This is a genomic window from Vibrio sp. Vb1755 (assembly GCF_033338635.1).
Taxonomy (GTDB): domain Bacteria; phylum Pseudomonadota; class Gammaproteobacteria; order Enterobacterales; family Vibrionaceae; genus Vibrio; species Vibrio alginolyticus.
On sequence record NZ_JAWOTA010000014.1, the window covers coordinates 1 to 57671 of the forward strand.

Consider the following 57671-nt stretch of genomic DNA (forward strand, 5'->3'; position numbering starts at 1 on the left):
CCTGTCGTTACTGTGGTATAGAAGATGAAAGCAATACCAATATGAAGCCCCGCAGAAATGGCGAGCAGAAAAGATTTGATTGGAGCTTTCGTTGCTTTGCCTACCCCCACTTCAGCCGCGCGTTCCGCAGCTTGTGGCGGTAATAGTGAGTCAAACTGATTAAAGTTCATTCTGGTGTAACATTTAGAAACATTTAAAGAGGCGCGGATAATCGCTCTATTTCCCTATTTTTTCAAGTGCTATTTGGCGTGTTTACTAAAATCGTTGTTATTGGGAGATCAAGCAATAAATAGCGCCTATCATTCGCTACCGTAAGTATCATTGATACTTAACAAGTATTCGGCCTTTCGAACAAAGATCCTGCGTTATATCAGCCTGATAGCGCCATACTTAACACTTCTTGTCGTTGAATGTTGCCCAACGCTACTTTTCAGACTAGCTTGGTAAAAAAAGCGCAAAGGAATCATTTATGAAATATTCAGCTGAACATATCGCCGAATTGAATCTACTTCTTCAGTTCGACCTAAGTAGTGCTGCAACTGGTATTAAAGTTCATACAGACGCGTCAGAAGAAATGCAGGCAGCCGTTGCTCGTCTATATGAGAAGCAACTTTGTACACAGCCTGACGGTGGTTATCTAACAGACGAAGGCATTGAAGTTGCAGAACATGCAGATAAGATTTTAAGAGTTTTGTCTGTGTAATTTGAACAAAAAACGCCACCGAACTCGGTGGCGTTTTTTAGTCCTATATTTTTCCTGTCGATGCCTGCGGCAATAATCGCTTTTTCATTTTGCTAAATGGTTGAACCTTGTCATACAACCAGTTAAAACCAGTAGCATAAAATAGGAAGAAAACGAGGAAGCCGGCTTCCAGCATCAGAGCTTGAAGAAGCGTAATTTCTAAGAACCAGGCAATCACAGGTAGAGAGATAAAGATCAATCCTCCCTCGAAACCAACAGTGTGTCCAAGCCGCATCGCTAAACTTCGCTCAGCTCGATTGCCACCAAACCACTTATCAAAGTACAAGTTGTAGATGTAGTTCCATATCACGGTATACATGCTCAACCCGACCCCAACCAACGCAAGATCACTAGAGCCCTTTCCAGTGATCAATGAAGCCGCTGGTACAATAATCGCGAGTGCGATTAACTCAAAAAGTACTGCATGAAAAATTCGTTCGTTACGAGTCATATTTCTCTGTCCAAATAGTTCTACTCAATGCTTAGAATTTTATCTATTATTTAGATAACCAAAAGTTAGATACCATCGGTTTAAGCGATATGTTTACCATCGAACAACTGCAAGCTTTTATTGCTACATCAGAAGCAGGATCATTTTCAGGAGCAGCTAGAAAACTGGGGCGAGCTCAATCTGTAGTGAGCCAGCACATCATGAATATGGAGATCGACTGTGGCGTTGAGCTTTTTGATCGATCAGGCAGGTACCCTAAATTAACTGAGAATGGCCTCGCGCTCGTACCTTATGCACAAGCAACAATCAGCCAACTCGACCGCCTAAACAATAGGGCATCGCAGCTCTTTTCCACGCCAACGAACAAATTAGTCTTAGCTATTGATGAAGGGATTCCTCTGACTCGCTTGCCGGATGTGCTAAAGAAGTTAGAGCAACGCTTTCCACACTTACAAGTTGAATGCTTAACGGCATCAAGCCCTGATATCATTGAATTGGTTAAGTCGGAACGCGCCACGACTGGGATTATTTTGAGTGATTTACAAATGCCAAGGCACATCGATTTCACCAATCTTGGCAATATTGCATTTGATGTCTATGTCTCTTCAACACATCCTTTAGCAAAGCAGCAAATCACTCACATTGATCAACTAAAACAACATCGTCAATTGGTCATACGATCCAAAAGTGCAGAGCCATGTGGTCTCAATCAAGCATTTAGCCCAGATATCTGGTACGCTGATAACTACTATATTTTGTTGGAATTGGCGAATAAAGGGTTTGGTTGGTGCTTTCTACCACAGCATTTAGTCGCGTATTCACCTAATACATTAAAAAAAGTTGGGGATGATTTCACAAAACTGGCTTGGCAAGTCAATGTTGACCTTATTCAGCACCAGAAATGGCATTCAGATCCCCTCCATCAACAAGCCAAAGCAGAACTGCTCAACCTATTCGGGCAGACATAAGTAAGTAGGAAGACCCAAATGGCAAATACATTGATCGTAGGTGCAGGCTGGCTCGGAACTCCGCTAGCAGAAACATTGATGAAAGATGGACACTATGTTGTTGTCACTCGTCGTAGCCAAACTCGATTAAAAGAGTTACCCACCTCATTAACTCACTCCGCATTGTTCGATTTCAATCAATTGAACGCCACAGCACGGCTAGATGAGCTGCTCAAACAGCATCAAATTACGCACGTTATCGGTGCTTTTCCTCCAGGATTTCGTAAAGGACGCGGTCAAGAATATGCACAGCAATGGCAAATACTTGCCAACGCAGCTAAGCAAAACAACGTTGAAAAACTTCTCATGATCAGCTCTACAACGGTTTACCCTAACCTTGCTTCCGATATGGAAGAAGCTGACGCGTCAATCTCTTTAGCAGCCGAAAGCCCTTATTTCTCTGACAATGCACGTATTATGCTTCAAGCAGAGCAGCATGTTATCGACTCGAATATTAGCTTTGTTATTCTACGTTGTAGCGGATTAATCGGGCCAGATAGACACCCATCTCGCTTTGCAGCAAGGCTTCAACAAGTTAGTCGTAAAGCACCAGCTAATATGCTTCATCAAGATGATGCTGTCTCGGCTGCGAAATTTGCCTTAGGCAATTTAAGCAACCAAGTCATTAATGTTACGACACCTCATACTGTCAGCAAGGCTGAGTTCTACCAAGCTGCCATAAACAAAATCGGAAGTGAGATACCTCTTCCACCCGTCACAGAGCAAGCTGACAAGCGTATTCTTGCTGACAAACTACTCTCACTTGGTTATCGATTTCACTTCAATTCAACTTTGGATGCGCTATGAGACTCTATAGACATATAGAAACGCTTTGGGATTACATGCAACTTAAACATGAACTGAAGCCTGCGGACTGTTTGTTTGTGATGTGCAGTAATGATGTGCGTGTAGCGGAGCACGCTGCCAAGCTCTACCACCAAAAGTTGGCACCTTTGATTGTATTTTCAGGGGGTGAAGGTCGCTTCACAGATGGACTGTTTGAAAAAAGCGAAGCAGAAACCTTTGCCGAGATTGCAAAGTTGTCGGGCGTTCCAAGCAAAGCAATTTTGCTCGAGACTAAATCCACAAACAGCGGAGAAAACGTCCGCTTTACTGAGCAACGATTAAAAGAGGAAGGAAAACAATGTTCCTCGTTTATTCTGGTACAAAAACCGTTTATGGAGCGTAGAGCAATCGCGACATTTGAAAAACAGTGGCAGTCACCCTACACTCAGCTCCAAGTAAGCTCTGCGGCTCTTCCATTTTTTGAATACATTAATGAAGACATGCCATTAATGATGGTGCTAGAAGCACTAATGGAAGATTTCTCTCGCGTAAAAAGCTATCCAGAGAAAGGATTTCAAACCGAGCAGAACATCCCTCAGCAAGTCGAATCTTCTTACCAGGTTTTACTCGAGCGGTTTGGTTTTGACTTAGTCTAACTTTTTCTAACCGACAACAAAAAGCCACCAAGTTCGGTGGCTTTTATGTATCAATACGGCTTATTTACCGAGCGCTTCTTTGTAATGTTGGCGGCATACGGAGACATACTTATCGTTACCGCCGATCGCAACTTGATCGCCTTCTTTAATTGCCACGCCGTGTTCATCGGTACGAATAACCATATTCGCTTTGCGGCCGCAATGGCAGATTGTTTTGAGCTCAACCAGCTTGTCCGCCCAAGATAATAGATACTTACTGCCTTCAAAAAGTTCGCCTAGAAAATCGGTGCGAAGGCCGTAACACAATACTGGAATATGCAACTTATCAACGACTTCAGTAAGTTGATAAACTTGTTCTTTCGACAAGAACTGACACTCATCAACAAGAATACAGTGACGTTTTTCAACCTCATTCAGAGCTGCGATCTCCTGATACAAATTGGTATCCTGACGAAATAAATGTGCGTCAGATTGAAGACCAATACGAGAGCTCACTTTACCGACACCAAAACGATCATCTAGCGCAGCCGTAAAAATAACTGGCGTCATGCCGCGTTCTTGATAGTTGAAAGAGGATTGAAGAAGCGTTGTTGATTTACCCGCATTCATTGCTGAGTAATAGAAATACATCTGAGCCACAGAGCATTACCTAAAGTTAAAGTTTTAATTTATGGAAATGGAAAATAAAAGGGCTGAATTATCAGCCCCTTAAAAATGAAAATTCAATTACTTACGACGCCACGTTGTGCCTTCTGGACCATCTTCCAGAACAATGCCCATTTCGGTCAGCTTGTCACGAGCCATATCTGCATTCGCCCAATCTTTCGCAGCACGAGAGTCGTTACGCAGCTTGATCAGAGCTTCGATTTCAGCCACTTCATCATCGTTACCCGCATCACCTTTTAGGAAGGCTTCAGGATCTTGGTGAAGAATACCGATCACGTCAGCTAGTTCACGCATTAGCGCACCGAGTTCGCTCGCTTTCTCTAGGTTTTCTGTCTTCAGGCGGTTAACTTCTCGCGCCATGTCGAACAGTACTGAGTATGCTTCTGGTGTGTTGAAGTCATCGTTCATCGCTGCAGTGAAGCGAGATACGTATTCTTCACCACCAGCAGGCGCCGCGTTTAGGTCTAAACCACGTAGAGATGTGTACAGGCGCTCAAGCGAAGCACGTGCTTGGTTTAGGTTATCTTCGCTGTAGTTTAACTGGCTACGGTAGTGACCAGACATTAGGAAGTAACGCACTGTTTCAGCATCGTAGTGACCAAGAACGTCACGGATAGTAAAGAAGTTACCTAGAGATTTAGACATCTTCTCACGGTCTACCATTACCATGCCGCTGTGCATCCATGTGTTCACGTATTGTGTATCGTGTGCACAGCATGATTGTGCGATTTCATTTTCATGGTGTGGGAACTGAAGGTCAGAACCACCGCCGTGAATGTCGAAGTGGTTACCTAGGATTGAAGAGTTCATTGCTGAACACTCAATGTGCCAACCTGGACGACCTGGACCCCATGGTGACTCCCACGTTGGTTCACCCGGCTTTGACATCTTCCAAAGTACAAAGTCTAGAGGGCTGCGTTTTGCTGTTTCGATATCAACGCGCGCGCCAGCTTGAAGCTGATCAAGGTCTTGCTTAGAAAGCTTGCCGTATTCGTTGAATTTACCTACTTCAAACATTACGTCACCGTTATCTGCAACGTATGCAAAACCGCGCTCGATTAGCTTCTCAACCAATTCGATGATTTCAGCAATAAACTGTGTCGCACGAGGTTCAACGTCCGGACGTTTCATGTTCAGCGCATCAAAATCAGCGTGCATTTCACCAATCAAACGCTCAGTCAATGAATCGCAAGACTCACCATTTTCTGCGGCACGTTTGATGATCTTATCGTCGATATCTGTGATGTTACGTACAAACGTCAGATCATAGCCCAAGTAGCGAAGGTAACGTGATACAACGTCAAAAGAGACGAAAGTACGACCGTGACCAATGTGACAGAGATCGTAGATGGTAACTCCACAGACATACATACCGACTTTGCCAGCTGTAATTGGTTTGAATTCCTCTTTCTGTCTTGTGAGTGTGTTATATATCTTTAACATGATCTCTATCTATGATTGTGAATGAATAAAAGAAGATGAGTATATCAACTCCAACCTAGTTAGGTAATAGCAATTAACCGATAAAACGATAATCGGCTAAACTTCAAGCACAAAACGAAGAATTTCCTCTTCCTGAGTTTTTAAAGCACTAGAACTTAGGCTAGAATCTCGGGCTCAACACAACACAGTAAAGGAAAGTAGCATGATCACCCTTCACACTAATTTTGGTGACATCAAGATTCAACTAAACGAAGAGAAAGCGCCAGAGACAAGCGCAAACTTCCTTCAGTACTGCCGCGACGGTTTCTACGACAACACGCTTTTCCACCGTGTAATTGACGGCTTCATGATCCAAGGTGGTGGTATGGAGTCTGGTCTACGTGAAAAAGCGACTCGTGCACCTATCAAGAACGAAGCAAACAACGGTCTTAGCAACAAAGTGGGTACACTTGCTATGGCACGTACTATGGAGCCGCACTCAGCAAGCTCTCAGTTCTTCATCAACGTAAACAACAACACATTCCTAGACTTCCGTAGCGAAAGCCTAGACGGTTGGGGTTACTGTGTGTTCGGTGAAGTAATCGAAGGCATGGACATCGTAAATAAGATCAAAGGCGTTAGCACTGGTTCTTACGGCATGCACCAAGACGTACCTCTAGAAGACGTAGTAATCACTGGTACAACAATTGAAGAGTAATTCTTAGGAATTATTTTTAAAAGATAAGTTAATGGGGAGGCATAGCTTCCCCTTATTTCTATGACGACATTATTTATTTCCGATCTTCACCTTACCCCATCACGTCCTGATATCACGGAATGTTTTGTGACGTTCATGCGAACAGAAGCAACAAAAGCTGATGCACTTTATGTACTCGGCGATCTGTTTGAATTCTGGATTGGTGACGATGACAACACCCCTTTTGCAGACCAAATCCGTGCAGAATTTAAAGCACTGACGGATGCGGGTGTGCCAACTTTTTTCATCCAAGGCAATCGAGATTTTTTACTCGGCAAACGCTTTTGCAAAGAAACCGGTATGACATTACTCGACGATGTCTGCACGATTGATCTTTATGGTCAAAAAGCCGTAATCCTACATGGCGATACGCTCTGCATTGACGATGTGAAATACCAAGAGTTTAGAAAAACCGTTCACAAGCCATGGCTACAATGGTTGTTTAACCGTATTCCTTGGTTCATTAAGAAGAAAATTGTCTCAAAAGTTCAATCCGATATTCGTGATGATAAAATGAGCAAGTCATTAGATATCATGGACGTCAACCAAAATGAGGTCGAGAAAGTGATGTCTCAGAACTGCGTCAACTTAATGATTCATGGTCACACACATCGCCCGAACACACATTTTTTTGACGTCGATGGCGTTAAAAAGACCCGAATTGTTTTAGGGGATTGGTATACGCAAGGCTCAGTTTTAAAAGTAAATTCTGATAGTTTTGACCTACAAACGAGACCGTTCATACAGAATTTGCGTTAAGCATGTAGAGCGCGTAGAAGATTCACGCTCAAGTCGTAGATATTTTGTAAAAAATCGCTATTATCATAATACTAAGTTAAACAGAACGAAGTACCTAATTGAAGTATTCTTACGTAGCTCGCCAACCGATTCTGGATAGAGAAAAACGAACCATAGGTTACGAACTCCTCTTTCGAGACGGCCCTAAAAATACCTTCCCTGAAGTAGAACCAGAGCTGGCTACTAGTCGACTGCTATCCGATCATTTTTTATCGACGCATTACAACACATTAGGAAACAAACTTGGCTTTGTTAACTTTCCGCATCAAAGCTTGGTGAACTTGGTCCCAACTTTGTTCCCTAAAGAATCTCTCGTCATTGAAGTCCTTGAAGACTGCGAACCGACAGAAGAACTGTTAGAAGCCATCAAGCACCTTCATGAGTGCGGATACAGAATTGCTCTGGATGATTTTGTTCCGACGAAAGCTTGGAAGCGTTTTCTTCCATACGTTTCCATGATCAAGTTTGATATTAGACTTGTGCCGATTAAGAAAGCTGCCATTTTTATTCAGGCGTTGAGCCCATTTAAAATCGACTTTCTTGCGGAAAAGGTAGAGACCTATGAAGAGTTTGAGCAAGCTCTAGAAGCCGGTTTTAACTATTTTCAAGGGTATTTTTTTAGCAAACCTGAGATGATCCAGAAAAAGCGGTTGAACCCCGCGTTTCTTACCGTCATCCAGCTTTGTAAAGAGATTGCAGATAAGCCCATCGACTTCAATGAGGTTGAACGTCTGTTTTCGATTGATGTGACGCTGTCATACAAGCTGCTTACTTACGTTAATTCAGGCTATACATTAACGACTAAGATCAAATCGTTCAGACAGGCGCTTATTTATCTGGGTGAAGAGCGACTACGACGCTTTATTTCCTTAGTTGCAATTGCCTCCGTTCAAGAAGATAAACCTGACTCTCTTTACTCTTTAGCGATTCAGCGTGCACGAATGTGTGAACTGCTACTTAGTCAAATGAACACTAGGTATGACCCTGGGCAGGCTTTTTTGACAGGCATGTTTTCTTTGCTCGGATCTTTGCTCGATCAACCGCTCTCGGATGTCATTGAAGATATCCCCGTTGACGAAGATATAAAACTCGCATTAACCAGTCGAAAAGGCGTACTTGGTCACTTACTTTCGATGACGATCGCCTACGAACAAGCGGACTGGGAGTTAGCCGAGCGATATTGCACCGTTCTTAAATTAACCGAACCTCAATTAGCAGACGCTTTTAATCAATCGACGGAATGGGCTCAAGAACTGCTGTCTCAAACGCCCTAAACCGCTATAATGCCTCACCTCCAGCCTCGCAATTGTGAGGTTGTTTGTTTTTACCGCTTAATTAATCGAGATTTCATTTTATGGCTTCTTCTTGCCCTTGCGGATCTAACCGCACCTACCAGCAGTGTTGTGAAATTGCCCACAACAACCATGCTGACGTCACCACTCCAGAGCAGTTAATGCGCTCTCGTTACAGTGCGCATGTGTTAGGTCTAGTCGATTACGTGGTCAACACTTATCATCCAATCTGTAATGCAGAAGAGCAACGTGAAGGCATTGCCCAATCTATCGACAGCGATTGGTGCAAACTTGAAGTTGTAAAAACAGAAGCTGGCAGTAATGACAATGAAGGCTTTGTAGAGTTTAGCGCTTATTTTGATGAAGACGGCAAACGCTACTGTATGACAGAGCGTTCTCGTTTCGTGAAAGAAAATGGGCTTTGGTACTACATTGACGGCACGTTTCCAGAAGAAGAGCTAGAAGAAGAAGAGCTAGAAGAAGAACCAGAACAAGATCCTCGCCTAAACCAACCAGTGAGTAGCCTAAAAGTAGGTCGTAACGACCCGTGTATCTGTGGAAGCGGTAAGAAATTTAAGAAGTGTTGTGGGTAAGATCATCCACTCCTAGCTTATTGAGCTCGATTTAATTGGATTCTTGACTTCGCCTAGGTTCGTTGGAGTGACGTGAATATATGTACCTATTTGAAGTAAATAACTCTACTGCAAGTACCATTAGAAAATATACCGTCATTCTGAACAGCGAGGGACGAGCGTGATTCAGAATCTAATCGCCACCAGCACTGTTGCCGGTTTTTGCCCCGAATCAAGAACACTAAAGTAAAAAGCCCCTAGGCTCGAGAGCATAGGGGCTTTCACTTATCGCAAGCTTACTTATGACGCTCTTTCAGTTTGTTCACTACGTCATTCATCGATAAGCCTTGGTCTTGAAGCAATACCATTAAGTGATAAATCAAATCTGCAGATTCACACACTAACTCCGCCTTATCGCCCGACGTCGCCGCAAGCGCGACTTCAACGCCTTCTTCGCCCACTTTTTGCGAAATACGCTTGGTGCCACGGGCATAAAGACTGGCAGTATAAGAGGAATCTGGGTCGGCACTCTTGCGGGCAGCCAATAGCTGCTCAAGTTGATGAAGCCACACCATTTGTGACTCCTCTTGAGGGTCCACATCCCAGCAAGTTGTGTTACCCAAGTGACACGTAGGACCAATGGGATTCACTTTCACCAGTAGCGTATCGTTGTCGCAATCGAGCTGAATGTTCACTAGTTGCAATACGTTGCCGGAGGTCTCACCTTTCGTCCAAAGACGCTGCTTGGTACGAGAGAAAAACGTCACTTGACCTGTTTCGCCCGTTTTTGCCAACGCATCTTGGTTCATATAACCCATCATCAGCACTTGGCTTGATTGGAAATCTTGTACGATAGCAGGTACCAGACCATCCACCTTTTCCCAGTTGATTCGCTCAACTAGCGAACTTACTTCGGCGGCTTTCACACTCATAGTCGTACCTCAATGCCTTGTTGTTTCAAATACTGCTTTAGTTCACCAATATTGATGACTTGTTTGTGGAATACCGATGCGGCAAGCGCGCCATCCACATTTGCTTTTTGGTAGGCTTCTGCGAAATGCTCCATAGCACCTGCCCCACCCGATGCAATCAATGGCACGTTACACACTTCACGCACCATGTTAAGTTGTTCAATATCGTAACCGTTACGTACGCCGTCTTGGTTCATCATGTTCAGTACGATTTCACCAGCGCCGCGTTTTTGTACTTCTTGCACCCAATCACGCGTTTCCCATTGGGTCGCTTTGGTGCGTTCTTCATCACCAGTAAACTGGTAAACCTGATACTTGCCCGTCTCTTTGTCGTAGTATGAATCGATACCAACGACGATACATTGCACACCAAACTTATCAGCAAGGTTAGTAATCAACTGAGGGTTCGCCAAGGCAGGAGAGTTAATAGATACCTTATCTGCACCAAACTCAAGAATGCGCGCTGCATCTTCCGCTGATTTAATACCACCAGCGACACAGAAGGGAATATCAATCACTTCAGCAACGCGAGCGACCCAACTTTTGTCAACGACACGCCCATCACTTGAAGCGGTAATATCGTAGAACACAAGCTCGTCAGCGCCTTCTTCCGCATAACGCTGTGCCAGAGGAACGATGTCGCCAATGATTTCGTGGTTGCGGAACTGAACGCCCTTTACCACTTGTCCATCACGGACATCAAGACATGGAATTATTCGCTTTGCCAGCATGCAAATGCCTCCTCTGCTGTGAACTTACCATCTAACAGCGCGCGACCAACAATCACGCCAGCCACACCGCTGCCTTTTAGTGCTTCGATATCCGCTAATGAGCCGATGCCGCCTGAAGATTGGAACTGCACTTGTGGGTACTGTTTACATAGGTCGACATAAAGCTCTACGTTTGAGCCTTCTAGCGTACCGTCACGAGAAATGTCCGTACAAAGCACGTGCTGCAAACCTACCGTTAGGTAATCGTTGATCAGAGCTTCGATAGTCACGCCTGAGTCTTCTTGCCAACCAGAGATCGCTACTTTACGTGTGCCGTCTTGGTCGATGTTGATGTCTAGCGCGAGAACGATTTTCTCCGAGCCGTATTTTTCCATCCAACCTTTCACAAGCTCTGGCTGTTTTACTGCTGTAGAGCCAACCACAACGCGCTGAGCACCCGCTTCTAGCAGATCAATCACGTCTTGCTCGGTACGCACTCCGCCACCGATTTGGATGTTCGCTGGCGTGCTTGCTAGTAGCGTTGCAATCAAATCAAGTTGGCGTGCTGTCGTGTCTTTCGCGCCAGTTAAATCCACCAAGTGCAGCCAGTTAGCACCCGCTTGGTGATACAAGTTGAATTGCTCTGCTGGGTCGACTTTGTACTCGGTTACTTGGCCGTAATCACCTTGATAAAGGCGAACCACCTGTCCTTCAATTAAATCAAGAGCTGGAATAATCACACTAAATCCCTTTTATAATTCTAAGAAGTTTTGAATAAGCTTCGCGCCCGCTTTTGAAGAACGCTCAGGGTGGAATTGCACGCCGTAGTAGTTACCGCTTTGTACTGCTGCTGTGAACGGGTTGCCGTACTCGCATTCCGCAATCGTGTAATCCCCAACTGGCATCGCAAAGCTGTGCACGAAGTAGAAATACTCTCCTTCTTCAATACCTTTGAAAAGTGGATTACCTGCTTTTGCAGAGACCGTGTTCCAACCCATGTGCGGCAGCGGCAAATCGCCAGTTTGTAGTAGCTTCACTTCGCCATCACAAAGCCCAAGACACTCAACCAACTCGTCGGCTTTCTGCCCTTTCTCTTGAGACACTTTGCCCAACAGTTGCATGCCTAAACAGATACCTAGTAATGGCTTTTCTACCTGTTTTACCAAGCTGATCAGATCGCGCTCTTCTAGGTTCTTCATCGCTTCGCTGGCGGTTCCCACACCCGGTAGGAATAGCTTGTCTGCCGATAATACGACTTGCGGATCTTTTGAAATCGTTACGTCATAGCCTAGGCGTTCAATGGCAAACTTCACCGAAGAAACGTTGGCACAGCCAGTATCGATAATGACAACTTTCTGTTCTGTCACTGTTTTTCTCCTTGCTAACGTTAGCCTTAAAGCACGCCTTTACTACTTGGTAGCTCAGTGCCTTCTACTTTGATTGCTTGGCGTAACGTACGACCAAACGCTTTAAATAGACTTTCAATGATGTGGTGATCATTGTTGCCCGCAGAAGAAAGGTGCAACGTACATGCTAATGTGTCAGTCAGAGAGCGGAAGAAGTGAACTACCATCTCTGTTGAAAGATCACCCACTTGCTCACGGCTGAATTGCGCGTCGAACTTAAGGTAAGGACGACCTGATAGGTCTAGTGCGCATTGCGCCAAACACTCATCCATTGGCAAACTAAAGCCAAAGCGACCAATACCACGCTTGTCACCCAGTGCTTCTTTCAACGCTTGACCCAACGCAAGAGCGGTATCTTCTACTGTGTGGTGATCATCAATGTGCAGGTCACCTTCCACTTTGCACACCATTTGGAATCCACCGTGCGTCGCAATTTGATCCAGCATGTGGTCAAAAAAGCCAAGACCTGTAGAAATATCGTTACCGCCTTGCTCGTCAAGGTTAACGAATACTTTAATGTCTGTTTCTTTTGTGGTTCGAACGACTTCAGCAACACGCGCCTTCACTGTGAGATCTTTTAGGATCTGTTTCCAGCCCATGGTTTCTGGGTTGTATTGAATACCACGAATTGCCATATTTTCTGCAAGTTGAAGATCGGTTTGACGATCGCCAATCACAACAGAGTTTTGGAAATCCACTTTGCCACCTTGAAGGTACTCTTTTACCAAGCCCAATTTAGGCTTACGGCAAGAGCAGCTGTCTTCATCAAAGTGAGGACAAATCAGTACGTCATCGAACTTCACACCTTGAGATTCAAAGATCTCCATCATCATGTTGTGTGGTGCATCAAAATCTTCTTGTGGGTAACTGTCGGTACCCAAACCATCTTGGTTCGTGACCATCACTAGACGGTATCCTGCATCCTGCAACGACAACAGGCTTGGGATAACAAATGGCTCCAGTTTTAGTTTATCTAAACGGTCTACTTGAAAATCAATCGGCGGCTCAACAATTAAGGTGCCATCACGGTCGATAAAGAGGATTTTTTGTTGTTTGCTCACTCGAACTTCCTTATTGCTATTCTTTTGGCGCTCCCGCTATTGAGCGAGAGCGATTAATTTTGTCTCTACTTATGCGTAGTAGTTTCTAATAAATCCAAGCGTTTTTTCACACTCGTCGCGGTTACCAACACTGATACGTACACAGTTCTCAATTGGCGAGTTACGCAAAATAATGCCCGTATCCCAAGCCGCTTTGAAAAGGTCATCGCCATCTGGGAATTTCACCAATAGGTAGTTCCCCCACCCTTCAAACACTTCCAAGCCCGGAATCATTGAAAGGCCAACTTGCAAGTAAGCACGGTTTGCATTCAAATCGAGAACTTGAAACTTCGCTCGCGCTAAACCAGCTTCCGAAAGCGCCTGAGTCGCAATTTCTGCCACTGGAACTGGGACTGGGTAAGGTGCGATAACTTTAAGAAGTACATTAATAAGCTCTTCGTTCGCAAGCGTAAATCCACAACGCAGACCTGCAAGCGCAAAAGCTTTCGACAGAGTACGCAGAATTGCAAGGTTCGGGTATTGCGCCAGTAGGTCTACCGTTGACGCTTCTGGACAAAAATCGATGTACGCTTCATCCATCACCACAATTGCACGGTCTTTTGTCATCTCAAGCAGAGACACAATGTCTTCACGCTTAACCAAGTTACCCGTTGGGTTGTTTGGCGAACATACAAAAACCAGCTTCACGTTATCCAGATTAGCTTCGATGCCTGCAAGATCGAGTTGCCAATCTGAGGTTAGCGGCACGGTTTTGCGCTCAACACCAATGGTTTCAGCGCTGATGGCGTACATACCGTAAGTTGGTGGGCAGTAAAGAATCGCATCTTCACCCGGCTCACAGAATGCACGAATTAATAACTCAATACCTTCGTCTGCGCCGCGAGAAGTCAGTGTTTGTTCTGGTTTAACACCCGCATACGCTGCGTAAGCGGAAATCAGTTCTTTCGGTTGGCATTCGCTGTAACGATTAAGACGAGCAAAGTCTGTTTTGTATTCATTGTTAAATGGTGATTCGTTGGCATTTAGCCATACGTCACCCGTACCACCGATTCGGCGAGCCGACATATAAGGGGTAAGCTGTTGGACTTGTTTACGCGCTAGCTTTTCCATCTCATTACTCTCTTATTCTTACTTACTTGCTAATTTTTCTACGCGGATAGTAACAGCACGTTTGTGAGCGTCCAGACCTTCCGCTTCAGCCATCGTGACTACCGTTGGTGCAAGGTTCTTTAAACCATCAGCAGAAAGCTCCTGAACCGTCATTCGTTTAGAGAAATCCGCCAAACCTAAGCTTGAATAAGTACGTGTGTAACCGTAAGTAGGAAGGACGTGGTTAGTCCCCGACGCGTAATCTCCCGCAGATTCAGGCGACCAATCCCCAAGGAAGATAGAGCCTGCATTATCAAGTAGAGGTAGAAGCTCACGAGGGTTCTTAGTCTGAACAATCAAGTGCTCAGGACCGTAGTAATTGGAAATAGAAACTGACTGCGTCATCGACTCGGAAATAATGATCAAGCTTGATGCCAGAGCCTTTTCTGCGATGTCTGCACGAGATAGCTCCTTAAGCTGACGTTGAACCGCATCCGTCACTTGATCAGCAATCACAGGAGAAGGAGTCACCAATACCACTTGAGAATCAGGACCGTGTTCCGCTTGGCTCAAAAGATCCGCAGCGATAAAGTCTGCATCTGCGGTTTCATCGGCAATCACAAGAACTTCTGATGGCCCTGCTGGCATATCAATCGCAGCACCGCGGAAATCATTGCTAACCTGTCGTTTTGCTTCGGTCACGTAAGCGTTGCCCGGACCAAAGATCTTATCTACTTTCGATACAGTCTCGGTGCCATAAGCCATTGCAGCAACTGCTTGGCCACCACCGACGTTATACACCTCATCAATGCCACACAGCTTCGCGACATAAAGGATCTCATCAGCGATTGGCGGTGGAGAACAAAGAACGACTTTACGACAACCTGCAATTTTTGCAGGAACGCCGAGCATCAAAACAGTCGATGGCAAAGGCGCACTTCCACCAGGAATGTACAAACCCACTTTTTGAATTGGACGTGTTACTTGTTCACAAAGAACACCTGGCTGCGTTTCCACCTTGATCGGTTGCGGCTTTTGCGCTTTGTGGAACTTAGAAATATTGGCGTAAGCTTGCTCTAGTGCGCTCTTCATTGACTCTGACAAACGCTCTGACGCTGCCTTAATTTCCTGAGAAGAAACACGAATGGATTCAGGCTTAACACGGTCAAACTTTTCTGTCAGCTCAATAAGAGCAGAGTCACCTTCTTCTCGAACTTTAGCAATAACTTCGGCCACAGCAGTGGTGATATTGGCGCCTTCTGCAATAGCAGGGCGCTCCAAAATAGAGTCTTGCTGATTCTCACTTAATGATTGCCAAACGACTGTTCTCATGATGCTTACTCCATCATTTTTTCAATTGGTAGAACGAGAATTGAACTTGCGCCCAACTCTTTCAGCTGTTCCATTGTTTCCCAGAATAGGTTTTCAGAACTCACTAAGTGAACAGCCATTTTCTGCTTATCTGCAGAAAGAGGAAGAACAGTTGGGTCTTCAGCACCTGGCAGTAGTGCTTTAATTTGATCTAACTTCTCTGCTGGGGCGTGAAGCATAATGTACTTAGATTCTTTCGCTTGCTGCACGCCTTGCATGCGAGTTAACAGCTTTTCGATTAGCGCCACTTTGTCTGCGTCGAACTCACCTGTGCGTTGAATCAATGTCGCTTTTGATTTGAAGATAATTTCAGCTTCTTTAAGGCCGTTCGCTTCCAGTGTTGCACCTGTAGAAACCAAATCAGCGATAGCATCAGCGAGACCCGCGCGAGGCGCAACTTCTACAGAGCCTGTCAGCATACATGTAGAGAATGGAACGCCGGCTTCATCCATGTACGCTTTTAGAAGTTGAGGATACGTTGTAGCAATACGCTTGCCAGCTAAGTCTTGTGGACCGTTGTACTCTTCGTCCTTGTCGATTGCGATAGATAAACGACAGCCACCAAAATCAAGTCGACGAAGCTGAACAAACTCGCAGGGTTCACCTAATGCTTTGCGGTCAAGGCGAACTTCTTCTAGTTCATTTTCGCCAATAAAGCCAAGGTCAACCACGCCATCCATAATTAAACCTGGGATGTCGTCGTCACGAACCAAGAGTAAATCAATTGGCATATTTTCAGAATGGACAACTAAACGCTCGCCCATTACGTTGAACTTTACGCCGCACTGTTTTAGTAGAGCTTGACTCTCTTTGCTAAGACGACCTTTTTTCTGAATTGCGATTCTTAAACGTTGTGTTTGCATTGCTTTGTCCCTATGCAAGATTTTGATATCTAAGTATTTTTCAAACTAATAAAACTAAAAAACCCTCGGGAGATTGAAGTCTCCCGAGGGTTTAAAATCTGCTTTTACTTTGATTTTACCTCCGGGAGTTTCCTGCCTCCCGGGTATGCGTACATCGCCCGAAAGACTAGATTGGGTGATGATGGTGATGAATGTTCATTACAAAATTACGCATACTTATTTCAAGGCTCTTCTCATTTGCTTTGTTACCAACCACACTAACCAAGCTGATTACTTTTTTCAACCCTTAATTTTAAAAAAATTCGAATTGTATAATACAAATAAAAAAGGAGGCCGAAGCCTCCTATAAATTTACTTTTTAAATCAGTGAATTACGCACTTTGGCAAGACGCTATTTTAGACTTTGAAAGCCATGACAAAATAGCGCAAACGATAACGAATGTTATCGACGCTGCAATGAACGAGAACGCAATTGAAGCAGTCATACCAAGGGCAATAAAGCCGACGCATGAAACAAGCGCGACTGATAATGCATAAGGTAGCTGTGTTGATACGTGATCAATGTGGTTACAACGTGCACCCGTCGATGACAAGATAGTCGTATCTGAGATTGGTGAACAATGGTCACCGAATACCGCACCAGCTAAAACCGCACTCAACATCGGTAGCATTAGCGCTACGTCTGTTGCACCAGCCATGTCTCCGGCGATTGGAAGCATGATGCCGAACGTACCCCATGAAGTACCTGTTGAGAAGGCCATCAGGCCAGACAGCAGGAATAAGATAACTGGGAGCCAATGAGGGTTGATATTTCCCTGCGCCATTGTCGAAAGGTAAGTACCAGTCTTCATATCACCGATAACAGAACCAATGGTCCAGGCAAATACTAAGATTAGAATCGCACCAAACATAGACTTAGCACCAATCCAAAGTGTACGTGCGATCTCAGCCATTGGTAGACCTTGCTTCACAACAGTAAACAGTGCAACTGCTAAGCCAAGCAAGCTACCGTAGATTAGTGATGTACCTACATCTGTATTTTCAAAAGCACCAAGAAGCGCAAATTCTTTACCATCAGCAGCCAATGCTTGGCCACCCGTGTAAAGCATTGAAGCGATAGTCGCGATAATCAGCGTTACGATAGGAAGTATCAAATCTGACACTTTACCCTTTTCACTTTCACGTATATCTAGCTCTTCGTTTAGGTCATGCGCTTCTTGCGAGTCATTTTCTTTGTCTTTATCAAAGCCACGACCTTGCGATGCAGAGATCTCATGCTCACGCATTTTACCAATATCAAGGCCAAACCACGCAACAGCGAACACCATTAGCAGCGCAAAAACGGCGTAGAAGTTCATTGGGATAAGACGAACATATGCGCCAAGAGCCGAATACTCTGTGATCCCATGTGAGACTAAGATCCCGCCAATAATAGTAATAATGTAAGCCCCCCAGCTAGAAGCAGGCATAATTACACACATTGGAGCAGCGGTTGAGTCTAGAATGTACGCAAGCTTAGCGCGAGACACATAAAAGCGATCGGTTACTGGGCGAGAGATCGCACCAACAGCAAGGCTATTAAAGTAATCATCGACAAAAATGAATACGCCTAAAAAGGCGGCAAGAAGTTTGGAGCCGCGTTTACTCTTCACTCGAGATTGTGCCCATTCAGCAAAAGCACGAGTACCGCCAGATAGCGTTAATAAAGCTGTTGTCATACCTAATAAGATTAGGAAGCCAACAATGCTCATGTTCCAAGTGTTAATTCCGCCATCTTCAATAAAGACAGAAGAAACTTGAGAACTGACGTAACCTGCGGTGTCGCTGATAGACCAGCTATTAAGTAGCACCGCACCTAGCACGATACCTACACCCAAGGAAACTAATACACGTCGAGTCAAAATCGCCAAAGTCAAAGCGACAATAGGTGGCAATAATGAAACAGGAGAACTAGAAAAATCTATTAAATTCATGATCTTCAAAAACCAAAGTTTGGCTAGAGATCTACTGCAGACAAGTCACGTAGCATACGATACGTGCTCATGTTGAACTTAGCGACAGGGAAGCGAACACTCCACCCAACCCTACAGTAGCGCTCCATAGTTTAATGTGAATATATACTATGGCAGTGTTGTTCCTTTCAGATACAACCCCAGCAAGTAACTTTGATGAGTTACTTACTTCGGCAATCTTCGCCTTCCACTATTATTCATTGGCATCACCCCAATAATAGCTACTCTTCGAGACCGCGCCTCTACGGCAACAACAAACAATTAACCACTAACTGTACAAATTAACAACAAATTGTCTGCAATATTGCATCAGGTGGCAGCCATTGTACTTATGATGAGAGTCAATGCAACACATCAAACTAAATTAAACAAATAAATAATGGCTGAGATAATTTATAAACCTTGCCTAATTCCATAAGTTTTGTGCAACTGAAATCACATCAATCATGTTATTTATGAAACATTATTACTACCTTAGAAATATCATGGTTTATCTTATATCAATAAATTAAGGATATATGACACACCATTAAAGATGGATGCTTCATATTTTTAAGTAATAACTCAAATTTTTTTATAAAAAACCAAGCTGTCACTCTCTCTATACAATAATGATTGTTGGTTTTAGTTCTCATCTAATAATGATTTATTTCGAGTGTAATAATATTAATTGCTTTAAAAAATAGTCAAATTTAAACAAAATCTTGATTTAGCATTTGCACATAAGGAAAAGATAAAGTTAAATATAAGGACTCTTTGTTTATTTATAGATTGGCATTATTTAATCGTAACGATAAAAAGTGCCCAACACATTAACCTTTTAATAGGAATCGTTATGTCAGAGCTGACTAAAACCCTTCTAAATATCCGTAGCCTTCGTGCATTTTCTCGTGAGCTGACTCTAGAACAATTGGAAGAAGCTCTAGATAAACTCACTACTGTCGTAGATGAGCGTCGTGAAGCAGAAGAAGCAGAACGCGCAGCACAAGCAGAGCAAGAAGCTAAGCTTGCAGAGATTGCTGAGAAAATCGCTCAAGACGGTATTGATGTAGAAGCACTTATTACTGCGCTATCTGGCGAAACTAAGACGAAAGGCAAAGCGAAGCGCGCACCTCGCCCTGCTAAATACAAATACACAGATTCAAACGGTAATGAGAAAACTTGGACTGGCCAAGGTCGTACACCTTCGGCGATTCAAGAGCAACTTGATGCAGGTAAATCTCTGGATGAGTTCCTAATCTAGATCCGTGCTATTTTTAAAAGGCTCCCATAGGGAGCCTTTTTTATTTAAACCATTACAAATAAAAAAGGCACATTTCTTAATGCGCCTTTTACTTTAGTTACAGAATAGTTAATTAAACCGCTTCGTATTAACGTTCCCAGTATGCTTCTTCTAGGCTATCTTCTCGCTCAGGAAGTCCGCGCGACAATCGTGGTGAATGTTGCACGAGAACTTCGTAGCTCGCACGGTTTGCGTATTTGCAGACTTGAGAAAAAGAAGAGTAAGTTAAATACTCGTTACTGTGCTTGCTTGAATTAGGCACATTTTCTTTATGGTATTTATTTGCTGCCATATCATGAAGAACAGCAGATAACGCGGCATCACCTGCGCCATTTGTATTCTTAATTTTTTCTGGACCACCCATATATGGCGAGATATGCGAGTACACTTTTATTGGCGTCTCGCATGAGTCTTTTTTCGCCGGACGACTAAATTCATAACGATTAAATTCAGCAATTGACCCTGGAAGTAATGGCAAAGAAGTTTCGCGCTTCGCGCTATCTTCCGTATACCCAGCCATAAATAGACCTACAGGACCCGCCGTGCACAATACTAGATCAGCCCACTCCAATGTTTTATCAGACGCAGCAAGTGGATCAGATTCCCCCGTCAGTGCTTCTGCTTCATCTTCATTCATCGCAACGACTGAAACGTTATCTCTAATGAATTCTTGCCAATATTTAGGGTCATCTTGAATAACAAACTTTGTGCCTAAAGTCAGAACAACAGGCACATCATTCTTTTTCGCGTACTCAATCGCTTTCATTGTTGCTTCCGGCATTGGGTCGCCGTCTTTGCAACGTACTAGATATGACGTCAGTACAAGTGCTGATGCATTTTTAAAGATTTTCTCTGGAATGCTATCAGGATGGAGTTGGTTCATTTGCCCTTCGCTGATAGCAAAAGTACGTTCACCGTCTTCTGTGATAAGAGCAAAACAACGGCCAATTGCACCATCTACACCTTGTAGGTAGTTCAAGTCCATGCGGCTTGATGTATTACAAAGATAACGGTAACCGTAGCTGCCAATCTTAATATCCTGGCTCATCACTCCAAGTAGTGTGGAGCGATCATCCGCTAGCACGGAGTAGTTATGTAGCGTGTTACCAATTGTACCGCCCGCATACTCATTGGTAATCAAGTTCTCTTCTTTCAGTTGCTGGTATAACTCTTCTGCTCTTTCGTCATCGATAACCAGAGAGTGACCTTTACTCAGACCGTACTTTTCAATCACATCCGTTGTAACTTTTGCTTCAATATCAACCAAGGTTTGGTCAATACCAATGATGTGAGTGCGCGTCATCTTCTTGCTTTCTTGTGCTTGGCTCACCAGCGGGTCACGAGCATGAACAGGAAAATAGTGCTTCGATTTGCGTTGTCCAGGAAATTTCATATTGTCAGTCTGAGTAAGGGGATGAAAAGGAGAGCGGATTCTATACCGCTAATAATAAAGCAGCAATAAAAGCGATTATAGCAAACGTTTGCTGACTACTTTTTTCTTTTAGGTGGCTTATTCACCTTCCATAAAGCTGAGATCTGGTAGTTGCTCAAGGTGCTCGCTATAACGCTTTAGGTTGAACTCACCTTCATTCTTCATCACATCAAAAATCTCAATTGACATCGCACATGCCATCATCGCAACCGCATCTTCACGTGGTGTGCCAGTCATCATTAAACGCATAAGGGTTTCTTTTACTTTAAGCGGGTTGCCATCTTCGAGCTGATTTTCAACAATTTCAATCAACTCACTTTCTTGCATAAATTGGTTTTCTTCTGTCATTTGGTGTTTCCTCTTGGATTTTGGCCAACTATGCCATATATACCTCTTCTATACTTGCGAAATTACTCGTTCGAATCTTTGTTGAAGAAAAATCCAGCGAAACGAATTGTGATTTCGATCTCGGATCTGTCACCGGTCTGTGGATTCTGATAGAATCTGCATCCCGTTTATTTAAGTGGTGTTTAGTAATGTCTGATAACAGCCAAAAGAAAGTCATCGTCGGTATGTCCGGCGGCGTTGATTCATCTGTTTCCGCGTATCTTCTAAAGCAGCAAGGCTACCAAGTAGAAGGCCTTTTCATGAAGAACTGGGAAGAAGATGACAACGAAGAATATTGTACAGCGGCAGAAGATCTTGCTGACGCTCAGGCAGTATGTGACAAGCTAGGCATCCACCTACACACTATCAACTTTGCTGCCGAATACTGGGATAACGTATTTGAGTACTTCCTTGCTGAATACAAAGCTGGCCGTACTCCGAACCCTGACATTCTTTGTAACAAAGAAATCAAGTTCAAAGCATTCCTAGAATTCGCTGATGAAGTACTTGATGCTGATTACATTGCAATGGGCCACTATGTGCGTCGCTCTTTCCCAGAAAACGGTGAAAAACCACAGATGCTACGTGGTCTAGATGGCAACAAAGATCAAAGCTACTTCCTGTACACATTAAGCAACGAGCAAATTGCGCGTAGCCTATTCCCTGTTGGTGACCTAGAGAAACCAGAAGTACGCCGCATTGCGGAAGAACAAGACCTAATTACTGCTAAGAAGAAAGATTCAACTGGTATTTGTTTCATCGGTGAACGCAAGTTTACGGAATTCCTAGGTCGCTACCTTCCAGCTCAGCCTGGTAATATCGAGACTCCAGAAGGCGAAGTGATTGGTCAACACCAAGGCCTGATGTACCACACACTTGGTCAGCGTAAAGGTCTACACATCGGTGGCCGTAAAGGCGGCGGTGGTAACGAGGACCCCTGGTTCGTTGGTGAGAAAGATCTAGAACGTAACGTTTTGATTGCTGTTCAAGGTAAAGACCATCCAATGTTGAAATCAGAAGGTCTACTTGCATCACAACTTCATTGGGTAGATCGTGAGCCAATTCGCGATGTTATGAAGTGCACAGTGAAAACTCGTTACCGTCAGGAAGATATTCCTTGTACAATCATCCCTATCGATGATGAAAACATTAAAGTTATCTTTGACGAGCCACAAATTGCTGTAACTCCAGGTCAATCAGCAGTGTTCTACAAAGGTGACGTGTGCCTAGGTGGCGGCATCATCGAGCAACGCATTAAATATTCTCAAGCTTAGGAGTCGTTACGTGGCGAATACACTTTATGACCGTACTATCGCTTTCGCTGGGATTTGCCAAGCTGTTGCTTTAGTTCAACAGGTAGCGAGAAACGGACATTGTGATCAAGATGCTTTTGAAACATCAATCAACGCTATTTTGAGCACGAACCCTGCTAACACAGTTGGCGTATTCGGTCGCGAAGCCGATCTAAAGCTCGGCCTAGAATGCTTGGTTAAAGGGATTGATAGCACACCATCAGGCAGTGAAATTACTCGTTACATTATTAGTTTAATGGCGTTAGAGCGTAAGTTAAGCTCTCGTAACGATGCTATGTCTCAGCTTGGTGATCGTATTCAAATGGCCAAGCGTCAGTCAGAGCACTTTGAGCTACTAGACGATCAAATGATCAGCAATTTAGCGAGCATCTATCTGGATGTCGTTAGCCCTATTGGCCCACGCATTCAAGTAACGGGCACGCCATCTGTACTGCAGCAGACGGCAAGCCAACACAAAGTTCGTGCGCTGTTGTTATCTGGCATTCGTAGTGCAGTTCTTTGGCGTCAAGTTGGTGGTAAGCGTCGCCACCTAATCTTCGGGCGCAAGAAGATGGTAGAGCAAGCACAAATCCTTCTTGCTCGTCTGTAGTAAAATATCAAATAAGCAGCTCGCGTTTATCGCGAGCTCATTTTTTTCGACTAAAACAAATCTCGCGCAAACGTTTGCGCAATATTCGTGACAATTGCCACAGTTATTGGTATAAAGCTCACGAAATTTAGAAACCCAATTCAGGAGAACATCATGGAACTGTCAGCATTGACTGCTGTTTCACCAGTAGACGGCCGTTACGGAAGCAAGACAATTGCGTTACGCGAAATTTTCAGTGAATACGGTCTACTAAAGTACCGTACTATCGTTGAAATCCGCTGGCTACAAAAGCTTGCTGCTACTGCTGAAATTGCAGAAGTGCCAGCGTTTAGCGCAGAAGCAAACCAATTCCTAGACGACCTTGCTGCAAACTTCTCTGAAGAAGATGCACGCCGTATCAAAGAGATCGAGCGTACAACTAACCACGACGTAAAAGCGGTTGAGTACTTCCTAAAAGAGAAAGTAGCAGACGTTCCTGAACTGCACGCAGTAAACGAGTTCTTCCACTTCGCATGTACTTCTGAAGACATCAACAACACATCACACGCTCTAATGCTTAAAGAAGCGCGTGAGAACGTGATTCTTCCAGAAATCCGTAACCTAATCGACGCTATCAAAGCACTAGCAGTGGAATACCGCGACATTCCTCTTCTATCTCGTACACACGGTCAGCCTGCTTCTCCATCTACTATGGGTAAAGAAATGGCAAACGTGGCGTACCGTATGGAGCGTCAATTCAAGCAAATCGAAAACGTTGAGATCCTAGCGAAAATCAACGGTGCAGTAGGTAACTACAACGCACACCTTTCTGCTTACCCAGAGCTAGATTGGCACAAGTTCTCTGAAGAGTTCATCACAGAGTCTCTAGGCGTAACTTGGAACCCTTACACAACTCAAATCGAACCGCACGATTACATCGCTGAGCTGTTCGACGCTATCGCTCGTTTCAACACTATCCTGATTGACTTCGACCGTGACGTTTGGGGTTACATTGCACTAGGCCACTTCAAGCAAAAAACTATTGCTGGTGAGATCGGTTCTTCAACAATGCCTCACAAAGTTAACCCAATCGACTTTGAAAACTCAGAAGGTAACCTAGGTCTTGCGAACGCTGTATTCGGCCACCTAGCACAGAAACTGCCTATCTCTCGTTGGCAACGTGACCTAACTGACTCAACGGTTCTACGTAACCTTGGTGTTGGTGTTGGCTACGCTATCATCGCTTACACTTCGACACTTAAAGGCATCAGCAAGCTAGAAGTAAACCGTGCAGCGCTTCTTGCTGAACTAGACAAGAACTGGGAAGTACTAGCTGAGCCAGTACAAACCGTTATGCGTCGTTACGGCATCGAGAAGCCATACGAGAAGCTGAAAGAGCTAACTCGTGGTAAGCGTGTAGACGGCGAAGCAATGCGTAACTTCATCGACGGTCTTGAGCTTCCTGAGCACGAGAAAGCACGTCTGAAAGAGATGACACCAGCGAACTATATCGGTCAAGCAATCGAGCTGACAGATAAGCTGTAATACTCCTGTAACGACCAGATACTTAAAAGGTTGACGCGAAAGCGTCAACCTTTTTTAGTTAGGAGAGTTAGGTCGGGAGAAAATAATTTTAGTTATATGGAATGGATTATTAATTGAAGATCAGCCCCATTTGTTATGGCTGCTTTTGGAAGAACAAGGTTATTGTTCCTACTTCCACACCAAACTTTTTTATTTTCGTTAGATTGAAAACGTGTCTGTCATCCTGACGATAAAGCCAATCATCAAAAGCAACCGTCACTGATGAATCCTCCATTTGTAGCTCAAAGTCATATTGCCACTGTAGCGCATTGCCCTGCTCTTCCCCTGTTGCTACACCTATAATATCGTCTGCCTTGCCTTCATAACGACCGTCTTCTAATCTAGTGATAACCCAAACTCGCTGGTCCACCTCTCCGTCATCAAACACGAAGTCTTCCACCAGCGTCAGCGTATCACCCGCTACAGTACCCGCTATATCGACCTCAAAGCGACGCGTTTGCTGTCCGGTATAATCTTGCACCATCCCCCACGCCTTTATGTCGCCTTCGAAATAACCGAATACGTCAAAAGTCGGTGTAGAAGAGCGGTAATTATCAATGTCTGCGGAACATGCCGAAAGAAAAACAGCTGCCACTAAAGTCGCTGCTTTAAAAATTCGTTTAAACACTATCTAACCTGCCCTATCAATTGTTTTCGGAGTTTCGGAAATTCTGTGTTGGGTGATAACCATATAGCCAAAAATGCATCGTTCATTCGTTCGTCTTCAATGATGCCAACGTTCTTTACTTGCACGTCCCCAACCTGCTTATAAAAAAGCTGACCAGATTTTCCATCTGTTAGATAAGTAAGCTCGTCACCTTTTTGAATATCAGGAAACATACGATCGAGCTCGCTGATCCAAGTTTTTCGATATGAGTCAGTAAAACCCAGTTTCGCCCACTGCTCATCCGTCACATCAAGCAGCTGTTGCTTACTGATGTCTCTCTTGTAATTAATTTCCAATGCAAGGGGATGTGGCGATACGTCATCGCTTACGATGAACTTTCCATCAGGCGCTTTTAATCTTGAGTGATAAATATCGAAGATGAACCAAGTAAGTTGGGCTTCTCCAACAGTTTTCCATCCCTTCCAATTCGCAATGTTGCTAGCAGCTTCGCTGTTTCCAACGGGTTGAGCTTGCAGAGCAAAAGAACCAGTTACTATTACCAACGCAAGCAACCTAGTCAGTCTCTGAGTTAAGTCTCTCTTCAAGCTTTTCATTTCCGTACACCTTGAGTATCAAGAGCATCATGACGCACCATTCGACAAACAACATTGCCAGTGTAGCGCCAGTGCTAAATCCAAATTCAACGGCTTGGAGCTTATAGCCAGCAAAGTAGCTCGCTGTTCCTCCGATACCGCCTACTATTGATACGTAGGTTTTTGGGAAACGGTACAAAATTGACTTGAGTTGATAGGCATACCAGGCGAACAGAATCCAAAGGCACAAAAGCCAAAGGGGTAACCATTGAGTGGCAAACATGAAAATTGAAAATTGCTGATTTAATGTATCAAGCACGAGACCAATCGTGGCGATAACACCAATACTTTTGAGCGAAGATGCGTCAGTTTTCAAACAATATAGTAGGGTTGCCAAAGTAAGGAATAACGTCACCCATTGCCATTGATAGGTTCCAAGCACCGCTGCAAACCAGCAGAGTTGGAACCATGTCGAAGCAAGAAACACCTTCATAACGAACTACGGGCGTTGAAACGTCATGTGAACGGCACTGATCGTGCGAGCCAAAAAGCCACCTTCACAGTAGCTCAAATAGTAGCGCCACATACGCACAAAGCGGTCGTCGTAGCCAAACAAGCGCACTTCATTCTCTGCTCGATTAAAACGTAAGTGCCATTCGTTCAGCGTCTTGGCGTAGTCCAAACCAATATCGAACAAGTCTCGCGTCACTAAGTCACTGTATTTTGTTGTGGCTTGGGTTAGTGAGGTTACCGACGGTAAAAAACCACCCGGGAAAATGTACTTTTGGATAAAGTCGACGTTTTTACTGTAGTAATCGTAACGCTGATCGGCAATCGTAATCGCTTGAATCGCCATCAAGCCACCGGACTTTAATAAAGACTCACAGACCTTAATGTACGAAGGCAGGAATTGTTTGCCCACAGCTTCAATCATTTCAATAGAAACGAGCTTGTCATAAGTGCCGGTTAGGTTTCGGTAATCTTCTTTGAGTAGAGTGATTTTGTCTTCTAAGCCACGCTCTTTGATTTTTTGCTCCGCGTACGCGTGTTGCTCTTCAGATATCGTTGTTGTGGTGACCTGACAACCGTATTGTTCTGCCATGTAAATCGCCATAGCGCCCCACCCAGTGCCAATTTCAACAACATGATCAGTGGGCTTCAGCTCAAGTTGCTGACATAGACGATCCATTTTGTTGATTTGAGCCTGCTCTAGAGAGTCATCCGCATGATTGTAAAGCGCCGACGAGTACAGCATATTGGTGTCAAGGAACGCTTCGTATAGGTTGTTACCCAAGTCGTAATGCGCATGGATATTTTTACGTGAGTTCTCTTCAGAGTTTCTGTTTGACCAATGGCTGAACTTGTACAGTATTTTAGTCAACCAACTGCCTTGCTCTTCGAGTTTATCTAGAGCACGCATGTTAAGGGCCATCAGTTTCATTAATGAGGTTAAATCGGGGCTATCCCACCACCCATCCATATAAGCCTCACCAGCAGCAATACTGCCGCCCTGCAAGATCCGTGAATAAAAGCCTGGATGTTTTACCTCTATAGTAGCGACAACAGGTTGACCACTGTCCTCCCTTTTTGGCGCACTAAAACGCTCGCTTCGCTCTGTCGTTTCCGTCTTAAAACTTTCAATAACTGTTAAGCAGCCGATTTCCATTTTTTGCAGACATTGAAAAATAACTCCGCGAGCCGCTTTTTGCGTTGTCGTCAATTTACGCGGCAATGTCATAGAACTAGTATTTAACATGCAGAATTCTCCTTGTGCTTTTTATTTTTTTTGTCTGTTTTTTCAGTATCGGCTTCTATTTCTTCATGCGTTGAATATTTAGGATGAGAATAAAAAGGTGCGCCTTTCACCCAAAGTTTTAATGCGTGCCAATAAATACCAACCATTACTTTTACCGTTTGTATTGGTGTAACGATCAAACACCTCAATAAGGTTTTGCTTGAAAGTGGCTTGGCTTTCATAACCATGGTGGCATCAAAGTGTTTCTCTCCTTTGTGACATTCAAGATGAATATTCAACTTGTCTGTCAAAGGTTTAATTCTCCAGCGGTAGAGTTGGTCAATCGGGTTGAATGGTGAAACATGGAATGCTTTAACTTGTTCCCAACCAAACTTTTCTTCTTCTTTATCTGCTGACACCACGTAGTAATGTCGTTCATTCCAAGGAGTGTTACTCACCTCTGCGAGGAGATACTTCCATTCTCCTTCCGTGTTATAAACGTAGTAGAAATTAACGGGACTGAAATAAAGCCCTAGATAACGCAAGTGACAGACTGCGATTACCTTGCCGGTACAGCGAACACCTGTCAGTTCTTCAATTTTGCTGTGCACTGCCGACTTGACGCTGCCTTCACCAATGTAATCACTGCGCTTGAAGCGAGCCCAATGCCACCAACGCGAACCAAAACCCCATACTTTTTTCTCTAAAGCATCGAGCTCGTCTACATCGATGGCGGGCATAAATAAAGAGTAGTTCAACTCATGATTCACAGGCGTGAATCGACGGTGACGAACGTTGCCTATAAACAATCGGCTGTTCATTTGGCTATCCATATCACGCTGCGCCTTTTTCGAAAGGAACCACATTTTGTTCGCGATACTTTTCTTCTAGCCCTTTAACTACGTCAATCGCGCTACGCACACCATCTTCATGGAAACCGTTGTACCAATAAGCGCCGCAGAACCATGTGCTCTGTTTACCTTGAACTTCGTCTTTGCGCTGCTGCGCTGCTATCGACTCCGTAGTAAACACAGGATGATGATAAGTGAACGAGCGCAAAATTTTATTTGGGTTGATTTGATTGGTGCTGTTCAACGTTACGCAAAATGTATGTTCTGATTGAACGTGCTGAAGGATGTTCATATTGTAAGTAAGCGAAGGAAGACGTTGCTGCTCATCCTCACTGCCTTCCAATAGGTAGTTCCAAGATGCCCACGCCGCCTTGCGTTTTGGCAATAGACCGGTATCGGTATGAAGAACAACCTCATTAGCTTGGTACGTCATATCCCCCAATATTTCCTGCTCAATTGGGCTGATATCCTCTAGCGTTCTCATTGCTTGATCACTGTGACAAGCAAAGATAACGTCATCAAACCAATGTGTTTCTCCGCGAACTTGAACGCCAACCCCTTTTTCGTTGCGAACCACTTTTTCGACAGGACTATTAAGACGAATATTCTCGACAAAGCCTTTAGTCAATGGTGGAATGTATGAACGTGAACCACCTTTAATCACATACCATTGTGGTCGGTTAGTCACATCTAGCAGACCGTGGTTGAGGAAGAAACGTAAGAAGAACATAAGAGGGAATGCGCGCATGTCAGCCAAAGTCGACGACCAAATCGCAGCGCCCATCGGTAATATGTAGTTATCGGTAAAGAAAGCACTGAATTTGTGTTCGTCAAGGAACTCACCTAACGTCTGAGAGTGCGTGGACTGCTCGCTAGCGAAGCGCTTGGCAAGTTTATTGAAACGAAGTATCTCGAAGATAAATCGATAAAATTTAGGGTTTGCCCAGTTACGTTTTTGAGCAAACAATGTCGACACTGTGTGGCCGTTGTACTCTAGTCCGTTCCCATCATTTCTGACACTGAAGCTCATTTGAGTCGGCAGACCTTCAACGCCAATCTCGCTCATCATTTTAATGAAATTAGGGTACGTACGGTCGTTATAGACGATGAACCCAGTGTCTATCGCGTATTCTCTACCATCAAGGCTCACATCAACGGTTGCAGTATGGCCACCGATGTAATCGTTCGCTTCAAAAAGCGTTACCTCATGTTCTTTATGCAAGTAATAACCACAAGTAAGGCCAGAGATTCCCGTTCCCACAATCGCTATCTTCTTTCTTCCTGCTGTTTTCATTTTTATTCCTTCTTATGATACGAGTTTAGCAGTTAGGCGAGCTTGCCAACTGTATGGAAGTAACGAGATAAAACGTAAAATACTGGTAAATCTCGCTGGGAAATAGATATAGGTCTTGTTGGCGGCTAACTGCTTCCTGATAGAGTCCGACGCTTGCTGAGTAGAAATGATCATTGGCATTTCGAAGTCGTTTTTGTCAGTCAACGGCGTTTCAACAAAACCAGGAAACACCGTTACCACTTTGATCCCTTTCTTTTTCAAGTCGACGGCGAGCGTGCGTGCAAAATAACTGACTGCCGCTTTGGATGCGCCGTAAGCTTCTGCACGAGGCAGTGCCACTTCTGATGCGATAGAGCCAACAATAACAATGCGGTGCCCTCTCTCTAAATGTACTTGGCAGCCTTCAACGCAGTTGGCAACACCGACAACATTTACGTTCATCACACGCGCCATGAGTTTCGCGTCGACCACTCCCTCATCCATGTACTCACAATCGCCTGCGTTAAAAACCCATGTGTTTGGCGTAAAGGGCAAATTAGAGAGCGCCTGCTGAGTTTCCTCATAATTTGTCACATCAAACTGCAATGTATGAATTTTGGAAGAAACTGCCTCCAGTTCTGCAAGAACATCTTGATTCCGACCACAAGCAATCACATTCCATTCTGAGGTCGCGTAATCTAGGGCAAGCTGTCTTCCTATTCCGGAGGTGGCGCCTGTGATTAAAATGGTGTTGTTCATTGTCCTAACCTCTGCTTGATGGTTTTAACGACTGAACCAAGTAATGGTAAATGCTCATAGAGCATCTCTCCGAGATCAAAATAGTCTCGGTGATAAATGACCTGACCTTCGCTAAATTTGAGGTGCGAAACACCATTGACGAGAATAGGCGCACCCTTCTGAAGTTTGGGATGCTGAAGGTCCATTGTCCAAGTTAGGAAGCCTGTATCTCCAACTTGTTGATGCTCATGGATTACAAAATCACAACTGATGACGTTGGCATATAATGAGGTGAAATAATCCGAAAGTGCTGGCCATCCTTCTAAACGATGCGCTGCGTCCTCAAATACTACATCTTGGTGATATATATCCTTAAGCAGATGTAAGTTCGCTTTGTTGAGCTTTTGATAGATATTGCCAACAGACTGTATGTCCATTTTTTACTCCTACACGCCCATTAAGTTGTACAAAATTATTATACGTACAAGATAGTTCATTCCTCCAAAGTTGTACAAAAATAATTTTGTATAACTTTATTTCTGTAAGTAGTACGTGATGAAGTTCGCACGCGATCAATCGGCGAAAAAAAAGGCTTGGTCAAAACCAAGCCTTTTCAGCAGATTAACAATTATTTAAGTAGGAACAATTAGTATTGCTGGCCTCGCAACGCTGCAATACGTTTATCTAGCGGAGGGTGGCTCATTAGTAGCTCAGTCAGCGACTGCTTGCCATTGATACCAAACGCCATCATGGTGCCATCCAGTTGAGATTCATGACTCACCTTCAAACGCTCTAGAGCCGCAATCATTTTTTCTTTGCCAACGAGGCGCGCAGCACCTGCGTCCGCGTGGAATTCGCGATGACGGCTGTACCACATAGTCAAGAAGCTAGCTAGGAAACCAAATACCAGTTCAAGCACCATGGATACGCCAAAGTAAACCATCATATTTGTACCTTGGCCTTCTTCATCATCGTTCGATGCCACGATATTGGCAATAAAGCGTGATAGGAAGATAACAAACGTGTTCACGACACCTTGCATCAACGTCATCGTGACCATATCACCATTTGCAATATGGCTCACTTCGTGTGCAAGTACTGCCTCTGCCTCATCACGAGTCATATTGTGTAAAAGACCAGTAGAAACTGCGACAAGAGAGTCATCTCGTTTTGCACCTGTCGCAAATGCATTGATATCTGGTGAATCATAAATAGCCACCGTTGGCATACCAATACCCACTTGTTGAGCTTGACGACCCACAGTTTCGACTAACCAATGCTCCGTTTCGTTGCGCGGGCTTTCAATGACCATACCACCAACCGAGCGTAGCGCCATACCCTTTGACATCATCAACGAAATAAATGCGCCACCAAAACCAAATACAGCAGCCATTACAAGTAAACCTGACAGACTGCCTGGTTGCATTCCAGTTACAGCGTAAACAATATTCAGAACAACACTAAGCACTAGCACGACAGCTAGGTTAGTTGCTAGGAATAACATAATTCGCTTCATTACTTTTCTCCGAGGAAGCTTATCGTTTTTTTAAAACGGATTGTTATAAGGAACAAATGGTAATCGCTATAAAAGCCAATTCCGTTGATTTTCATGTTCCGTGCGTTATAGATATAGTCTATCCGCGATAAAAACAAGGTTAAGCAATAAATTGCAACATTTGTTTTCGGGACTGAAATATTTGATTCAAGCGATTTCAAAACATGCTTTGGTAGGAGCCGGAACCTCCGTTCATATACATTTATCAAAATGATAAAATAAGCTCTGAGCTACCCATCATCTATTGATAGATGATCTTGGTGTTAAATCTATCACCTCTTAGCAACTTAGCTAGAAATTTTTTAATAGACCAAAAACAGTACGTTAGCTCTGCTATAGACTTTGGTCTTATTGTGCGGCTACATGGACATGCTAAATTCGAATGAGATGAACAAAACAGAGCCACTCTAAGTACATTGCAAAAAGTGCATTGGGTGAGCTCAAAAACTCCATGTATTGAGGGAAAAACCATGGTAGAAACTAACGACTATCAGATGGCTATTGATTTACTGCGTTGTCACCTAGGCATCTCAGAGGACGAGGCAAAGCAACAACTTGGTATTTCAACCGATCATCATATGTCTCAGCGTGTTGCAGAAACACAACAAGCATTGATGGGGCTCAGCCAAGATAAGTAATCTGACTTTTTAGGTTACACCAACAAGAAAGGGCTGCATTGCGCAGCCCTTTGGTTTTTTAGTCTTTTACCCTAAACACCATTAGTCAGTGTTTAGCAACGGCTCTACATTAATGTACTTGCCTAGCTCTTTACGTTTAGCACTTGGAATATATGGAATTTCCCCAAGCTTAGGTGCATCGATACGTGCTTCTAGCATCTCGATAATGTCAGCGTAGTGCTCTGTGCCTGGGTTGACGCGGTTTGCCACCCAGCCAACAAGATTCAAACCATCCGTTTTAATACTCTCCGCTGTGAGTAAAGCGTGGCTCAAACAGCCTAATTTAATGCCAACCACCAGTACAACAGGTAACTGCTCTTCTTTTACCCATGTAGATAAACAGTCCGTATCGGATACTGGCACACGCCAGCCTCCAGCACCTTCAACGAGAACAACATCGGCTTGCTGCTTATGTTGAGCCAGTTTTTGACTCAGAACATCGTAACTTATTTCGACATGTTCATGCTTCGCTGCAATGTGGGGAGAAGCAGGCAACTCTAAAGCGTATGGGTTCACATCATCATAGGCCACATCGAGTGTTGCGGCGTCTTGTAAGTGTAAAGCATCAGAGTTACGCCATCCGGCTTCAGTCTTGTCACTCCCTGCTGCCACTGGCTTATAACCAATAGTGTTTAGTCCTTTTGCGGCGATCGCTTGCAAAATGGCTTTAGACGCTACCGTCTTTCCAACATCAGTATCCGTACCAGCAATAAAAAAAGCATCAATCATAGATGTATTACTCCAAAACAAACCTGATAACTTGCAGGTAGAAGACCTTGATCGTTTTTAAACGCTTGGTACGCATGCTCAACTTTTAACAAAGTCTCGCGACTAGTTAAACCGTGTGAGCGCCCGCTTACGTGATTTGCACCTATACCTTTGAGGTCACGCATAACTGAAAATGCAGAGTCGTACCAAACTGTGATGGTGGTCAAGTCTAGTTGATGGCTGTCACATCGAGATTGCGCTAACGCAATTTTTACCTGATTGAGCGTTAGAAAGTTATTGACGTGTTGATATGCATCAATTTTTTCCCATGATGCACGCAGCTCATACAGTGATCCATCAACCAGTGTAGAGAACCACGCTTTCCCACCATTTTTTAGCACGCGGCGCACTTCTTTTAGTGGGTAACTTAAATCTGTACACCATTGCAGCGCTAAACTTGAAAACACGTAATCGAAGCTATCATCGTCAAATGGTAAGTTTTCAGCATCAGCAACTTGGTAGTGCATTCGTACTGCACCACAACGCTGCTCTGCTTTATCTAACATGGCTTGAGAGATATCGCCGCAGACTACTTCCGCACCGCGTTGTTGAAGTAGTTGGGAGAAATAACCCGTGCCACAACCTAAATCCAATACACGTTTTCCCGTCAAGTTTTCAGGAAGTTTATCAAGCAGCTGATGCCCGACATCACGTTGAAAAGCCGCATGTTTATCGTATGTTTCTGCTGCTTTACCAAACGAAGAGGCAATCGCGTCTTTATCTTGATGGAAACTCTCTAACGCGAGCGTTTGCGCTAATGCGGTAGTTGCATTATCCATTACAGCGCTCCTAATGCTTGCTTCAATGCCATTGAAAGCGTTTTAACTTGTTCGTTGGTGTGATTGGCAGTGAGTGTGATTCGAAGGCGAGACGTCCCTTTAGGCACCGTCGGTGGTCGAATAGCGGTAACCCAAATGCCGTTTTGGCGACAAGCGCTCGCAACCTGCAAAGCCAGTTCAGATTCACCAATCACAAACGGCTTAATCGAAGTCTGAGTCTCAACAAAGCCCTCCAGATCGCTGAGGCAGTCTCGATACACTTCACTAAGCTCTGAAAGCTTTTCACGTCGCCAAGACTGCTCTTGAACGATAGAAACCGCATGCGTTAGCGCATAGGCTTGTGCCGGAGGCATCGCTGTGGAATACACATGGTGACGAGCAAACTGAGTCAAAAAGTCTCCCGTTGCGTGGTCGCATAAAATAGCCGCGCCCGACATACCAAACGCTTTGCCGAAAGTAACGATCAGTATCTCAGGTTTAACCGTTGCCAACTCGCAAGAACCACCACCGGATTGACCAAGAACGCCAATACCATGAGCATCATCGACAGCAAACCAAGCATCATGACTGCGAGTGGCTTCAGCTATATCGCTGAGCGGCGCGCAGTCACCGTCCATGCTGAATACCCCTTCCGTCACAACTAGATGGTTGTCTTCGCTATTAATCAGCGACTTTAGGTGCTCGATGTCATTGTGTTTGAAGCGCTTCATCTTAGCTGGTGACAACGCCCCCGCTTCTATCAATGAAGCATGATTCAAACGGTCTTGGATCAATACGTCTGACTTTTCTAACAAGGTGAACAACAAGGCTTGATTAGCACTGAATCCAGAACCAAACAGAATTGCTCTGTCGTAGCCCAACCATTCAGTTAGTGCGGCTTCTAAATTGCTGTGTGCTGCACTAAAGCCAGTGACCATTGGCGATGCTCCACTGCCACTGCCGTATACGCTTAAACCTTGCTGCCACGCACGAACGAGCGCTTGATCATTGGCCAAGCCCAAATAATCATTACTTGAGAAATTAATGTAGCGCTTGCCTTCGTGCTCCAAAACGGACTGGTTACCGGCAAACACCACATTCATAGAACGATTCAACCCTTGCGTTTTACGCTTAGCAAGAGCGGACTCGATACGAGATTTAAACGCTGGCATCGTAGAAAAGGTCGTCTTTTGTCGGACGGGCAGCAACGCGCTCTACGACGCGATCGAGTAACTCGTTTTCTTCGATTTCATCAGGCTTTTGAGACACCTCTTGGCTGTTAATACCGAGCTTGTTGAACAGCATCATATCTTTGTCTTCAGAAGGGTTTGGCGTGGTCAGAAGCTTGCAGCCATAGAAAACGGAGTTTGCACCCGCCATAAAACACAGCGCTTGCATTTGTTCGTTCATGTTTTCACGGCCAGCGGATAAACGAACGGCTGACTGAGGCATCATGATTCGTGCAATCGCAATCAGGCGAATGAAATCGAAAGGCTCAACATCATCCACTTCTTCCAGTGGTGTCCCCTTTACCTTCACGAGCATGTTGATTGGAACGCTTTCAGGGTGTACCGGCAAGTTAGCCAATTCAACCAACAAACCTGCTCGGTCGTTAGCACTTTCACCCATGCCGATGATGCCACCAGAACAGATCTTCATGCCAGCATCACGAACGTGAGACAAAGTATCTAAACGATCTTGGTAAGTACGTGTGGTAATGATGTTGCCGTAGAACTCAGGTGAGGTATCTAGGTTGTGGTTGTAGTAATCAAGACCCGCGGTTGCCAATTGCTTTGCTTGATCTGGCGTCAGCATACCTAATGTCATACACGTTTCTAAACCCATGCCCTTCACGCCTTTGATCATGTCGGTCAAATGTGGCATGTCACGCTCTTTCGGGTTTTTCCATGCTGCGCCCATGCAGAATCGAGTAGAGCCAGCATTTTTGGCTTTTTGCGCAGCATCAAGTACGCGTTCTACTTCCATCAGACGCTCTTTTTCGATGTCTGTGGTGTAACGAGCACTCTGAGGACAGTACTTACAATCTTCTGGACAAGCACCTGTCTTAATCGACAGAAGCGTGCTTACTTGAACATGGTTGGTTTGTTGATATTGACGATGTACAAGCTGCGCTTCGAATAGGAGATCCATGAATGGTTTTTCCATGAGATCGCGCACTTCAGCATGCGTCCAGTTATGACGAACTTCCACGTGTATTCCTTTAGTCACTTTTGTTGTTGTGTTGACAGTCTACTGAGTCTCGATAAACTGTCAACACAGCACAAAAGAACAAAGTTTACATCTGTTTATTTTTTAACCTTAATTGTTATTGGAATCGCACATGGATCTCGCCTTCGACCGCCAGCATATCTGGCATCCCTACACTTCGACATTGACACCTCTGACCTGCTACCCAGTAGCATCGGCAAATGGTGTTCACATTAAATTGGAAGACGGTACTGAGCTGGTCGACGGCATGTCTTCTTGGTGGTCGACGATCCACGGCTACAACCATCCGTATTTAAATCAAGCCGCGCACAAACAAATCGATCAGGTCTCTCACGTGATGTTTGGCGGAATTACCCACCAGCCAGCAATCAGTTTGTGTAAGAAGTTGCTATCCCTAGCACCAAGTAATCTTGAGCATGTATTCCTTGCCGATTCAGGCTCCGTTGCCGTAGAAGTCAGCTTAAAAATGGCACTGCAATATTGGCATGCAAAAGGCGAACGCCGACCGAAGTTTCTTACTTTACGACACGGTTATCACGGCGATACGTTTGCGGCGATGTCGGTTACCGATCCTGACAACTCTATGCACTCTCTCTACAAAGGCTTTTTGCCTGAGCATATCTTTGCGGAGTCACCAACTTGTGGTTATTGGGATGAATGGAAGCCAGAAGACCTTACCGACTTCGAGCACAAGATTGAGACTCACCATCAAGAACTTACTGCGGTGATCCTTGAGCCTATCGTTCAAGGCGCAGGCGGCATGCGTATCTACCATCCAGAATTTCTCAAAGGCGTGCGTAGGCTTTGTGACAAATACGGTTTGTTATTGATTGCAGATGAGATCGCTACTGGTTTTGGACGCACAGGCAAATTGTTTGCCTGCGAACATGCAGATATTCAACCAGACATTCTGTGTGTCGGGAAAGCACTTACTGGCGGCTACATGACCCTCTCTGCGACCCTCGCGAGCAAACACGTAGCAGACACCGTTTGTGGTGGTGATGCTGGCTGTTTTATGCACGGTCCAACCTTTATGGGGAATCCACTCGCTTGTGCTGTAGCTACTGCAAGTTTGGAATTGATTGAACAAGGTAACTGGCAACAGCAAACCCAACAAATTGAAACGCTGTTTTCTGAGTTACTACCAAAACTTGAAGAATACGAGTTGGTAAAAAACACCCGTTGGTTAGGTGCCATTGGCGTAGTGGAAACGCATCGCCCTGTGAATATGGAAACTATCCAAGCCCTGTTTGTTGAACACGGAGTTTGGATTCGTCCATTTGGTAAACTGATTTATATGATGCCGCCGTTCATCAGCAAGCCAGAAGATATTGAAAAGTTAGTGGATGCGATTGATGCGGCGTTGCAACGTAAAGACTGCTTCGCTTCATAGTTCAATTCAATACGAAAACGGTTTGAGTATGAAACTCAAACCGTCTCTTTATTTATCAGAGCAGTAAAGCTATCGAAGTTGACTGTCTTTACTCGCTCGTCGATTGAACAATGCTTGGCGTTGAGATACCAATTCGATTGTTGACTGACATTCGATACACAAACGAACGCCTTTCATTGCAAGACGACGCGCTTCTGGAATCTCATCACCACACTCATCGCAGTAATGGGCGCTCTCACCCTTTGTGATACTGCCACGAACACGGGAAATCTCGTCGTCTATTGTGTTTTGAATTTGTTGGCTGACGCTATCGTCGTTTGCCCACCCTACGGCCATAAGCCCTCCTCGTTACTTGAATGAGAAAATCTACTTACCGTGGTAAGGTGGATGATTATATCGATTACAAATAACAAGATAATTAGGGTAAATTCGAAAACACTATTACGTTTTGGTAATAATTACTCTGCAATCGATTATTCGGCGCTCTCATGGAAAAGCAATGCAAGGTTACTCATACTCCCTTCCTCACATTCAAAGTACTGCGTTTGCTCAGGCTCTCTCAAAGTAACACTGAGTATCTTCTCTACCTCACCAAACTCCTCGCTAAAGTACTCACTGACTAATATGACGCGCTCACCAATACTAAATTCCAGTGACTTCTCATCTACCAACGCTCGATGATACTGGTCTAATTTAAAGTCCTTTACAACTAAGGTTCTTTCAATACTGCTCCCCCCTAAGTTAAGCTCCGACAGTAGAACCTGACTGTTTATATTTTCTATTGATATTTCTAGACGGTTAGGATGTGAAGCATCACACTTAAATAGCGCAGTATTAGTGTGGCTGGAAGCACAAGCAGATGAACTAAAAATAAGTCCAAGCAAAGAAATGTTACGCAGCATTTTTAATCGAAGCATATTTTTTGTAAGCCTTTTCTAATTTGACGTCGTATTGATTTTTCTGATACTCAGAACCATTGTAACCACGAGCAAAGGCAGCCCAATTTTTATCTCTTATATGTTCACCTAAGCCAGACTTTTGGATAAACGTAACAAAAGCCTCAAGTTGTTTCTTCTCCGACTCGAATACAGCTTTAACAAAGGATTCAGCGGTAACATGACCAGCTAACTTGAAATTAAAGCCCATAATTTGGAAACGTCCCCAAGATGCGGAGCGGATTGCTGCATTTGAATTCAGTTCAATCGCTTTATTTAAACGTACGTATTCTGAGATACCACCAACGTACAGACTTCGATTCCAATGCCGACTTGAAATACTTGGATGACTGTTATCGTAGGCTCTTGAAGTGAGTCTCGAAAATATATGAGCCTCAAACAAAATCTTTGGCTTACCATTGCTAAAGTAGGCTTCTCCTCGGCTCTCAACTTCAGCTACAGCTTTAATAGCAGCGACTTCGCATCCAAGAGTTTCAGCTACTTTGCTATAATCCAAGTCCGTCAACGCATCTCTTGAGCCAACCAAGGGTAACGTATATGCCACCGCAGTCTCAGGTGTTCGTTTTAAATACTCATTTAGCTTACGATGGCTTCTTCCATTCACATCTATCCTTCCATCTGGACGAGCCATCCCAACAAGGTTTTTCTGAAAAGCTTTAATTGCGGCGACAGTCTTGGAGTTTTCCGGTCTAGAGCCTAGTTTCCCATCCACTTTAAGCTCCTTTACTCCCTTTAAAGAACCAAGCAATTGGTTAATAGACCTTTGTACCGTACGAATATCAACATCCACATTTTTACCACCCAAGCCAACAGAGCCGCTTATTCTTATTGAAGCCATGAAAGTGCCTCCTTTTTAAATTTTGGAGGAGATTGTCATGCCCAATAAAGCTTAGAAAAATATCATTAAGAATTGTTTTCAATAAGTTAGGTCAACTATGCAATACCTCATCCAATATTTACATAACAACGTATTTTCACTCGACGCAGATAACAAAAAACCCAGCACAGAGGCTGGGTTTTGATGTTCTAGTGGTTAATGAATTAACCGATGTGCGTTGCTCCCGCCATGTACTTCTGAAGTACTGTAGGGATTGCAATGCGGCCGTCTGCTTCTTGGTTGTTTTCTAGGATAGCAACCATTGTACGACCTACAGCTAGACCAGAACCGTTTAGCGTGTGTACAAGCTCAGGTTTCTTCTCGCCTTTACGACGGAAACGCGCTTGCATACGACGAGCTTGGAAGTCCCACATGTTAGAACATGAAGAGATTTCACGGTAAGTTTCTTGGGCAGGAACCCAAACTTCTAGGTCGTAAGTCTTACGAGCGCCAAAGCCCATGTCACCTGTACATAGAACCACTTTACGGTAAGGAAGCTCAAGAAGTTGTAGAACTTTCTCAGCGTGGCCTGTTAGCTCTTCTAGTGCGTTCATTGAATCTTCTGGCTTAGTGATTTGTACTAGCTCAACTTTGTCGAACTGGTGCATACGAATCAGACCACGAGTGTCACGACCGTAAGAACCCGCTTCTGAACGGAAACATGGCGTGTGAGCTGTCATCTTTATTGGTAGATCCGCTTCGTCAGAAATCGTGTCACGAACTAGGTTCGTTACAGGCACTTCTGCAGTAGGGATTAGAGACAGTTTACGTGGCTCTTCGTCGTTTACTTTTTCTACTAGCGGCTCAGTGTGGAAAAGATCTTTACCAAACTTAGGAAGCTGACCAGTACCGAATAGGCTGTCAGAGTTTACTAGGTAAGGTACATACATTTCCGTGTAGCCGTGCTCTTCAGTGTGAAGATCTAGCATGAACTGAGCGATTGCACGGTGTAGGCGAGCGAATTGGCCTTTCATCACGATGAAACGTGCGCCAGTGATCTTAACAGCACTTGCGAAGTCTAGACCGTCACCCATTTCGCCTAGGTCAACGTGATCTTTCAGTTCGAAGTCGTAAGACTTTGGCTCACCCCAACGAGAGATTTCAACGTTGTCGTTTTCATCTTTGCCATCTGGCACTTCATCTGCTGGGATGTTTGGTACAGAAAGCGTGAATTCGTCTAGTTGAGCCATTACTTGCTCAAGTTCAACTTTCTTCGCATCAAGATCGCTACCTAGAGTACCGATTTGTTTCTTGATCTCTTCTGCGCCTTCTTTGTCGCCAGCCGCCATTTTTTGGCCGATTTGCTTGGAGATGGAGTTACGCGTGGATTGTAAATTTTCTACTTCTACTTGAATGGACTTACGTTGTTCTTCAAGTTTACGAATAGTATCTACGTCTAGCTTAAAGCCACGACGCGCCAGTTTAGCAGCTGTTTCATCCAGCTCTGTACGAAGTAATTTAGAATCCAGCATTGTTAATCCTATGCTTTTTGTTGTGAAATCACGCGCACTTTCCAAGCGTACGCGTTAAAAAAATTTACTGAACAAATGTATCCAAAAACGCCTACTTTTCATAGCGCTTTTGTGGGCTATTTGCGTCTAAAGTAGCCAAGTAATCTAACTTTTCGCCGATTTTGGTCTCTAGACCACGATTTGTCGGCTGATAGTACCTACGATCGCCCATTTCAGGTGGCAAATATTGCTCACCCGCAGCGTAGGCGCCAGGCTCATCGTGAGCATAACGATACTCTGCACCATAACCCATGTCTTTCATCAAACTGGTTGGTGCATTTCGAAGGTGATGCGGCACTTCATATTCAGGTAAGTTATGAGCGTCCGTGAGCGCTTGTTTCCACGCCACGTAAACAGCATTACTTTTTGGCGCACATGCTAAGTACACGATCGCCTGTGCAATCGCACGTTCACCTTCTGCTGGGCCAACGCGTGTAAAACAGTCCCACGCGGAGAGTGCCACTTGCATGGCTCTAGGGTCCGCATTGCCGACATCTTCTGATGCTATCGCAAGTAATCGACGGGCAATATAAAGAGGATCACAACCCGCAGCAATCATACGTGCAGCCCAGTAAAGCGCCGCATCTGGGTTAGAGCCACGAATGGATTTGTGGACCGCAGAGATTAAGTCATACCAGATATCACCTTTGTTATCGAAGCGAGAGACTTTCTCCCCTGCCACTTCAGCCAGCAACTTAAGCGTGATCTCTTTTTCACCTTGCGCATTGTCTTCTGCCATGTCGTAGAGCAGCTCAAGATAATTGAGAGACATGCGAGCATCACCGTTGACCAGTTCTGCTAGGCGGTCTAATACGTTATCAGCGAAATGTGCGGGTGTATTGCCCAAGCCACGCTCTTTGTCACTGATCGCTTGATTCAGCGCCAGTGAGATTTCATCTTTATCGAGAGACGTTAGCTTGTAGACACGTGCACGTGACAGCAATGCGTTGTTTAACTCAAACGATGGGTTTTCTGTCGTCGCACCAATAAAGGTAACCGTGCCATCTTCGATATGCGGTAAAAACGCGTCTTGTTGAGATTTGTTGAAGCGATGCACCTCATCCACAAATAAGATGGTGCGGCGACCCGCCATTTTGTTCTCACGTGCTTTCTCGATTGCAGCACGGATTTCTTTCACACCAGACGTTACGGCAGACACACGCTCTACTTCAGCATTGGCGTAGTTTGCAGCCACTTCCGCTAATGTCGTTTTGCCTGTGCCTGGTGGTCCCCAAAGGATCATAGAGTGAATGTGACCCGCCTCTAGCGCACGGCGCAGTGGCTTACCAGGGCCTAAAATGTGCTGCTGTCCAATATATTGCTCGATCGTTTCCGGTCTCATACGAGCAGCAAGGGGACGAAAATCTTCGTCCCCCGAGAAATCTAATGTGTAATTACTCACTACCAATTAATTCCTTTGGTCATCCACTTCCACACCTTTTGGAATTGTGAATGTGAATCTGTCTGCTTTTGGTTTACCCAGCTTCACGTTGTTAAAGGTGAACAAACCTTTTTGGCCGTCTTGCTCAACCACATTGAAGCCTTTCACCACACCTTTGGCATCAATATTAATCTGGAATTGACCTTGTGTGGAGTCTACTGCAGTAGGAATGAGAGTGAACTGGTCACCTTTTTGAGATATTTTGTAGTTATTCCAATCACTTGCTCGGTTACGCGTTAGCAAAACAAATGGCGTTTGCTCTGTTGCTTGCTCTTGCCAGTAGATGCTCACTTGCTCGATGAATGGGCTGTAGTACCACAATGTCTTACCGTCAGAGACCAATAGGTTCTCATCAGGGAATGTTGTACTCCAACGGAACAGGCTTGGGCGGGCAATTTCAACCGTACCTTCTCCTTCCATCACCGTTTCGCCTTCAGGGCTAATAACCTGCTGAGAGAAATCTGCACTAAAGCCATCATTCATAGAAAGGCGTTTGTTTAATTCATCTTTAGGAGACGCTGCGTGTGCAGTAGAGAAGAGGGAAAAGCTTAAAACAAGCGCGGAGAAAAGTTTCGCTGAAAATAGTTTTTTCATTCAGATACCTATTATTAGAACCACTCACCTCAGTTGGACTGAGGTGAGTAACACAAGTTCATTAATCTTTTGGTGGCGCAGGTGCCAGTACTTCACGGTTACCGTTATGACCCGGAGCACTTACGATGCCCTGCGCCTCAAGCTGCTCTACAATACGGGCGGCACGGTTGTAACCTATCTTAAATCGGCGCTGAACACCGGAAACCGAACCTCGACGTGATTGAACCACGTGCTCAACAACTTGATCGAAGAGCGGGTCTACATCTTCATCCGCTTCCATTTGCTCACCTGGCAATAGACTTTCTGGAGTTTGATCTCCACTGATGATCTCTTCAATGTAGTTCGGTTTACCACGCGCTTTCCAGTTGTTTACAACAGCATGAACATCATCATCTGATGCAAATGCACCGTGAACACGAGTTGTATGACTTGACCCCGGCGGTAGATACAACATATCACCCATACCAAGTAGTGATTCTGCGCCGCCTTGATCTAGGATTGTACGAGAGTCCGTTTTAGTCGATACCGTAAACGCAACACGAGTTGGAATGTTCGCTTTAATTAGACCGGTAATAACATCAACCGATGGACGCTGAGTCGCAAGAATTAAGTGAATACCTGCCGCACGCGCTTTTTGCGCCAAGCGAGCAATCAGTTCTTCAACTTTCTTACCGACCACCATCATTAGGTCAGCAAATTCGTCAACAACAACGACGATGTAAGGCAGCTTTTCTAGCAATGGCGGTTCAGTATCCATGCTGTCGCCTTCTTGCCAGAACGGGTCATGGATTGGGTGGCCCGCTTCTGCTGCCATCTTCAGTTTTTCGTTGAAGCCCTTCACATTACGTACACCTAATGCCGACATCAATTTGTAACGACGTTCCATCTCGCCCACACACCAACGTAGAGCATTTGATGCGTCTTTCATATCAGTCACAACTTCAGAAAGAAGATGAGGGATACCTTCATAAATAGAAAGCTCTAGCATTTTCGGGTCAATCATGATGAAGCGTACATCTTCTGGACCTGCTTTATACAGCATGCTCAAAATCATCACGTTCACACCTACCGACTTACCAGAACCTGTTGTACCTGCTACTAGCACGTGTGGCATCTTCGCAAGATCTGCCACCACAGCTTCGCCCGCAATGTCTTGACCTAACACAACCGTTGTTGGTGACGTTGCTTGCTCAAACTGAGGGCTACTGATGACATCAGATAAATAGACCGTCTGACGACTCATGTTTGGCAGTTCCAAACCGATGTAAGGCTTGCCAGGGATTACTTCCACAACACGTACCGCCATCGCAGACAATGCACGCGCTAAGTCAGTTGAAAGACCAGAAATACGACTTACTTTCACCCCCGGCGCCAAATCAAGCTCAAAACGAGTGATCACTGGACCAGGATAAATACCAACCACATCGGCTTTGATTTTGTAGTCAGCGAGTTTGCTCTCTACCAATCGAGCGACCTGCTCTAGCGCATCACGGTCGATAAAGTTTTCACGTTTTTCTGGATGATAAAGCAACTCGAGCGTTGGGAGTGGCTCTTCCGGAACTGGCAAGTTTTCTTCTTTCTGTACCAAAAATGGGTTCTGTGTTGCAGCGACTTTGGCTTGCGCATTGGAAACCATATCTTGGAATGCTGTAACGTCTTGGTCGTTGTCTTGGATCTCTTCTACTTCCACTTTTTGAGGTGCAGGTTCAAATGTTGTTGAAGGTGTTGCTGCTTGCTGATGAGGCGTTGTTGGCTGTACTTGCTGTGCAGGCTGAGACTCCACTTCGTCTTCATCATCTAACACATCAAAGTCAGAGATCGTAGGCTCAATATGTTGGCTCGACTCTGTTTGAGCCGTGATGCTATCTAATACAGCAGAATCAATTGCAGGCTCTTCATGTACAGGATGCTCTATACTTGGCTGCTGTACTTGCTCTGCTTCAAATTGTTCGTACTCCGCATAATCTGGTTCAACACTGATCGGTTCTTCTGTAGCTGTATGTGGCTCTACATAGGAAGAGTAAGTGTTTGCAAATGATGGGGCTGCCTGTTCTTCAGTTCCCCAGTCATCTGCTTGTTGCGCCGCTGCTTCAAGCTCTTCTATCGTAACATTCAGTTGCTTGGTGCGTTCCAAGAGCGGATCAACGTTATCCGTGTTAACCGTATGGATAGGTTGTATTTGAGGCTCAGGTTCAGAATAAACTGGCGCAGCATTAACCGTAGCCTTGCGTTGTGGTGGCGTCGGTTCTACCATCGCCTGTTCCGCAGGCTTATCAGGTTTAGCTTGCGGCATATAAATAGGATACTCATGCGCTGGCGCCGGCTCTTTCGGTTCATCGACATCGTACGCCGTTAAATGAGGAAGCGGCTCATCATCAATTTCATGGTCTACATTATGTTTAGGCGTAGAGACTTTATCTTCTACAAACTCATCAAGCTGAGGTTCTAAAACTTCCTGCTCTGAACCTCTTGCCTTATTTGCAAGCGCGGCAATTAGTGCTAACGCACGATCACCAAGCCATTCCACGATGTTAAGCCATGAGATGCCAGTGAAGAGCGTAAAGCCCGCTCCCCACAAGAACAGCAGTACCAATGTGGTACCGAGTACATTCAATGTAGGTAAAGCGAGGCTAGACAACACATCCCCGACCACACCTCCGGATGAAAAATACCAAATGTCATCAAAATTAATATCGGCAAGACCGCAACTGGTCATAATAAGGACGACAAGACCGAGCAGCCTTGTACCCCATAGCATGAAATCAATTGGCTCATCTTCTCCTCGTTTACGGCAAATCACCCATGCAGCCGCCGCTAGCAAGAAAGGGATTGGGTAAGCGAGAGAGCCAAATGTGAAGAATAGAGTATCGGCTAGCCAAGCGCCGAAAAGGCCACCAGCATTATCGATATCCCCTCCCCATGCGGTTTGGGACCAAGAAGGATCGGCCGGACTGAAGGTAAATAGTGCAACCGCAAGCAATACCGAGCTAAGAACGCCAACGATAAAGCAGCACTCTTTTAAGCGTTGGAAGCCATTTAAGCGTGAAGACTGGGGCTCTTCACTGGTTTTGATAATGGTTTCGACTTTCTTTGCGTTCTCTTTGAACATAAATCAACTTGAATATGGAAATGAAATAGGAAATTGCAAAACATTCCGAGCGGCATCAAGCCGCTCGGTAAATTGATTTAACCATATCAAGGAGAAAAACCCAATTACTCTCTGGCGAAAGCGGAAGCATATACCGCTTTCTTTGCAAGAAATTAACGAGTTTTGATCACAAGCTGGTTAGATTGTTTCACTTCTTCCATAACAACGTATGTGCGAGTGTCATTTACGCCAGGTAGACGTAGTAACGTATCGCCCAATAGTCGGCGGTAAGCACCCATATCTGATACACGGGTTTTAAGAAGATAGTCAAAGTCACCTGAAACAAGATGACACTCTTGTATGTCGTCTAGCTTTTGAACAGCTGAGTTAAACTGCTCAAACACATCCGGCGCACCACGGTTTAGCGTAATCTCAACGAATACTAATAGTGATGCATCCAGGAACTGCGGATTCAATAATGCAGTATACCCTGTGATATAACCCTGACGCTCTAAGCGACGTACACGCTCCAAACATGGCGTTGGAGAAAGTCCCACACGTTTTGAAAGCTCAACGTTTGAAATACGACCGTCTTTCTGCAGCTCATTAAGAATGTTGCGGTCGATACGGTCTAGTTCCTTGGACGGCTTTTTATAGTTGTCTGCCATTTTTTATTCCACCTTATTACTTCCTTGCAAAAAAATATACTACAACTTTTTAATATTTGGTGCCAAATTTTACAAATCTATAACTATACTAGTTATTAATTCGACAATAACACCCTACTAACAGTTAATACAACCATTATAGAAAGAGGATACAGGATGATCATTGGCGTACCTAAGGAAATCAAGAATCACGAATATCGTGTTGGTATGATCCCAGCTAGCGTGAGAGAACTCATCTCACATGGTCACCAAGTTTTAGTTGAGACCAATGCAGGTGCCGGCATTGGTTTTTCAGACGATGATTACATCGCTGTCGGCGCATCCATTCTCCCTCATGCTGCTGACGTATTTGCGCAAGCAGACATGATTGTAAAAGTAAAAGAACCCCAAGCAGTAGAGAGAGCAATGCTCCGCGAAGGGCAAATTTTATTTACTTATTTACACCTAGCACCAGATTTTCCACAAACTGATGAGCTAATCAAGAGCAAAGCTGTCTGTATAGCCTATGAGACTGTAACAGATAATATGGGTCGTTTGCCACTGTTAGCACCAATGTCAGAAGTGGCAGGTCGGATGTCTATCCAAGCTGGCGCGCAAACGTTGGAAAAGTCGCACGGCGGTCGTGGTCTACTCCTAGGCGGCGTACCTGGTGTTGAACCTGCAAAAGTCGTTATCGTTGGTGGTGGCGTTGTTGGTGCAAACGCTGCTCGTATGGCGGTTGGCCTTCGCGCTGACGTCACTATTCTAGACCGTAACGTAGACACACTTCGTAAGCTTGACGAAGAATTCCAAGGTCGCGCAAAAGTGGTTTATTCTACTGAAGACGCTATCGAGAAGCATGTTCTAGAAGCGGACCTTGTTATCGGTGCCGTTCTAATTCCTGGCGCAGCAGCACCTAAACTGGTCACTAAAGAGCACATTGCTAAGATGAAGCCTGGTGCGGCAGTGGTTGACGTGGCAATTGACCAAGGCGGTTGTTTCGAAACTTCGCACGCGACAACTCACGCAGATCCAACTTACATCGTTGATGAAGTGGTTCACTACTGTGTAGCAAATATGCCTGGCGCAGTTGCTCGCACTTCAACATTTGCACTCAACAACGCTACACTTCCATACATCGTGAAGTTAGCAAATAAAGGCTACCGCGAAGCACTTCTAGAAGATAAAGGCTTCCTTGAAGGTCTAAACGTTATTCACGGAAAAGTAACGTGTAAAGAAGTAGCAGAAAGCTTTGACTTGGAATACGTTGAACCAACTCAAGCTATCGCTATGTTTAATTAATGACAAAATAAAACATAACTTGTCACGTTTTGTTTACAAAAGCCCACTCATAAGTGGGCTTTTTCATATAGAGCGTTTGGCTATAAAGAATAACTAAATCTTATATGCACAAATTAAAATATTTCTAGGCGTGACCGATTTAGGGCAAAACTCTGACAATCTAACACGGTAACCACGTTCTTCAAGATAAAGCACTTTGTCTAATGCGAGCCAGATCTCCAACGGACGTTGAAAAACAAGTTGCACTAAGCTCATTCTCTCCATTTGCCAGAAGCGTTGTTCGCTTAACTTTTCAAAATGAGAGAAATCGATTTCTTGAGGAAGAACAATGCCTTTTTGCTCCGCTGACCAGCGACATAAGGCTTCAAAACCATCACTTAATTGCGACTTACGGATACTCGGCACAGGCTGATACTCTGCCATTCCCAAAGCTTGTCGCGTGATCAAATCAAACCCAAGACGAAACATCATTTCCTGCTGACGATGACGACGCACGCGCTCTCCTCCCGTCACCGTTTGTTGTAATGGGATACGCAGTTCTTGCTTAGACAATGAGAGAGAAGAAGCCCTGCCCGATTCCGACATCGGCTGGTATTGTTCCGACTGAATCAAGTGGTAACAACAAGGTGATATGGTCATCGCAGCAATCCCATTTTCACTGCCGTACTGCATTAGACGAACGTGAAGGTCACCGCATGCATGCAGTGCTACTGCGTGTTGCGTTGGCTTAAACACGGCTTTCGCTTTGCTATCAAACGCGTCGCCTTGAATAAACGTCATCTTCCAATGATGTTCATTGGCTGCTTGTTGCCCCGAATCGCACAGTGCTTGTTGGTATTCAAAGCTGGTTACAGGCTGATCGGTTTGCGTTGTCAGGATTCGCCCCAAGTAACCTTTACCTGAGCACCATTCTAGCCATTCTTCGCCACAGTGTTGTTGAATTGCAGCTTCACCCATCGAGCTAATTTGCTCCAACTTACGTCCCGGAATACCGTTATCTAAACCACGAGCGAGTTCCAAGCCGTTTAACGACAAAAGCTCTAAATGAGTCAGTTCTGCGAGTTGTTCAAGCTCAGGCAAAAACGGACTAAGTGCTTTTAACGCGAGTTCTGGTGCTGCTTTGTATTCTTCGATTTGAGAGGGAGTAAGAGACGCTAGCCATTGGCACAGTCGAGGATGTTGCTCCTGCCAAGGTAATGAAGTGCGAATGCTGCTTTTAAAAGGCTCGAATCGCCACAAAGATTGGTTTTCGATTAAGCAGTCATTAATAAATTGAAATTGCGTTTTCATAGCTCCCCCTACAACGAGCGCATTGTAGAGGGAATCGAAACATCAATGAAGTGTTATCTCACCGGAAGCTCGATGTCTTTAAACATCTCTTCGATTTCTGCATTAGACTTCAACGAAATCGCCTGCTCAACCACTGGACGCGTTAAGTGCGGTGCAAAACGCTCCATAAAATCGAACATGTAAGAGCGTAAGAATGTACCACGGCGGAAGCCGATGCTCGTGGTGCTCGCGCCAAACAAATGGCTCGCATCTATTGCAACCAAGTCACCGTCCTGCTCTTCATCCACAGCCATGCTTGCAATCACACCCACACCAATACCCATACGAACGTAAGTTTTAATGACGTCTGCATCAGTTGCCGTGAACACCACTCGCGGGGTTAAACCTTCGCGGTTGAATGCTGTATCCAGCTCTGAACGACCAGTAAAACCGAACACGTAAGTGACTAATGGGTAAGCGGCAAGATCACTGATCGTTACTTTGTCTTTCTTCGCTAGTGGGTGGTCTTTAGGCACAACTATTGAACGATTCCAGTGATAACAAGGCAGCATGATGGCATCTTGATATAAGTGAAGCGCTTCTGTCGCAATCGCAAAATTCGCTGTGCCTTTAGCTATCGCCTCAGACATTTGTGACGGTGTACCTTGGTGCATGTGTAACGACACTTTTGGATAACGAGAAGTAAAACCTTTGATGACATCTGGCAGTGCATAACGAGCCTGCGTATGTGTCGTGGTGATATTCAGCGTCCCCATTTCTGGATGGGTGTGCTCTCCAGCCACCGCTTTGATACTTTCTACACGAGCGAGAATTTCTTGCGAGATACGTACAATTTCTTCACCAGCTGGCGTCACTTGCGTTAAGTGCTTACCGCTACGTTCAAAAATCTGAATGCCTAACTCATCTTCCAGCAACCGAACCTGTTTACTGATACCTGGCTGAGAGGTATATAAGCTTTCCGCCGTTGCAGATACATTCAGATTATGGTTTACAACCTCAACAATATACTTCAGCTGCTGCAGTTTCATCGTAATCCCTTACTTATTCATGAGAGAGTTTATTGGCCACTCAAGCGAGCGATATAATAATTAGTTATAACGCGTTCAAATCGAAATGAACAGCAATTTCTAACTTATACCTCAATCACATACTAATAATCTTCAAGCAAGAAACAATATGCACAAAGTTGAGCCAATAAATGACCGAATTTCTATGATGTGACTTCTATCAGTAACTAAAACGTGGGAGAGACAAAATAATCAAACAAATAAGGTGCCGAGTAAGATAAGATTCATGTATTCTTTAACGCTAGCCGCAGAAAAGTAAAGCAGACGCAAAGATATGAATATTGGTTTAATAATCGCTTTGGTAGCCATCCTACTGGTGTTAATCCTAGGCTATAACATTATGTTGCAATATAAGGTTAAAGTTGAAACCGCAAAAAGGCAGGAATCAGCGCGATATGTAGCCTTGATAGATGGTACTGAAGAGTTGATTGGTCATGCGCACCATATCCCTTTTAGTAAAGAGCTGTTGCTGTGTCTAAACAATCGTATTCTTGACGCGCTAGAGAGCATGCATGAGCTGGACCCGAAGAACAAGCAACTTGCTCAACGTATCGAAAATATGAAGCAGCAGATTACGCAGCTAAAAGAGAATGGTCCTACTGGCGAGAGTACCACTTTCAAGATGCCGAGTAGTGACAAACAAGCTATCGTCATGCTTAAGCTGGTTAAACGACTTCGCGACACTATCCGTAACGAGCACAACAAAGGCCGATTGGATACCCAGACTTACGTCACTGAAAATGCGCGCTTGGAAACGATGCAAATTCGCATCAACATTGAAAATGTCATCAAAAGAGCAAATGACTCTATCGCTCGTGGTCAACCAGGCACCGCACTTCAACTGCTGCGTAAAGGTATCGATGCTTTGAGCACTAAGAGCGATCCTTATTCTATTCAAGCGAAACAAAAGCTTGAAGAGATGTTAGGTGACTTAGATAAAAAGCGCCAAGATAAAAGCGATGCCGAAATGCAGCAGATTGCTGACAAAGAGCGTGACAATGACATGGAAGCTCTCTTCGGCGAGAAGAAAAAGTGGTAACATTCACTTCAGGTCAAAAAAGGCTGCAATTGCAGCCTTTTTTCTATCCGCAAGACAACGGATATGCCCAATAAAAATGTGAAGTACTAAAACTAAAATGATGAATCTAGACGCCTATCAAGATCTTCTTGCTCCCATTAACCAATTTCTGCAATGCAGTACACCTGATGAATGGGTAGAGGAAGCAAAGAAACCAGAGAACCTTCAAACCATTTTGTTAGACCACCTACTGTGCGAACTAAAAGCAGGCCAATCTGCCATGTTTTTAATTCGTAAGTATGCCGTTGACCAATCCAGTTCACATGCTCTACTTGACTGGTTTAAGCCCTACGAAGATTTTGCTTACCGTAACGTAGGCTCATTGGAAACTTTAAAAGGCAAGAGCAATATTTCTAAGTCAATCATGGCTAAGTCCGACTCACCATACAGCCAAGATTTGATCGATAAGATGGTGCTTTTGATAAAAGAGGAGTTACACCACTTTTATCAAGTTTTAGAGATCATGGAAAGTCGTGGAATTGAGTATAAAAATATTCCAGCAAGTCGCTATGCTAAAGGACTGATTTCGCATATGAAGACTCATGAGCCAGAAACGCTGATCGATAAACTCATCATTGGTGCGTACATCGAAGCCCGATCTTGTGAGCGTTTTGCCAAACTAGCACCACATATGGATGACGATATCGCAAAGTTCTACATTTCTTTATTACGTTCAGAAGCACGCCATTACCAGGATTATCTTGTATTAGCGGAGCAAATCGCAGGCAAAGATATCAGCGAGCGCATCGCCTACTTTGGACGTATAGAGGCAGATTTAATTTCTACGCCAGATACAGATTTTAAGTTTCACAGTGGTATCCCAGCCTAGCGAGCATATTCTCCCAAGGTTGAGCATACTCTGAACTTATATAGACAGAGAATAAATAAGCCGGACATTTCGTCCGGCTTATTTATTGTAGCAATGAGGTTAGGAATAAAGCTGAAACACAACAACTAGAGCTGGAATGAACCCATTCGAGTTTTCAAGTTGTGCGCTAGGCTACTAATCTGCTGACAAGCCACAGCCGTTTGTGAAGCTCCCTCAGCCATCTCTGTTGAAGCACTATTAATATGCTCCACGCTGCGATTCAGCTCTTCGGATACAGAATTCTGCTCACTGCACGCCGTTGCGATTTGTGTGCTCATTTGCGCTATGTTATCGACAGAATGTTCAATTTCTTTTATCTGGCTATCAGCATCATTAACTTGCTCAACACACTGAGAAATACCCTCCTGACAATCACGGCTTGAATGCCCTATTTTACTGCTGCTCTCTTGTAGTTGATTAACAATTTCCACAATTTGTGAAGTGGAGTCTTGAGTGCGTTGCGCCAGAGAACGAACCTCATCTGCCACAACAGCAAACCCACGTCCTTGTTCACCAGCCCGAGCGGCTTCAATTGCGGCGTTCAGTGCTAACAAGTTTGTTTGCTCGGCAATCCCGCGGATCACATCGACGACCACATTGATATTGTTTGAGCTCGATTCAAGCTCACGTGCCAGTTCATCTGATTCTTGGATCGTATGTGATACACGCTCAATTACTGCGATAGTTTGTTGTAACGTCGCCGTTCCTTGCTTTGCCACTTCCGCAGCCGAATAAGCAGAGGTTGCGCCAACTTCGGTATTTTGTGCCACTTCACTTACAGCAGCTTGCATCTCTGTCATCGCAGAAGCCACCGAGCTAAGTTCAATTTGTTGATTTTGCATACCAGAGGCGGTCTGAGAAGAAATAGCACTCACTTCCTCTACTGCTGCCGTTAGCTGAATCGTTGAGTCATTAATCTCAGAAACCAACGAATGTAAGTTTGTTTGCATACCGACAAGCTCTTTGAGCAGCGTTCCTAACTCGTCTTTGCTCAATTCGCTTTCGTCGATTTGATTATTCAATTGACCCTTGGCGATTTTGGAAGCGAATTCCAATGCTCGATCAACAGGCCCGCAGATGACTCGAGAAAGCAACATGGCAGACATTACCATGACCAATGCGACGACGAGCGCACCAACAGCAGCGCTGTATTGTGTAAATGCCGCTTCACTGTGTACTTCTTCACCAATCAAATTCACCAACTCATCGTTCAACGCGAGGGTATCATCCAAGCTGCTCAACGCTTTTGAGTAGGTATCGAAACTTGATAAAATTACATCATTTGCACTTTCAGCATCGCCTTGGCTTAGCAATACGTTGTAAGTCTTCGTTTCTTTGATGTATTGATTCCAAGTTTCTTTAAAAACGCTAAAGGACTGCGTTTCACGCTTATTAAGGTCGAGCTTTTCGTATTCTGCAATACCAGCCTGCACATCAGAACGCCATTGGTCGAGGCCTTTTAACCATTCACCAATTTTGGGGTGATTTGCGTTTGGCAATAAAGAGAACTCATCTTTACGCACTTTAGTAATATCAACTTGGATACCTTTCAAAATCGCAACAGAAGGTAAACTTTTATCTGTTAACACTGAAATGTCTTTATTCAGTGTTAACAAACCTTGCACCAACATTACTGACACTAAACCAAACACGGCAAAAACGGTTAAATAACTAACCGATATTTTCTTTACGACACTTAAATCTTTAATACGCATGCACTTTCTCCCCGCAGCCTTTCCAAACCTCTCACTTAAGTGAAAGCTTAACCTCTAAAACACACTGTTTTTTGCGCTCGATATCATTGAACGCTCTTATATACATCGGCTTGAGAGATCAAATCTTGACCAGTAATTGATAGTTTTATCACATGCTATTTTAGAGATAGGCTCGCATGCTCCGTATTGTGTCTACATCTTTTCATGAGCGCTTCTCGGCGCAGATCCAAGATCTCATCGATGAGCTTTTCTTTCGCATTTATCCCAAAATGCTGGGCATAATTTTTTACTTTTGCTATCTCATTAGGTTGCAAGCGGTACACCTCTTTCTTTAAACGCGCTTCTGCTTCACTTCTAATCAAACCTTGCTCTTGTAACAATTTAATGATGGTTTCATCGGTTGGATTTACTGCTCTAGCCATGGTGCTCCATCTATCAATTTGAGTTCTAGCCATATGGCTAGATGAATGACGCCGCACAACTTATAGAGCAAAGATGACAGCTTGATTGCAGTGAATGCAATTCGTTGACTGTTGGTACTATTTTCCACCGCTTTAACGGCCACACACTCAATACCCCCATACTCACCATTGAATAAAGATCACATTCTGATAACAATTTTCAGCGCTGGCTTAGATGTCATCCATATTTAACGTGCAAGTAACATTTATAAACAAGAATGATTGCTCTAGTTCAAATGATGGAAAAATAAGATGAAATTTTCGCAGTGGAGCCTTTTATTAAGTAGCTTGATAGCGTTACCCAGCATTGCAGATACCGACGTTTACCTAACGAATAACTCTGATCAACCGTTAACTATTCAAGTAAAACATGAAGGCAGTGATTTGCTTCAATACGGAGACGAGTGGCAACAACATGTGCAGGTACTTGGTCCGTGGGAAACTAAATCTGTATTAAGCTTCAACCGCTGGGAGGGCGTGAAATCAAATCAAACTTACCGTTTTGAAACTGTGGTTTCTAGCCCCGAAGGTGAAAGCATAACACTCAATCAAATAATGGAAGGCCATTGGTACAATTCGACCATTGAATACGGCTTATCCGCAGCCGATGTCGAGTTATCTCTCAAAGATGATCGTAACATTCATCGTGCCAACACTAACGCTTTTGGTACGAGAGAAACCGAACTGGCATTTAAGTCAGACAGTACCGCTCGATATGATGATCTTTACTACACCATCACGCCAAGCAAGGTAGCGGAGTCTGTCGACAACGAAGAACAAAACCTTAAGTTGATGACTTATAACATCTGGGCGTTGACGGCTATTGCATCGCACATTGGAGATCGTTACGAACTGATTCCTCAACATGTAAAAGGTTACGATGTTTTGGCGCTGCAAGAGGTGTTTGCCAGCGGCCGTGAAGCATTCTTACGTGAGTTAGCCAAGGAATATCCTTACCAAACAAAGATGTTAGATAAAGAAGGCGTTAATATTCATGATGGTGGCGTAATCATAGTTAGTCGCTACCCTATCGTGAATGAAGCGCAATATGTCTTTCCCGATTGCTCTGGTACAGACTGCTTTGCCGATAAAGGCGTAAATTATGCGGAAATAATTAAAGGTGGTCAGGCTTACCATGTGTTTGCTACCCATACCGCATCTTTCGATACAGACACCGCCCGTGAGTATCGTCAGCGCCAGTTCAAACAAATCCGCGCACTCGCCCAATCTCTTGACATTCCTTCGAGCGAAACTGTGGTATACAGCGGCGACTTTAACGTAAACAAAAGAAAGTTCCCTGGTGACTACCAACAAATGATCGCTAACTTAAGTGCCATAGAGCCTCACTACTCTGGTTACACGGAGTCAACCTTTGATCCCCGTATCAATAACTTCGCAGGTGAAGCGTTATCAGGTGGCGAAAACGTGGAATACCTTGACTATGTTATGGTGAGTAGTGAATACGGGGTGAAATCATTCAATGACAACCGTGTAGACGTGCCGCGCACAACCGCAGAGAGTTTATGGAAACACTATAACCTTTCTGACCATTTCCCAGTAAGCGCAACAATCAAGCCATGAAGAAAATCGCTTTGATAATCATGTCCGCCATTATGGCGGGCATGATATTTTTAACTTTCAGTCACGATGTTCAAAAAGAAGAGCTCGCTTCCTCTCCTTCCCCTAAGACAAAAAATCAGAGTGTCTCCAGTACATCACCACAAACAAGCAGCATCGTGCCCGATACAGATACTTCACCACAAACAGCTAAGCTCCCTTCCACAGTTCAAATAACGACTGAGCGATTAACTCAACTCAAAGGCAGGAAACTTGTCGCCCAACTTGAGACGTTTTGGCAAGAGTGTATGTTGAACCGTAGTTGTGAAGAGCAGGTCGCCTTGTTTGAGGCGCATTTATCTTCAGCTCGATTCCAGCTTTTGGCGAACTACCCTCAGCTCAGCAGCCAATGGCAAGAGAGTGTAGGAAATTTGTTATTTGATAAGCAACAATCACTGGCGTCGCGTATTGCACAGCTGAAGAGCGAAGCAAGAAGCATCTGGGGAGAATTGGCTGATGTTGTTTTCGCGGATGAGTTCGCGCTGTACGATTTCAACTTAGAAGCCCAAAAGCTGGACACTCAAAGCCCAGATAACTTTTTGCGAACTTTCGAACAACTCACCATTGACTGGCAAGAACATGCAGATGCTATCGGGCTAACAAGCGACCAGGAAAAATATGAGCGTGCGGTCACCCTGATTCCTAATAGTATGAGCCTACCAGATCGCTTGGCGATCATCGCAGAGCTTGAACGAACTTACTTAACGAAAGAAGAAAGTAAAAACATTCATGCTCGTCAGCAGCAAATTACAGAGCAAAAAAAACAAGTCAAAGATTACCAACA

58 protein-coding genes, 1 pseudogene, 1 riboswitch and 1 other annotated feature (1 of these 61 running past the window's edge) are annotated in these 57671 nt (G+C 44.4%); of the genes and pseudogenes, 19 read left to right on the forward strand and 40 right to left on the reverse strand.

From position 1 onward, the window contains the following. Positions 1–170 (reverse strand): annotated as a pseudogene (locus tag R7E00_RS13440) (formate transporter FocA); the annotation flags it as partial. Between the two features lie 299 nt (positions 171–469). On the opposite strand from R7E00_RS13440, the gene R7E00_RS13445 reads away from it, so the two are divergent. Next, the gene (locus tag R7E00_RS13445) at positions 470–703 is read left to right on the forward strand and encodes a TIGR02647 family protein (RefSeq protein WP_005378148.1); all 234 of its coding nucleotides are present in this window, start codon (positions 470–472) and stop codon (positions 701–703) included. Between the two features lie 43 nt (positions 704–746). Here R7E00_RS13445 and R7E00_RS13450 read toward each other — a convergent pair whose 3' ends face one another. Continuing rightward, on the reverse strand, positions 747–1193 hold the full coding sequence (locus R7E00_RS13450) for a PACE efflux transporter (RefSeq protein WP_005378150.1): 447 nt from the start codon (positions 1191–1193) through the stop codon (positions 747–749). An 89-nt stretch (positions 1194–1282) separates the two neighbouring features. On the opposite strand from R7E00_RS13450, the gene R7E00_RS13455 reads away from it, so the two are divergent. From R7E00_RS13455 to R7E00_RS13465, 3 genes are read left to right on the forward strand one after another with little or no spacing between them, the layout of a single operon-like run. Continuing rightward, positions 1283–2161, forward strand: a complete 879-nt coding sequence (locus tag R7E00_RS13455) for a LysR family transcriptional regulator (RefSeq protein WP_005378151.1) — start codon at positions 1283–1285, stop codon at positions 2159–2161. 18 nt (positions 2162–2179) lie between these two features. Beyond that, complete coding sequence (locus R7E00_RS13460) at positions 2180–3007, forward strand: NAD-dependent epimerase/dehydratase family protein (protein ID WP_017634682.1); 828 nt, start codon at positions 2180–2182, stop codon at positions 3005–3007. Further along, a complete protein-coding gene (locus tag R7E00_RS13465; protein ID WP_017821723.1) occupies positions 3004–3642 on the forward strand; it encodes a YdcF family protein in 639 nt (212 codons plus the stop codon). Before R7E00_RS13460 ends, R7E00_RS13465 begins: the two co-directional genes overlap by 4 nt. Positions 3643–3702: 60 nt before the next feature. On the opposite strand, the gene R7E00_RS13470 is transcribed toward R7E00_RS13465, so the two are convergent. Continuing rightward, positions 3703–4281: a thymidine kinase gene (locus tag R7E00_RS13470; protein ID WP_005378154.1), complete on the reverse strand. Its 579-nt coding sequence runs from the start codon at positions 4279–4281 to the stop codon at positions 3703–3705. Positions 4282–4368: 87 nt separating this feature from the next. Beyond that, a complete protein-coding gene (cysS, locus tag R7E00_RS13475; RefSeq protein WP_005378155.1) occupies positions 4369–5751 on the reverse strand; it encodes a cysteine--tRNA ligase in 1383 nt (460 codons plus the stop codon). A 202-nt stretch (positions 5752–5953) separates the two neighbouring features. On the opposite strand from cysS, the gene R7E00_RS13480 reads away from it, so the two are divergent. The 4 genes from R7E00_RS13480 to R7E00_RS13495 all read left to right on the forward strand — a co-directional run bounded on the left by R7E00_RS13480 (position 5954) and on the right by R7E00_RS13495 (position 9170). Further along, positions 5954–6448, forward strand: a complete 495-nt coding sequence (locus R7E00_RS13480; RefSeq protein WP_005378156.1) for a peptidylprolyl isomerase — start codon at positions 5954–5956, stop codon at positions 6446–6448. A 60-nt stretch (positions 6449–6508) separates the two neighbouring features. Then, positions 6509–7246, forward strand: a complete 738-nt coding sequence (lpxH, locus tag R7E00_RS13485; protein WP_005389817.1) for a UDP-2,3-diacylglucosamine diphosphatase — start codon at positions 6509–6511, stop codon at positions 7244–7246. Between the two features lie 98 nt (positions 7247–7344). Next, on the forward strand, positions 7345–8559 hold the full coding sequence (locus tag R7E00_RS13490) for an EAL and HDOD domain-containing protein (protein ID WP_053349504.1): 1215 nt from the start codon (positions 7345–7347) through the stop codon (positions 8557–8559). A gap of 80 nt (positions 8560–8639) precedes the next feature. Beyond that, positions 8640–9170: a YchJ family protein gene (locus tag R7E00_RS13495; RefSeq protein WP_262606123.1), complete on the forward strand. Its 531-nt coding sequence runs from the start codon at positions 8640–8642 to the stop codon at positions 9168–9170. Between the two features lie 275 nt (positions 9171–9445). On the opposite strand, the gene hisIE is transcribed toward R7E00_RS13495, so the two are convergent. The 9 genes from hisIE to tet(35) all read right to left on the reverse strand — a co-directional run bounded on the left by hisIE (position 9446) and on the right by tet(35) (position 18593). After that, entirely contained in the window at positions 9446–10081 is a 636-nt protein-coding gene (gene hisIE / locus R7E00_RS13500; protein ID WP_053307441.1) for a bifunctional phosphoribosyl-AMP cyclohydrolase/phosphoribosyl-ATP diphosphatase HisIE, read from the reverse strand. Then, on the reverse strand, positions 10078–10851 hold the full coding sequence (hisF, locus tag R7E00_RS13505) for an imidazole glycerol phosphate synthase subunit HisF (RefSeq protein ID WP_262606124.1): 774 nt from the start codon (positions 10849–10851) through the stop codon (positions 10078–10080). The genes hisIE and hisF overlap by 4 nt, the downstream gene beginning before the upstream one ends. Next, positions 10833–11570 carry a 1-(5-phosphoribosyl)-5-[(5-phosphoribosylamino)methylideneamino]imidazole-4-carboxamide isomerase gene (hisA, locus tag R7E00_RS13510; protein ID WP_182038182.1) on the reverse strand — a complete coding sequence of 246 codons (738 nt, stop codon included), beginning with the start codon at positions 11568–11570 and terminating at the stop codon, positions 10833–10835. Before hisA ends, hisF begins: the two co-directional genes overlap by 19 nt. Positions 11571–11582: 12 nt before the next feature. Then, positions 11583–12197 (reverse strand): imidazole glycerol phosphate synthase subunit HisH, encoded by a 615-nt coding sequence (hisH, locus tag R7E00_RS13515; RefSeq protein WP_005389830.1) that lies wholly within the window; start codon positions 12195–12197, stop codon positions 11583–11585. Positions 12198–12223: 26 nt separating this feature from the next. After that, complete coding sequence (gene hisB / locus R7E00_RS13520) at positions 12224–13297, reverse strand: bifunctional histidinol-phosphatase/imidazoleglycerol-phosphate dehydratase HisB (RefSeq protein ID WP_262606125.1); 1074 nt, start codon at positions 13295–13297, stop codon at positions 12224–12226. Between the two features lie 69 nt (positions 13298–13366). Continuing rightward, positions 13367–14407 (reverse strand): histidinol-phosphate transaminase, encoded by a 1041-nt coding sequence (gene hisC, locus R7E00_RS13525; RefSeq protein ID WP_017634689.1) that lies wholly within the window; start codon positions 14405–14407, stop codon positions 13367–13369. 18 nt (positions 14408–14425) lie between these two features. Further along, positions 14426–15718, reverse strand: a complete 1293-nt coding sequence (hisD, locus tag R7E00_RS13530) for a histidinol dehydrogenase (RefSeq protein WP_033905089.1) — start codon at positions 15716–15718, stop codon at positions 14426–14428. Between the two features lie 5 nt (positions 15719–15723). Beyond that, entirely contained in the window at positions 15724–16620 is an 897-nt protein-coding gene (gene hisG, locus R7E00_RS13535) for an ATP phosphoribosyltransferase (RefSeq protein WP_005378180.1), read from the reverse strand. 53 nt (positions 16621–16673) lie between these two features. After that, positions 16674–16811, reverse strand: a sequence feature (His leader region). 180 nt (positions 16812–16991) lie between these two features. Continuing rightward, positions 16992–18593: a tetracycline efflux Na+/H+ antiporter family transporter Tet(35) gene (gene tet(35), locus R7E00_RS13540; protein WP_005378182.1), complete on the reverse strand. Its 1602-nt coding sequence runs from the start codon at positions 18591–18593 to the stop codon at positions 16992–16994. A 109-nt stretch (positions 18594–18702) separates the two neighbouring features. Further along, a riboswitch (Lysine riboswitch) is annotated at positions 18703–18885 on the reverse strand. A gap of 582 nt (positions 18886–19467) precedes the next feature. On the opposite strand from tet(35), the gene R7E00_RS13545 reads away from it, so the two are divergent. Continuing rightward, entirely contained in the window at positions 19468–19875 is a 408-nt protein-coding gene (locus R7E00_RS13545; protein WP_005378185.1) for an H-NS family nucleoid-associated regulatory protein, read from the forward strand. Between the two features lie 127 nt (positions 19876–20002). Here R7E00_RS13545 and R7E00_RS13550 read toward each other — a convergent pair whose 3' ends face one another. Together R7E00_RS13550 and R7E00_RS13555 are read right to left on the reverse strand one after the other, a co-directional pair. Continuing rightward, entirely contained in the window at positions 20003–21307 is a 1305-nt protein-coding gene (locus tag R7E00_RS13550; protein WP_005378187.1) for an inosine/guanosine kinase, read from the reverse strand. 117 nt (positions 21308–21424) lie between these two features. Then, complete coding sequence (locus tag R7E00_RS13555) at positions 21425–21694, reverse strand: hypothetical protein (protein WP_005378190.1); 270 nt, start codon at positions 21692–21694, stop codon at positions 21425–21427. A gap of 188 nt (positions 21695–21882) precedes the next feature. Here R7E00_RS13555 and mnmA point away from each other — a divergent pair, with 188 nt between their 5' ends. The 3 genes from mnmA (at position 21883) to purB (ending at position 25159) form a co-directional block, all read left to right on the forward strand. Next, positions 21883–23007 (forward strand): tRNA 2-thiouridine(34) synthase MnmA, encoded by a 1125-nt coding sequence (mnmA, locus tag R7E00_RS13560; RefSeq protein WP_005378192.1) that lies wholly within the window; start codon positions 21883–21885, stop codon positions 23005–23007. 10 nt (positions 23008–23017) lie between these two features. Then, complete coding sequence (gene hflD, locus R7E00_RS13565) at positions 23018–23635, forward strand: high frequency lysogenization protein HflD (protein WP_005378194.1); 618 nt, start codon at positions 23018–23020, stop codon at positions 23633–23635. Positions 23636–23788: 153 nt separating this feature from the next. Then, positions 23789–25159: an adenylosuccinate lyase gene (purB, locus tag R7E00_RS13570; RefSeq protein WP_262606126.1), complete on the forward strand. Its 1371-nt coding sequence runs from the start codon at positions 23789–23791 to the stop codon at positions 25157–25159. A 133-nt stretch (positions 25160–25292) separates the two neighbouring features. On the opposite strand, the gene R7E00_RS13575 is transcribed toward purB, so the two are convergent. The 9 genes from R7E00_RS13575 to htpX all read right to left on the reverse strand — a co-directional run bounded on the left by R7E00_RS13575 (position 25293) and on the right by htpX (position 32511). Further along, complete coding sequence (locus tag R7E00_RS13575; protein WP_139832019.1) at positions 25293–25826, reverse strand: DUF3833 domain-containing protein; 534 nt, start codon at positions 25824–25826, stop codon at positions 25293–25295. Then, a complete protein-coding gene (locus R7E00_RS13580) occupies positions 25826–26419 on the reverse strand; it encodes a chalcone isomerase family protein (RefSeq protein ID WP_138939996.1) in 594 nt (197 codons plus the stop codon). Before R7E00_RS13580 ends, R7E00_RS13575 begins: the two co-directional genes overlap by 1 nt. Continuing rightward, positions 26379–26891, reverse strand: coding sequence for a DUF2878 domain-containing protein (locus R7E00_RS13585; protein WP_137281852.1), 513 nt, complete (start codon positions 26889–26891; stop codon positions 26379–26381). The genes R7E00_RS13580 and R7E00_RS13585 overlap by 41 nt, the downstream gene beginning before the upstream one ends. Positions 26892–26897: 6 nt before the next feature. After that, positions 26898–28154 carry a cyclopropane-fatty-acyl-phospholipid synthase family protein gene (locus R7E00_RS13590; RefSeq protein WP_262606127.1) on the reverse strand — a complete coding sequence of 419 codons (1257 nt, stop codon included), beginning with the start codon at positions 28152–28154 and terminating at the stop codon, positions 26898–26900. Continuing rightward, positions 28148–28966, reverse strand: a complete 819-nt coding sequence (locus R7E00_RS13595; RefSeq protein WP_005378205.1) for a DUF1365 domain-containing protein — start codon at positions 28964–28966, stop codon at positions 28148–28150. Before R7E00_RS13595 ends, R7E00_RS13590 begins: the two co-directional genes overlap by 7 nt. Position 28967: 1 nt before the next feature. Further along, the gene (locus tag R7E00_RS13600) at positions 28968–30278 is read right to left on the reverse strand and encodes an NAD(P)/FAD-dependent oxidoreductase (RefSeq protein ID WP_262606128.1); all 1311 of its coding nucleotides are present in this window, start codon (positions 30276–30278) and stop codon (positions 28968–28970) included. A gap of 12 nt (positions 30279–30290) precedes the next feature. Further along, complete coding sequence (locus R7E00_RS13605) at positions 30291–31016, reverse strand: SDR family oxidoreductase (protein ID WP_054577961.1); 726 nt, start codon at positions 31014–31016, stop codon at positions 30291–30293. Beyond that, positions 31013–31432: a nuclear transport factor 2 family protein gene (locus R7E00_RS13610; protein ID WP_005378211.1), complete on the reverse strand. Its 420-nt coding sequence runs from the start codon at positions 31430–31432 to the stop codon at positions 31013–31015. The genes R7E00_RS13605 and R7E00_RS13610 overlap by 4 nt, the downstream gene beginning before the upstream one ends. Before the next feature lie 209 nt (positions 31433–31641). Then, positions 31642–32511 carry a protease HtpX gene (gene htpX / locus R7E00_RS13615; protein WP_005388085.1) on the reverse strand — a complete coding sequence of 290 codons (870 nt, stop codon included), beginning with the start codon at positions 32509–32511 and terminating at the stop codon, positions 31642–31644. A 473-nt stretch (positions 32512–32984) separates the two neighbouring features. Here htpX and R7E00_RS13620 point away from each other — a divergent pair, with 473 nt between their 5' ends. Then, positions 32985–33188 (forward strand): hypothetical protein, encoded by a 204-nt coding sequence (locus tag R7E00_RS13620; RefSeq protein WP_054575128.1) that lies wholly within the window; start codon positions 32985–32987, stop codon positions 33186–33188. A gap of 81 nt (positions 33189–33269) precedes the next feature. On the opposite strand, the gene bioD is transcribed toward R7E00_RS13620, so the two are convergent. From bioD to bioB, 4 genes are read right to left on the reverse strand one after another with little or no spacing between them, the layout of a single operon-like run. After that, positions 33270–33956: a dethiobiotin synthase gene (gene bioD / locus R7E00_RS13625; protein WP_054577962.1), complete on the reverse strand. Its 687-nt coding sequence runs from the start codon at positions 33954–33956 to the stop codon at positions 33270–33272. Beyond that, positions 33953–34774, reverse strand: a complete 822-nt coding sequence (gene bioC, locus R7E00_RS13630; RefSeq protein ID WP_005388087.1) for a malonyl-ACP O-methyltransferase BioC — start codon at positions 34772–34774, stop codon at positions 33953–33955. The genes bioD and bioC overlap by 4 nt, the downstream gene beginning before the upstream one ends. After that, positions 34774–35925 carry an 8-amino-7-oxononanoate synthase gene (gene bioF, locus R7E00_RS13635; protein WP_191115705.1) on the reverse strand — a complete coding sequence of 384 codons (1152 nt, stop codon included), beginning with the start codon at positions 35923–35925 and terminating at the stop codon, positions 34774–34776. The genes bioC and bioF overlap by 1 nt, the downstream gene beginning before the upstream one ends. After that, the gene (gene bioB, locus R7E00_RS13640; protein WP_005378222.1) at positions 35912–36964 is read right to left on the reverse strand and encodes a biotin synthase BioB; all 1053 of its coding nucleotides are present in this window, start codon (positions 36962–36964) and stop codon (positions 35912–35914) included. Before bioB ends, bioF begins: the two co-directional genes overlap by 14 nt. Before the next feature lie 130 nt (positions 36965–37094). Between bioB and bioA the strand changes: the two genes are divergently transcribed. Beyond that, complete coding sequence (gene bioA, locus R7E00_RS13645; protein WP_258633100.1) at positions 37095–38375, forward strand: adenosylmethionine--8-amino-7-oxononanoate transaminase; 1281 nt, start codon at positions 37095–37097, stop codon at positions 38373–38375. 69 nt (positions 38376–38444) lie between these two features. Here the strand turns inward: bioA and R7E00_RS13650 are convergent, their stop codons facing one another. The 8 genes from R7E00_RS13650 to lrp all read right to left on the reverse strand — a co-directional run bounded on the left by R7E00_RS13650 (position 38445) and on the right by lrp (position 47510). Beyond that, positions 38445–38711, reverse strand: coding sequence for a DksA/TraR family C4-type zinc finger protein (locus tag R7E00_RS13650; RefSeq protein ID WP_005437185.1), 267 nt, complete (start codon positions 38709–38711; stop codon positions 38445–38447). 137 nt (positions 38712–38848) lie between these two features. After that, on the reverse strand, positions 38849–39292 hold the full coding sequence (locus tag R7E00_RS13655; RefSeq protein ID WP_262606129.1) for a hypothetical protein: 444 nt from the start codon (positions 39290–39292) through the stop codon (positions 38849–38851). Next, complete coding sequence (locus R7E00_RS13660) at positions 39267–40169, reverse strand: N-acetylmuramidase domain-containing protein (RefSeq protein ID WP_017634398.1); 903 nt, start codon at positions 40167–40169, stop codon at positions 39267–39269. Before R7E00_RS13660 ends, R7E00_RS13655 begins: the two co-directional genes overlap by 26 nt. Positions 40170–40372: 203 nt before the next feature. Next, entirely contained in the window at positions 40373–41680 is a 1308-nt protein-coding gene (serS, locus tag R7E00_RS13665) for a serine--tRNA ligase (RefSeq protein WP_005437179.1), read from the reverse strand. A 91-nt stretch (positions 41681–41771) separates the two neighbouring features. Continuing rightward, complete coding sequence (locus R7E00_RS13670; protein ID WP_038889531.1) at positions 41772–43127, reverse strand: replication-associated recombination protein A; 1356 nt, start codon at positions 43125–43127, stop codon at positions 41772–41774. After that, positions 43128–43754, reverse strand: coding sequence for an outer membrane lipoprotein chaperone LolA (lolA, locus tag R7E00_RS13675; RefSeq protein WP_005388103.1), 627 nt, complete (start codon positions 43752–43754; stop codon positions 43128–43130). It lies immediately after the preceding gene. Positions 43755–43815: 61 nt separating this feature from the next. Then, positions 43816–46863 (reverse strand): DNA translocase FtsK, encoded by a 3048-nt coding sequence (locus R7E00_RS13680; protein WP_017821701.1) that lies wholly within the window; start codon positions 46861–46863, stop codon positions 43816–43818. A gap of 152 nt (positions 46864–47015) precedes the next feature. Continuing rightward, positions 47016–47510 carry a leucine-responsive transcriptional regulator Lrp gene (gene lrp / locus R7E00_RS13685; protein WP_005378234.1) on the reverse strand — a complete coding sequence of 165 codons (495 nt, stop codon included), beginning with the start codon at positions 47508–47510 and terminating at the stop codon, positions 47016–47018. 156 nt (positions 47511–47666) lie between these two features. Between lrp and ald the strand changes: the two genes are divergently transcribed. Continuing rightward, the gene (gene ald, locus R7E00_RS13690) at positions 47667–48791 is read left to right on the forward strand and encodes an alanine dehydrogenase (RefSeq protein WP_005378241.1); all 1125 of its coding nucleotides are present in this window, start codon (positions 47667–47669) and stop codon (positions 48789–48791) included. 93 nt (positions 48792–48884) lie between these two features. On the opposite strand, the gene R7E00_RS13695 is transcribed toward ald, so the two are convergent. Next, complete coding sequence (locus R7E00_RS13695) at positions 48885–50081, reverse strand: methyltransferase (RefSeq protein WP_262606130.1); 1197 nt, start codon at positions 50079–50081, stop codon at positions 48885–48887. A gap of 53 nt (positions 50082–50134) precedes the next feature. Beyond that, entirely contained in the window at positions 50135–51109 is a 975-nt protein-coding gene (cysB, locus tag R7E00_RS13700) for an HTH-type transcriptional regulator CysB (protein WP_005388967.1), read from the reverse strand. A 313-nt stretch (positions 51110–51422) separates the two neighbouring features. On the opposite strand from cysB, the gene R7E00_RS13705 reads away from it, so the two are divergent. Further along, the gene (locus R7E00_RS13705; RefSeq protein ID WP_005378247.1) at positions 51423–52187 is read left to right on the forward strand and encodes a hypothetical protein; all 765 of its coding nucleotides are present in this window, start codon (positions 51423–51425) and stop codon (positions 52185–52187) included. 97 nt (positions 52188–52284) lie between these two features. Further along, a complete protein-coding gene (gene miaE, locus R7E00_RS13710; protein ID WP_005388968.1) occupies positions 52285–53055 on the forward strand; it encodes a tRNA isopentenyl-2-thiomethyl-A-37 hydroxylase MiaE in 771 nt (256 codons plus the stop codon). Positions 53056–53180: 125 nt separating this feature from the next. Here miaE and R7E00_RS13715 read toward each other — a convergent pair whose 3' ends face one another. Both R7E00_RS13715 and R7E00_RS13720 read right to left on the reverse strand, forming a co-directional pair. Beyond that, positions 53181–54809: a methyl-accepting chemotaxis protein gene (locus tag R7E00_RS13715; RefSeq protein ID WP_258456829.1), complete on the reverse strand. Its 1629-nt coding sequence runs from the start codon at positions 54807–54809 to the stop codon at positions 53181–53183. A gap of 155 nt (positions 54810–54964) precedes the next feature. Then, complete coding sequence (locus R7E00_RS13720; RefSeq protein WP_017634954.1) at positions 54965–55231, reverse strand: hypothetical protein; 267 nt, start codon at positions 55229–55231, stop codon at positions 54965–54967. A 291-nt stretch (positions 55232–55522) separates the two neighbouring features. Between R7E00_RS13720 and R7E00_RS13725 the strand changes: the two genes are divergently transcribed. Together R7E00_RS13725 and R7E00_RS13730 are read left to right on the forward strand one after the other, a co-directional pair. Continuing rightward, on the forward strand, positions 55523–56851 hold the full coding sequence (locus tag R7E00_RS13725; RefSeq protein ID WP_047100810.1) for a sphingomyelin phosphodiesterase: 1329 nt from the start codon (positions 55523–55525) through the stop codon (positions 56849–56851). Next, on the forward strand, positions 56848–57671 hold the 5' portion of the coding sequence (locus R7E00_RS13730; RefSeq protein ID WP_258456828.1) for an ATP-dependent dsDNA exonuclease. Its footprint extends 133 nt past the window's final position; 824 of the gene's 957 nt are visible here — the first part of the coding sequence; its start codon is at positions 56848–56850; its stop codon lies beyond the right edge, outside the window. The genes R7E00_RS13725 and R7E00_RS13730 overlap by 4 nt, the downstream gene beginning before the upstream one ends.

Bases quoted from the DNA above. Each gene is read 5' to 3' on its own strand.
- R7E00_RS13445 (WP_005378148.1), top strand. From the start codon at position 470: ATGAAATATTCAGCTGAACATATCGCCGAATTGAATCTACTTCTTCAG.
- R7E00_RS13450 (WP_005378150.1), bottom strand. From the start codon at position 1,193: ATGACTCGTAACGAACGAATTTTTCATGCAGTACTTTTTGAGTTAATC.
- R7E00_RS13455 (WP_005378151.1), top strand. From the start codon at position 1,283: ATGTTTACCATCGAACAACTGCAAGCTTTTATTGCTACATCAGAAGCA.
- R7E00_RS13460 (WP_017634682.1), top strand. From the start codon at position 2,180: ATGGCAAATACATTGATCGTAGGTGCAGGCTGGCTCGGAACTCCGCTA.
- R7E00_RS13465 (WP_017821723.1), top strand. From the start codon at position 3,004: ATGAGACTCTATAGACATATAGAAACGCTTTGGGATTACATGCAACTT.
- cysS (WP_005378155.1), bottom strand. From the start codon at position 5,751: ATGTTAAAGATATATAACACACTCACAAGACAGAAAGAGGAATTCAAA.
- R7E00_RS13480 (WP_005378156.1), top strand. From the start codon at position 5,954: ATGATCACCCTTCACACTAATTTTGGTGACATCAAGATTCAACTAAAC.
- lpxH (WP_005389817.1), top strand. From the start codon at position 6,509: ATGACGACATTATTTATTTCCGATCTTCACCTTACCCCATCACGTCCT.
- R7E00_RS13495 (WP_262606123.1), top strand. From the start codon at position 8,640: ATGGCTTCTTCTTGCCCTTGCGGATCTAACCGCACCTACCAGCAGTGT.
- hisIE (WP_053307441.1), bottom strand. From the start codon at position 10,081: ATGAGTGTGAAAGCCGCCGAAGTAAGTTCGCTAGTTGAGCGAATCAAC.
- hisF (WP_262606124.1), bottom strand. From the start codon at position 10,851: ATGCTGGCAAAGCGAATAATTCCATGTCTTGATGTCCGTGATGGACAA.
- hisC (WP_017634689.1), bottom strand. From the start codon at position 14,407: ATGGAAAAGCTAGCGCGTAAACAAGTCCAACAGCTTACCCCTTATATG.
- hisD (WP_033905089.1), bottom strand. From the start codon at position 15,718: ATGAGAACAGTCGTTTGGCAATCATTAAGTGAGAATCAGCAAGACTCT.
- hisG (WP_005378180.1), bottom strand. From the start codon at position 16,620: ATGCAAACACAACGTTTAAGAATCGCAATTCAGAAAAAAGGTCGTCTT.
- R7E00_RS13545 (WP_005378185.1), top strand. From the start codon at position 19,468: ATGTCAGAGCTGACTAAAACCCTTCTAAATATCCGTAGCCTTCGTGCA.
- R7E00_RS13550 (WP_005378187.1), bottom strand. From the start codon at position 21,307: ATGAAATTTCCTGGACAACGCAAATCGAAGCACTATTTTCCTGTTCAT.
- R7E00_RS13555 (WP_005378190.1), bottom strand. From the start codon at position 21,694: ATGACAGAAGAAAACCAATTTATGCAAGAAAGTGAGTTGATTGAAATT.
- mnmA (WP_005378192.1), top strand. From the start codon at position 21,883: ATGTCTGATAACAGCCAAAAGAAAGTCATCGTCGGTATGTCCGGCGGC.
- purB (WP_262606126.1), top strand. From the start codon at position 23,789: ATGGAACTGTCAGCATTGACTGCTGTTTCACCAGTAGACGGCCGTTAC.
- R7E00_RS13580 (WP_138939996.1), bottom strand. From the start codon at position 26,419: ATGAAAAGCTTGAAGAGAGACTTAACTCAGAGACTGACTAGGTTGCTT.
- R7E00_RS13585 (WP_137281852.1), bottom strand. From the start codon at position 26,891: ATGAAGGTGTTTCTTGCTTCGACATGGTTCCAACTCTGCTGGTTTGCA.
- R7E00_RS13590 (WP_262606127.1), bottom strand. From the start codon at position 28,154: ATGTTAAATACTAGTTCTATGACATTGCCGCGTAAATTGACGACAACG.
- R7E00_RS13595 (WP_005378205.1), bottom strand. From the start codon at position 28,966: ATGGATAGCCAAATGAACAGCCGATTGTTTATAGGCAACGTTCGTCAC.
- R7E00_RS13600 (WP_262606128.1), bottom strand. From the start codon at position 30,278: ATGAAAACAGCAGGAAGAAAGAAGATAGCGATTGTGGGAACGGGAATC.
- R7E00_RS13605 (WP_054577961.1), bottom strand. From the start codon at position 31,016: ATGAACAACACCATTTTAATCACAGGCGCCACCTCCGGAATAGGAAGA.
- R7E00_RS13610 (WP_005378211.1), bottom strand. From the start codon at position 31,432: ATGGACATACAGTCTGTTGGCAATATCTATCAAAAGCTCAACAAAGCG.
- htpX (WP_005388085.1), bottom strand. From the start codon at position 32,511: ATGAAGCGAATTATGTTATTCCTAGCAACTAACCTAGCTGTCGTGCTA.
- bioD (WP_054577962.1), bottom strand. From the start codon at position 33,956: ATGATTGATGCTTTTTTTATTGCTGGTACGGATACTGATGTTGGAAAG.
- bioC (WP_005388087.1), bottom strand. From the start codon at position 34,774: ATGGATAATGCAACTACCGCATTAGCGCAAACGCTCGCGTTAGAGAGT.
- bioF (WP_191115705.1), bottom strand. From the start codon at position 35,925: ATGCCAGCGTTTAAATCTCGTATCGAGTCCGCTCTTGCTAAGCGTAAA.
- bioA (WP_258633100.1), top strand. From the start codon at position 37,095: ATGGATCTCGCCTTCGACCGCCAGCATATCTGGCATCCCTACACTTCG.
- R7E00_RS13650 (WP_005437185.1), bottom strand. From the start codon at position 38,711: ATGGCCGTAGGGTGGGCAAACGACGATAGCGTCAGCCAACAAATTCAA.
- R7E00_RS13655 (WP_262606129.1), bottom strand. From the start codon at position 39,292: ATGCTTCGATTAAAAATGCTGCGTAACATTTCTTTGCTTGGACTTATT.
- R7E00_RS13660 (WP_017634398.1), bottom strand. From the start codon at position 40,169: ATGGCTTCAATAAGAATAAGCGGCTCTGTTGGCTTGGGTGGTAAAAAT.
- serS (WP_005437179.1), bottom strand. From the start codon at position 41,680: ATGCTGGATTCTAAATTACTTCGTACAGAGCTGGATGAAACAGCTGCT.
- lolA (WP_005388103.1), bottom strand. From the start codon at position 43,754: ATGAAAAAACTATTTTCAGCGAAACTTTTCTCCGCGCTTGTTTTAAGC.
- R7E00_RS13680 (WP_017821701.1), bottom strand. From the start codon at position 46,863: ATGTTCAAAGAGAACGCAAAGAAAGTCGAAACCATTATCAAAACCAGT.
- lrp (WP_005378234.1), bottom strand. From the start codon at position 47,510: ATGGCAGACAACTATAAAAAGCCGTCCAAGGAACTAGACCGTATCGAC.
- ald (WP_005378241.1), top strand. From the start codon at position 47,667: ATGATCATTGGCGTACCTAAGGAAATCAAGAATCACGAATATCGTGTT.
- R7E00_RS13695 (WP_262606130.1), bottom strand. From the start codon at position 50,081: ATGAAAACGCAATTTCAATTTATTAATGACTGCTTAATCGAAAACCAA.
- cysB (WP_005388967.1), bottom strand. From the start codon at position 51,109: ATGAAACTGCAGCAGCTGAAGTATATTGTTGAGGTTGTAAACCATAAT.
- R7E00_RS13705 (WP_005378247.1), top strand. From the start codon at position 51,423: ATGAATATTGGTTTAATAATCGCTTTGGTAGCCATCCTACTGGTGTTA.
- miaE (WP_005388968.1), top strand. From the start codon at position 52,285: ATGATGAATCTAGACGCCTATCAAGATCTTCTTGCTCCCATTAACCAA.
- R7E00_RS13715 (WP_258456829.1), bottom strand. From the start codon at position 54,809: ATGCGTATTAAAGATTTAAGTGTCGTAAAGAAAATATCGGTTAGTTAT.
- R7E00_RS13720 (WP_017634954.1), bottom strand. From the start codon at position 55,231: ATGGCTAGAGCAGTAAATCCAACCGATGAAACCATCATTAAATTGTTA.
- R7E00_RS13725 (WP_047100810.1), top strand. From the start codon at position 55,523: ATGAAATTTTCGCAGTGGAGCCTTTTATTAAGTAGCTTGATAGCGTTA.